The following is a 54840-nucleotide window of genomic DNA, read 5'->3' on the forward strand; positions in this document are numbered from 1 at the left end:
CTTCGAATGTGCGCGCCGCCTTCACCAAGGCCGGTGGGGCGATGGGCGAAACCGGCTCGGTGTCGTTCATGTGGGATCGGGTCGGCGAGATCTATTATCCAGCATCGGCCGGCAGCGCCGACAAGGTCATGGACGCGGCAATCGAAGCCGGCGCCGATGACGTGGAGTCGGATGAGGAAGGTCACACCATCTATTGCGCCTTCGAAAACCTCGGCGAGGTGTCGAAGGCACTCGAAGCCTCTCTCGGCGAGGCGGAATCGGTGAAGCCGATCTGGAAACCGCAGAACAATATTCCGGTCGATGAAGAACGCGCCCAGTCGCTGATGAAGCTGGTCGCCACGCTCGAGGACGACGATGACGTTCAAAGCGTCTACGCCAATTTCGAGGTCGACGAGGAGACCATGGCCAAGCTCAGCGCTGCGTGAGCAAAGCCTGACATGATCGAAAAACCGCTGCCCACCATCCGCATCACCTATTGCACGCAGTGCCAGTGGCTGCTGCGTGCCGGCTGGATGGCGCAGGAACTGCTATCGACATTCGGCACCGATCTGGGCGAGGTGACGCTGGTGCCCGGCACCGGCGGCGTCTTCACCATATCGTGCAACGAGGTGCTGGTCTGGGACCGCAAGCGCGACGGCGGCTTTCCGGATGCGGCAAAACTCAAGCAACTGGTGCGCGACGTCATCGACCCGGACCGCGATCTCGGTCATTCCGACCGCAAGGCGAAGAGCTGAGACTTCCGCAGAAGCCGGACGTCATTTTCCTCGCCTCTGCCCGAAAATCGCGCCGATCCCCGCGCCGATTGCTATGCCCATGCCGATGCCGACGGCAGGGTCATCCATCGCTGCGCCACAGACAGCGCCGAGGCCGATCCCCGCGGCAATGCCCAAGGCCATGGTGGAATACGGGTCGTTCACGGCGCTTCTCCCGATAAACACGCCTCGGTCGCCGCGATGCCGAACGCGGCGGACCGAGACACGTCAACGCGCGGCGAACCAGAAGGATGCCAGCGCGGCGATGGCGGTGATGGCGCGCACGTGGTTCCACATCACCCAGTCCCTGAGATAGGTGGTCCATACAGCAGCGCCGTTGCTGCTCGCCGGATCGACGGCGGCCAGCGCGTCGTTGAGCGGCACGTTGAAAACCATCGTCACGATCGGGTTGCCGACGAGATAGATGACTGCGCCGGCCAGCAGCCAGAAGGAGCCTGGCTGCTGCCAGCCGATGATGGCGCCGGCGATCAAGACAAGGCAGATCAGGCCGGTGCCGAACAAGGCGGTCATGAACATCGGCGTGATGACGGTGATGTTGATCGAGTTCATGGCGGCGATGCCGCCCGACGGAGGCAGGCGAGCCATTGCCGGCATGACGAAGTTGGAAAAAGCGAAGAACACGCCGCCAACAACGCCCGAGCCGATAGCGGCGATGAAGATGAGGCTGGGAAGTAGTTTCGCGATCATGTCAGTTGCTCCAGATGCCGGTTGCGGCGGTTTCAGCCGCAATGGGCAGAAAAGTTTTGCGGGATGGCCGGCCACCTGTTCGACGCCTTCAAATCAATTATCCCGTCTGCTTCTTTCAAAACATGAGAAATCCTCATATTTGCAAAACGTGATAAACCCTCGTATTTTGCGAGTCAAGTCATTTCTGGGTGGCATTGCCGCCCGGCGTCTGTTGAAGAGCCATGGAAAAAACCGCCACGTCCCCACCGGAACAGGTCGCCACGCCACGCCGCGCGCCGAGCCAGCAGCGCAGCCGTGAACGGGTCGAGCGCATGCTCGCCGCCGCCTCGGCGCTGATTGCGGAGCAAGGCAGCGATGCCATGCGCATGGGCGAGGTGGCGGAGCGGGCTGGGGTGTCGATCGGCTCGCTCTACCAGTTCTTCCCCGACAAGCGGGCGATCGTCTGGGCGCTGGCCGAGCGCTACACCGCCGAAAGCCAGGCCTGCATTTCAGCCGCGCTCAAGGACGTCGGCGACGCCGAGGGCCTTCGGCGGGCGTTCTCGGAGCTGGTGGACATTTATTACCACCTGTTCCTGGCGGAGCCGGTGATGCGCGATATCTGGTCGGGCACGCAGGCCGACAAAGCGCTGCGCGAACTGGAGCTCGCCGACAGCCGTGCGAACGCCGAATTTCTCACTGCGACGCTCAAACGCCTGCGGCCCGATGCCGATGCCGTCGCGCTGGAGACGACGGCGTTTCTCGTCTGGCAGATGGGCGAGGCCGCCATGCGGCTGGCGATCTCGGTCGAGCGGAAGGAGGGCGACAGGCTGGTCGCCGCCTACAAGCGCATGGCGCTCAGGGAATTGCTTGCGGAATAGGATGCTCTCACCCTCCCCTCGTGGGGAGGGTCGCTGCGAAGCAGCGGGGTGGGGGCAGCGCCGACCCACCCGACCTTCGGTCCGACCTCCCACACGGGACCGACAAGGCGGAGGTGGGGGCAAGCGCCAGCGTGAAGGGACGTGCATTGGCCAACAAAAAACCCGCCACGGGAGCGGGTTCTCTGGTCTGCGAAAAGCTGATGAGGCCTAGAGGCCGAAACCTTCGAAGCGCTTCTTGAACTTCGACAGGCGGCCGCCGCGGTCGAGCAGGGTCTGCTGGCCGCCGGTCCAGGCCGGGTGCGTGGTCGGGTCGATGTCGAGGTTCATCGTATCGCCTTCCTTGCCCCAGGTCGAACGGGTCATGTACTCGGTGCCGTCGGTCATGACGACCTTGATGGTGTGGTAGTCGGGATGGATATCGGTCTTCATGGCTCGGTTCCTGGTTTGCCGGGCGCGGCTGACGGGCTGAAAGCCTGCGTCGATGCGCCCCTTTTTAAAACTCGAAGCCGCAGCTATTGAGGAGCCACGGCTTCTAAAACGGTCGGCGAGCCTATACATCAGCCGGAATTGAATCACAAGGCCGCGGCAAGCGCATATTGAGGCGCATAGCTGAAGGCGGCCAAGAGGAAAGACCAGGATGGCGCAAACCAGCAGCGCAGACGAGCGCCGGCGCTCGCTCAAGCCGCTCAGGCGCCTGTTTCCCTACATCGGCCGCTACCGCACATTGGTGGCGGGCGCCGTCATCTCGCTGATCGTCGCGGCGGTGACGACGCTGGCGCTGCCGCTGGCGGTACGGCGCATGATCGATCATGGGTTCACGCCGTCCGGTTCCTCCTTCATCGCCGAATATTTCGCCGCGCTGGTGGCGATGGCCGCGCTGCTGGCGGCGGCATCGGCGGGCCGCTACTATTTCGTCATCACGCTCGGCGAGCGCGTCGTCGCCGATATCAGGCGCGATGTCTTTGCCCATGTGACGAAACTGTCGCCGGCCTTCTTCGACACTGCCCAGTCGGGCGAGATCGTGTCGCGGCTCGCCGCCGACACCACGCAGGTCAAATCGGCGGTCGGGGCGACCGCTTCGGTGGCGCTGCGCAATGTCATCCTTGGCCTCGGCGCGGTCGCGATGATGGTTTTCACCAGCCCGAAACTGTCCGGGCTGGTCATCGCAGCCATTCCAATCATCGTGCTGCCGCTGGTCGCCTTCGGCCGCTCGGTGCGGCGCAAGTCAAGGCAGGCGCAGGACACGCTGGCCGATGCCACCGCCTATGCCAGCGAGCAGATCGGCGCGGTGCGCACATTGCAGGCCTTCACCAATGAGACGCTGGTCACCGGGCGTTTTTCGGGTGCCGTCGAGGCTGCCTTCGAGGCCGCGCGCGCCTCGATCTTCGCGCGCTCGTTCCTCACCTTCTTCGCCATCTTCACGATTTTCTCCTCGGTCGTGGCGGTGCTGTGGTTCGGCTCGCGCGACGTGCTCGACGGCAATCTGTCGCCGGGCACGCTAGGCCAGTTCCTGCTCTATTCGGTATTCGCCGCCGGTGCGCTCGGCGCGCTATCGGAGGTCTGGGGCGAATTGGCCCAGGCAGCAGGTGCCGCCGAACGGCTGACCGAAATCCTCGCCGAGGAGCCGGCGATCGTGGCGCCTGCCAATCCCAGGCCGCTGCCGGTGGCGAGCAAGGGAGCGATCAGCTTCGAGGCCGTGTCCTTTTCCTACCCGGCCCGGCCCGACCGCGCCGCCGTCCACGGCCTGAGCTTCTCGGTCAAGCCTGGCGAGACGGTGGCGATCGTCGGTCCCTCGGGAGCGGGCAAGAGCACGGTGTTCTCGCTGATCCTGCGCTTCTACGATCCGGAGACCGGCAGGATCCTGATCGACGGCGTCGACATCCGCGAAGCCGACCCCCTTTCGATACGGCAGCGCATCGCCATCGTGCCGCAGGACGTCACCATCTTCGCGGCCAGCGCGCGCGACAATATCGGCTTCGGCCGGCCGGGCGCCAGCGAGTCAGAGATCGAAGCGGCGGCAAAGGACGCGCTGGCCGACGAATTCATCCTCAAGCTCGAGAAGGGCTATGACAGCCAGGTCGGCGAGCGCGGCGTGACGCTGTCGGGCGGGCAACGCCAGCGGGTGGCGATCGCCCGCGCCATCCTGCGCGACGCGCCGATTCTGTTGCTCGACGAGGCGACCTCGGCACTCGACGCCGAAAGCGAGACGCTGGTGCAAATGGCGCTGGAGCGGCTGATGCGGGGCCGCACCACGATCGTCATCGCGCACCGCCTGGCGACGGTGCTGAAGGCCGACCGCATCCTGGTGATGGATGGCGGCCGCATCGTCGAGGAAGGCACGCATCAGAGCCTGGTGACCAAGGGCGGCATCTATGCCCGGCTGGCCAAGCTGCAGTTCGAGACCGGCGCCAGCGCCTTCAGGGGCGCGGCTGAGTAGCGGCGACGCTGGGCGTGCTCACGCGGCTCCATACCGTTTGCGCAGGTGGTCGGTGAAATAGACGGCATTGAGCTTTTCACCGGTGGCGCGTTCGAGCAGGTCGGGCGTCGACCAGCGCGATCCGTGCGACCATATGTTCTTGCGGCGCCAATCGTTGATGGCACCGAAATTCCCCATGGCAAGATCGTCATCGGCCGACGGATGCTCCCGCGTCAGCGCCGCCCATTGCTGCGCCGCCATTATCGCGCCCAGCGTGTAGGAGGGAAAGTAGCCAAAGGCGGCAGCAGGCCAATGCACGTCCTGCATCGGCCCGTCCGCGGGGTTGTCGATGGTTGAGAGGCCGAGATAGTCGCGCATCCTGGCGTCCCAGGCCTCGGGCAGTTCGGCCACCTCGAGCCTGCCGGAGACGAGCTCCTGCTCCAGTTCATAGCGCAGGATGACATGCAGCGGATACGTCACCTCGTCGGCATCGACACGGATCAGGCCGCGCTCGACATGGTGGACATGCGGCAGGATATCATCAAGCGACCAGGCTTCGCCGAGATGCTTTTCCACGACCGGCAATGCCCAACGCCAGAAGGCGGGATTGCGCCCGATCTGCTTTTCAACGAACAGGCTCTGGCTTTCATGCACGGCCATGCCGCGCGCCTTGCCGAGCGGCCAGTGCGACCAGGCCTTCGGCAGGTTCTGCTCGTAGAGTGCATGACCGGTCTCGTGCAGCACGCCCATCAGCGCCGACAGGAAATCGGACGTCTTGTAGCGGGTGGTGATGCGCACGTCGCTCGGCACACCGCCACAGAACGGATGGTGCGACACCGACAGCGAGCCGTGCGTCAGGTCGAAGCCGACCGCCGCCATCATGGCGAGGCCGAGTTCGCGCTGCCTGTCGACCGCATAGGTTCCCGAAAGCGGCTTGAGAGGGCGCTTGCGCAGCCGCGCTTCCTGCACCGCCAATGCTTCCGGCACGAAACCCCTGAGAAATGTCTTCAGCTGGGTGAAGACAGGCGTGATATCCGCGGCGCGGTTGCCGGGGTCGTATTGCTCCATCAGCGCGTCGTAGGGGGCGAGGCCGAGGATGTCGGCGCGCAGGGCCGCCTCTTCGCGCACCAGCGCCACCACGCCTTCAAGCGCCGGCAGGAAGCCCGCCCAGTCGTTCTTGGCCCGCAGGTCGCGCCACAGCTGCTCGCAGCGCATGCGGGCGGTCGTCTGGCGTTCGACGAATTCGACCGGCAGGCAGGTCAGGTTGGTGTATTGCCGCCGCAGTTCGGCCAGCGCCGCCCGCTGTTCATCGTCAAGCGCCTCGCCTTCGGCGGCGGCGATCCAGTCCGCTATTTCCGGCGCGGTCGCCCTGGTGTGGTACATGCCGGCAAGTGCCGCCATGGCCTCGGCGCGCTTCTCGCCGCCACCGACGGCCATGTGGGTCGCTTCATCGGCGCCGAGGATGGCCAGCGCGTGCTCCAGGGCTTCGAGCTTGTGGCCGAGGTCATCGAGTTTTTGAAAGGACATGGCGGCTTCCGTGATTGAGGAAGGGGCGAAAAGATACCAACGCCGGAGCGTTTGCAACCCTCACGCGCCATCCGGCAGATGCACCTTGCGCTGGCGAGCCGACGCGTGAAATGCTGCCCGACGATACATCACGAGGGAATACGATGATCGGCAACATCCTGGTCGGGCTGGTGGCCTTGATCCATGTCTATATCGTCTATCTGGAGATGGTGCTCTGGGACACGCCGCGCGGGCACAAGGCATTCCGGCTGACGCCGGAATTCGCCAGCGCCTCGAAGGTGCTTGCCGCCAATCAGGGTCTCTATAACGGCTTTCTCGCCGCCGGCCTGATCTGGGCCCTCTACCTCGGCACGGCCGGTTTCCAGGTCAAGGTTTTCTTCCTGCTCTGCGTGGCCGTTGCCGGGCTCTACGGGGCGGCAACGGTCGGTCGCAAGATCCTGTTCGTGCAGGCCGCGCCGGCAGCGGCTGCCTTGGTAGCGGTCTGGCTCGGCTGGTGAGGAAAAGAGGCGCCTGCGGGATTGGGTCCCGTAGACGCCAGGTGGTCCCTTCCTTTTGAACTGCCGACAGAATGGCCTCAGCCGTTCGGATAGTTCCCGCCGTCGGCACCGTCGCCCATCAGGAAGCCGCTACCGATGTCGACCCTCAGCCGCTGGTCGACATTGTCGAGACGGCGCAGCAGGTCATGATATTGTGCGGCCGGTATCCTGCCGTGATCCGACGAGGCTATCTTCTCGGCCGCCTGACCTATGCGGGCGGTGCGCATCTCCAGGCGCTCCGCCGCGGCCGGGGTGATGTTGTTGGCCTGTCTGGCGGTGATTATGCCCTGATGGACGCCTTGAACCTGTTCAATGAGAGCCTCGACACGCGGGCCGGTCATGTCGGTCGGGTCGGTCGCGTCGAGCGCGCCCCTGTGGTGACCCGCGGCGTAGGCGCCGGCAAGCGGGGCGGCGACGAGAATCACGGCAAGGGTTGCAGTCTTGAGAGATGCTGAAGAGCGCATGACGGCGCCTCCTTTTGCTGCGGAAAAGAACGGCTCTGCCGTTCCGCTTCCGGACGATGCGGGCCGTCCAGTTCCGTCGCGTCGCGATGGGAGGCATCGCCGGCGGTTCTCGGCCCTGCGCGGCACGCTAGGAGCGCTTTGCGGCGAAGTGTAATTAAAAAAAGATAATCTTTTCAGGCCTTGCCGGTGCACAACTGCGCCCTAGAGTTGAGCCGGTGAACAAATTCGCGTGAGATCGCGTGATGATGGATCACCGTTCGGTGAGCTTCAGTTCGATCCGGCGGTTCTTGTTGCGCGCCTCTTCGGTGTCGGCGGGGTCGAGCGGCTGGAACTCGCCGAAGCCGGCGGCGACCAGCCGGTTGGCCGGCACGCCGTTCTCGATCAGGAACTTCACCACGGAAGTGGAGCGCGCCGTCGACAGCTCCCAATTGTCGCGATACCGACCGGTGCCGGACAACGGCTTGTTGTCGGTATGGCCATCGACGCGCAGCACCCAGTTGATCTCCGGCGGGATCTCCTTCTGCAACTCGATGATGGCGTCGGCAAGTTTCTTCATCTCGACCTTGCCGGCATCGTTGATCACCTCCGAGCCGGTCGGAAACAACACTTCCGACTGGAAGACGAAGCGGTCGCCGACGATGCGGATGTTCTCGCGGTCGGCGAGGATCTCGCGCAGGCGGCCGAAGAAGTCGGAGCGGTAGCGGTTGAGTTCCTGCACGCGCTGCGCCAGCGCCACGTTGAGGCGACGGCCAAGGTCGGCGATCTTGGTGTTGGAATCCCGGTCGCGGGCCTCGGAGACGTTGAGCGCGTCCTCGAGCGCGCCGATCTGCTTGCGCAACGCCGCGATCTGCTGATTGAGGATCTCGACCTGGCTCAGCGCCTGCTGGCTGATCTGGCGCTGGCTGTCGAGCTCGCCCGTCAGCGCCGCCGCGCGCTGGTTGGCCGCGTCGCCGGCGCCCGCACCTTGCGCCAGCAGCTGCTGGAGCCGGCTCTTCTCCGCTTCGGCCGCCGACAGCGATGCCTGCAGATTGGCGAGCGAATCCTCCTTGTCCTGTGTCGTGGAACGCTCCAGCGCCAGAAGCTGCGTCAGTTCGTTGATCTGCGAATTGAGGCGCGACAGAACGGCGTCCTTGCCAGAGATTTCACGGCCGAGCAGGAACTGCGCCAGCACGAAGACGGTGAGCAGGAACATGATGGCCAGAAGCAGCGTCGACAACGCGTCGACGAAGCCCGGCCAATAGTCGATGCGGCGGTCGGCGCGCCGGCTCCTGGCGAGCGCCATGCTAGTGCACCCCGGTCTTCTTCAGGGCGTCGGCGATCTTTTCCAGCGTGTTGCGCATCGCCTTTTGTTCATCCGACTGTGCTTCGACCCAGTCGCGCATGATCTGCTGCTCGGAGCGCATGTTCTTGACCAGGCCGGAAATGCCGTCGGCGAGATTGGCCATGGCGGTGGCGACGCGCGGATTGGAGCCGCCGCCATTCTCCTGCATGCTGCGCAGCCGCTCCGACAGCAGGCGGATTTCATCGGAAGGCTCGGTCCGGACCGCGTCGGAGACGACGATGTCGGACGACAGGTCGGTGACCGAGGACAGCCAGTTCTCCAGCTCGGTGTAGAAGCGCGTCTGCGCGCGGCCGGCCTGCAGGTCGAGGAAACCGAGAACGAGCGAGCCGGACAGGCCGAACAGCGAGGACGAGAAGGCCGTGCCCATGCCGGCGAGCGGCGCCGACAGCCCTTGCTTCAGCGAATCCAGCACAGCGGCGGCATCGCCCGTGCCGGGATCGAGCGACTCGATGGTCTCGCGGATGGAGCCGATCGTGTTCAGCAGGCCCCAGAAGGTGCCGAGCAGGCCAAGGAACACCAGGAGGCCGACGAGGTAGCGCGAGGTGTCGCGGCTTTCATCGAGCCGCGTGGCGATGGAGTCGAGCATGGTGCGCATCGAGCTGGTCGAAAACGCCATGCTCGACGAGCGGCCGATCATCGCCTTCATCGGCGCCAGCAGCACCGGTTCGGTGATCTCGGAACCGGCGCGGAAGGAGTTGACCCAGCGCACTTCGCGAAACAGCCGCCCGACCTGGACGAAGGCCAAAAGGATGCCGACGGCAAGCACGCCGATGATCAGGCCGTTGAGCCCCGGATTGGTGACGAAGGCGGTCGAGATCTGCCGTGTCAGGATCGCTGCGATGAAGGCGACGATGGCCAGGAAGATGACCATGGTCAGCAGGAAGACCTGCGGGCTCGACAATTTGTGTGGGTCGTAGATCAGCACGTCGGAGCGCCTGCCTATGCCGAAGGATCTTAGAAAAGCCATCCGTGCCCCGTTTCCGATGCCGCTGCCGCCGATCACGTCGTCGGCGACTCTAAACGGAATTGTGACCAAATTGAATGGTGCTTGGCAATATTGCCGCGAGCAGTATCAGAGCCGGTTGATGACCAGGCAATCGACCATCGCCGCCAGATGCAGGCCTGCGCCGGTGACCACGAAACCATGCCACAGCGCGTTGTGGAAGCGCAGCCCCTTCCAGGCGAAGAAGATCACGCCGCAGGAATAGACGACACCGCCGGCGACGATGAGCACGATCGCCGTCGTCGGCAAGGTAGCGACGAGCGGCTCGACCAGGACGATGCCGCTCCAGCCGATGGCGAGATAGAAGACGATCGCCAGCCGGTCGAAGCGGCCGGGGAAAAACACCTTTATGGCGATGCCGATAATGGCCGCGGTCCAGACCAGGACGATCATCCAGCCGGCCAGCGCCGAGCCGTCGAGCTGCGCGAGAAAGGGCGTGTAGGTGGCGGCGATGAGCAGATAGATCGCAGCGTGGTCGAAACGCCGCAAAATCCATTTCACCGGCGAAGTCACCGGCCATAGATTGTAGGTCAGCGACACCGAGAGCACGGTGAGCAGCGACACGACATAGAAGGCGGCGGCGATGTATTCGCCCGGTCCGACCCGGAAGGCGGCCAGCGCCAGCAGCGCCGAACCGGCCGCGATCGCCAGCACGATGCCGACGGCATGGACGATGCCGTCGGCGATCATCTCGGCACGCGAATAGTGCCATCGTCCGACAAAGGGGATCTCGATCTGCGGCGGCGTCTTGATCATCATCGTCCTGCGTCAACCCTATCTGGGCAAGCGCCGGACAGTATTTCAAGCTTTGTTTGCGGTTTTGCGACTGCGGCGCTTCAGCGCGGCGGGGATTTGACATTACTCCGCGCTTATTCCTGCTTCAGCGGGCAGCGAGCGGCTTTTTCACGGCCTTCAGGAGGGCGCGCTGGATGATCTCGTTGCCGGCGACGACCGAACCGTTGTCGAGCATGTCCTGACCGCCGTCCATGTCGGAGGCGAACCCTCCTGCTTCACGGATCAGCAACAGGCCGGCTGCGATGTCCCAGGGCGACAGGCCGACTTCCCAGAATCCGTCCATGCGGCCGGCGGCGACGTAAGCGAGATCGAGCGAGGCCGAACCCAGGCGCCGGACGCCGGAAACCTCGGCCATGACATTGCGTAACTCGATCAGGAAATTGCCATGCTGGCCACGCCCCAGATGCGGCACCCCGCAGCCGATGACGGTGTCGATGAGCTTGGTGCGGCCGGCGACACGCAGGCGGCGGTCGTTCATGAAGGCGCCGCCGCCGCGCTCGGTCGTATAGAGCTCGTCCATGGCCGGATTGTAGATCACGCCGGCCACGATCTGGCCCTGGCGCTCGAGCGCGATCGAGACAGCGAAAAGCGGAATGCCGTGCAGGAAATTGGTGGTGCCGTCGAGCGGATCGACGATCCAGCGGTGCTGGCTGTCATCGCCGGCGATCGTGCCGCGCTCTTCCATCAGGAAGCCGTAACCGGGCCGCGCCTTCGACAGTTCGGCAAAGACAATATCCTCGGCCTTGCGGTCGGCCTGGCTGACATAGTCGCCCGGTCCCTTCATCGAGACCTGCAGGTTCTGGACCTCGCCGAAATCGCGCGACAGCGAGCGGCCGGCCTTCATTGCGGCCTGGACCATGACGTTGAGAAGGGCTGAGCGTGCCATCGTAACTCTTCCTGCTGCACGCGCTTTAACCTTTGTCCTGATGCATGTCGGTGACCCGAAACCTGGGCCACCTCTGGGCGACATGCATCAGTCGGCGCGGCGCATATAAGTGATTTCATTGGTGTCGACGACGATGCGTTCCCCCGCGCCGATGAATGGCGGCACCAGCACGCGAATGCCGTTTTCCAGCACCGCCGGCTTGTAGGAAGAGGCCGCCGTCTGGCCCCTTACCACCGGGTCCGCTTCGGTGATGGTCAGCGTTACCTGGTCGGGGAGCGAAATGCCGATAGGCCTTTCCTCGTAGAGCTGGACCATCACCATCATGCCATCCTGCAGGAAAGCGGCGCGGTCTCCGACGAAGTCCTTCGCCAGCTCGAGCTGCTCGTAGCTCTCGGTGTCCATGAACACCAGGGCGTCGCCCTGCTCGTAGAGGAAGGAAAAATCCTTGAGATCGAGCCGGATCTGCTCGACCGTCTCTGCCGAACGGAAGCGCTCGTTCAGCTTTGTGCCGTTGATGAGGTTCTTCAATTCGACCTGGTTATAGGCGCCGCCCTTGCCCGGCTTGACCGTGTTGGTCTTGACGGCCACCCACAGGCCGCCATCGTGCTCGATGACGTAGCCGGGACGGATTTCGTTGCCGTTGATCTTGGCCATAATGATGTGATCCGGGAATGAGATGTTCGCAAGACAGCGATTTCGGGCCTCCAAGACCACAAATCGCCCGAAGAGGCAAGCTGGCGCTGATCGGGTGTCCCGTGGCGGCGGCTCAATCGAAGCGCACGATGGTGCCGCGTTGCGGCGTCTTGTCCTGCGAGAAATCGAGCATGACCTCGTCGACATAGCACCAGCCCCACGTCTCGGGCGGGTCGTAGGCCTCGATGACCGGATGGCCGGTCGCCCGGTAGTGGCCGGTGGCGTGACGGTTCGGAGAACTGTCACAGCAGCCGACATGGCCACAGGTGCGGCACAGCCGCAGATGCACCCACCAGGAACCGGTCTTCAGGCACTCCTCGCAACCTTCGGCGCTTGGCGTTACCTCGAGGATGAAGCTGCCATGCGTGCATCGTTTGTCGGGCGAAGCCATTTCATTGCCTCCTTGGAGAAGCGATGCCGCGATATAAACCCTCAACCGCTCTCATCGAAACCGCGGCGACCGCTTCGGTAATGATATCGAAGACTTTTGCCAGCCGACGGATCTGCGACGACCGCATGATAGCCATCTGCATGGAAAGATCGAGGTCACTTGCCTCGACGAGCATCGCGCGATGACTTCCGCTGGATTTCCGCTGATCGCGTCAGGGCAGGCGGTTTGCCTTCTGCAGTGCCTGCTTGGTCTGGTCGTCGCTCAATCCTTGCAGGAAATCGTCCATCTCGGGGTCGATGAGGCCGGCGCGGCGGGCGACGATGTACCAGGCGCCGGCAAGCACGAGGTCCGGCTCGGTGCCGATGCCTTGCATATAGAGTTTCGCCAGGCGGTTCTGGGCGGCGACATTGCCGCCTTCGGCGGCCTGCTTCATCCAGCCGAAGGCGGATTTCAAATCACGCCCGCCGCCGCGGCCCTCGATCATCCAGGTGGCGAGGTCGAGTTGCGCGGTGTCATAGTTTTGCCGCGCGGCCTGAGCCAGCAGGCGCCGGGCCTGGGCGTCGTCGCGCGATTTGCCGCCGACGCCGTTGGCATAGATCTGTGACATCGCATACTGGGCGTCGGCGAGGCCGGTCGCCGCGGCGCGCTCGTAATAGGTCACGGCCTTGGCGATGCCGGCGTCGCCGGGGTCCTGCTGGACCAGCATCTGCGCGAAATTGAATTGTGCCAGCCGGTTGCCCGCTTCGGCGGCGGCCTGCATCAGCGCATAAGCTTCCTTTTCGTCCTTTTTGACGTAGCGGCCGTCGAGCAGCATCAGCGCATATTGGAACTGCGATTCCGGCACCCCTTGCTCGGCGGCGGCTGCGTACCATTTCGCCGCTTCGGCCGCATTAAGGGGCACGCCCAGTCCGCGCGACAGGATCTCGGCCACCAGCGTCTGCGCCGCCGGGTCGCCGTTTTGCGCGCGCACCAGCGCGAGGTTGTAGGCGGTCTTGTAGAGCCCGCGCTGGAAAGCGCCGTAGGCCGCATCCGCCGGCTTGGCGCCGAAGCGGTCGGGATTGATCGCGTCGGCCGAAGGCAATGGCGCTGGCTCGGCGGTGGTGGCGGGCTGCGGCAGCTGCTTTTCGATCGGCTTGTCGGTATGCACGCCGGCATCCGGCTTAGGGTGCGGTAAAGGAATCGTTTCGGCGGCAGCGGCCTGGATCATGACCGCAGCAAGCAGGGCCTGAAGGGGAAGCCTTGCCGAAGACACGTCAGTCCTCGAAACGCGGTGCGGTTTCGTCGAGCAGCGCATTGGCCTGCGCGATCGCCGCCTTGGGATCGACACCGTCGGCGAACACCGCACTCGACAGGGCGACGAACTCGGCGCCCGTATCTGCGACGGTTTCGATCGAAGCGAGCTCCGATCCGGCCATGACAATGCAGGGGATCTGAATCATCTGCGCCCACCATTGTCCCAGCGCCACGTTGCGCGGATGCGGATCGGGCTTGTTGTCGTAGCCGAAGCGGCCGAAGAAAATATAGTCGGGCCTGACTTCGCCGAGTTCGAGCGCGTCATCACGCGTCTTGGCGCCGCCGGCGCCGACCATCATTTTTGCCTGGAAATGCTCGACCGTCTCGGCGAGCTCGGCCTTGGAGACCTCGACATGAATGCCGTCGGCCTGGACACGCCCGGCAATGCGCGTATCGCCGGCAATGACGACCGCGATGCCGGCCGCCTGTGCCGCCGGTACGATTTCGGCGGCGAAGGCCTGGAAGGAAGCTTCGTCCATGTCGTTCTGCGGCAGGATGAGCGAGGCGACGTCGCCGCCCTCGAACGCCGAGACGATACGGGCGGCCGGCACGCGAGATGGCGCGATCAGCACGATGCGGCAGCGATTGGGGGGCGTTGCGTCGTTCATGGTCTTCGATCCCGGGTTTCGCCTATGCCGGGCGAAGATGGTTGGATTGCGGCATAGAGCAAAGTGCCCGCTTTGAACAGGCGGGCAGGCGGGATCGCTATTTTTGACCGCCGAAGCGCCGGCGATTGGCGTTACTCGATCGGTTGCGCACCTGCCGCGGCAGGCCTTGGCTTCCACAATTTCCAGCCGAGATTCATGCCGGCGGCCGCGATCAGGATGGCGGCGGCACCGACGAGTTGGCTGAGATGCAGGCGATGGCCGAATGCCGTGACGTCGACCAGGATCGCAACGATCGGGTAGATGAAGGACAGCGACCCCTGCAGGTGCGTCGGCAGCTTCTGGATGGCGCCGTACATCAGGATGTACATCAGACCGGTGTGGACGATGCCGAGCGTCGCCAGCATGGCCCAGCTCCTTGCGTCGGTCGGAAGATGCGAGAGATTGGCGAAGGGCGCCAGCATCAACACGCCGACGCAGACCTGGACGAGCGCGATGAGATGCGGCGGCGTGCCCTTGAGCTTTTTGGTGACGATGGCGGCGACGGCCCAGAAGAAGGCAGCGGCCAGCGCCATGACGATGCCGGCGAAATAGTTGGTGCCGATATCGCCGGCGTCAGGGGCGGCCTCGACGATCAGCACCATGCCGGCGAAGGCGATTGCCAGCCAAGTCAATTTCGTCAGGGTCAGCCGCTCGCCGAAGAAGAGCGCGCCGAAGCCGACCAGCATGAAAGGCTGGGTATTGTAGACAGCGGTGGCGATCGAGATCGACGCGCGCGAGAATGCACTAAACAGCAGCAGCCAGTTGACGACGATAGCGGCGCCACCGAGGGCCGCGATGGCGAAAACGCGAAGCGACAGCCTGTTGCGCAACAGGCCGAGGCCGACGCAGATGAAGAGCAGCGTCACCGCGCCGAAAGCGCAGCGCCAGAACACCACATCCATGATAGGCTGGCCGGACAGGACGACGAACCATCCGATCGTTCCCAGAATCGCCATTGCGGCGGACATTTCGATCGTCCCACGTGCTGTATCGCTCACGACAAATCTCCAGATCGTTGCTTGTGCATAATCTCATGCTGATCCTGAGCTTTCCACCCAGCGAGAAAGGTGACATGCTGGTTTTGCCTATTAAAAATAGGCAAATACCCGGAAATCCTGAGAATGTGAAATGCTTGACGATCTCGACCGACGTCTCCTCGAAATCCTGGTGAAGGATGCGCGGACTTCACTGAAGGAGCTGGCCGGCCAGGTCGGGCTGTCATCGCCGAGCGTTTCGGAGCGGCTGAGGCGGCTCGAGGAGCGCGGGGTTATCAGGGCTTTCACCGTCGAGATCGACCCGCTGGCGCTCGGCTATACATTGCAGGCGATCGTGCGCATCAAGCCGCTGCCGGGCAAGCTGCACATCGTCCAGAAGCTGATCGAGGAGATCGCCGAATTCGGCGAATGCGACAAGGTGACGGGGGACGACTGCTTCGTCGCCAGGCTGTTCGTGCGTTCGATCGCCGACCTCGACGGTATCCTTGATCGCATCGCCGACAAGGCCGAGACCAGCACCGCCATCATCAAGGCGCAGCCGATCCGGCGGCGGCCGCCACCGCTCGGCGCATGACCGGTCCGCGTTTCTTGACTCTGCTTGGCGGTGGTGGAAATGCGTGGCGGCTCCGCCAGTCAGGCATATGAACAACGAGGAAAGAACATGGCGCAGAATGTCTATGATCAGCCGGATTTCTTCGCAGGCTACAGCCAACTCGGCCGGTCCGTCGAAGGGCTGGACGGCGCCGCCGAGTGGCCGGCGCTGCGCGCGATGCTTCCCGACGCCAGCGGCTTGCGAATCGTCGATCTCGGTTGCGGCTTCGGCTGGTTCTGCCGCTGGGCTCTTGAACACGGGGCCAAGGAGGTTCTGGGTCTCGACCTGTCGGAAAAGATGCTCGCCCGGGCGCGTGCCGCCGGCCCGGACGCCGGCATCGTCTACGAACGCGCCGATCTCGATGAACTCAGCCTGCCGCCGACGGCTTTCGATCTCGCCTACAGCTCGCTTGCCCTGCACTATGTCAGCGATGCCGCGCGGCTGTTCCAGACCGTGCACCGGTGCCTGGTCCCCGGCGGGCATTTCGTCTTCTCGACGGAGCATCCGATCTATATGGCTCCGACCCATCCCGGCTGGTCTGTCGATGCCGAAGGCCGCAAGACATGGCCCGTCGACCGGTATCTGGTGGAGGGACCGCGCAAGACGGACTGGCTGGCCAAGGGAGTTGTGAAACATCACCGCACCATCGGCACCACGCTCAACACGCTGATCCGGTGCGGCTTCACCATCGAGCATGTCGAGGAATTCCGTCCGACCGACGCGCAGATCGCGGCCAAGCCCGAACTGGCGGAAGAGCTCGAGCGGCCGATGTTCCTGCTGGTCTCGGCCCGGCGATAGGCAGAGCAGAATGGGCCGGCCTTGCTGTGGCGACGCCCACATTTGCTGTCGCTCCGCTCGGGAATCTGGGCTATTCAGGCGTTGACTCGCTTTCCCTCCAGACCAGTCCCTCCTCCATGTCAGGCCTGCTTTCCGATCCGTGGTTCTATGCGGCCGCCGTCCCGGCGGTCATTCTGGTCGGCCTGTCCAAGGGCGGATTTGGCGGCGCGGTCGGTTTCGTCGGCGTGCCGCTGATGGCGCTGACCATGCCGCCGGTGCAAGCGGCGGCCATCCTGCTGCCCATCCTGTGCCTGATGGACATCGTTTCGGTATGGACATGGTGGGGCGTCTATAACAGGAAGATGCTGGTCGACATGATGCCCGGCGCGGTGATCGGTATCGGTCTCGGTTGGCTGACGGCCGCACTGGTCACCGAGGAGGCCGTGCGGCTGATCGTCGGCGCCGTCGCCATCATTTTCGTGCTGCGCTGGCTCTATCTGAAGTACCGCCACGGCGCCGACCATGCGGCGCAGCCCAACCGCGTCGCCGCGGCCCTCTGGGGCACGGTCGCCGGCTTCACCAGCTTCGTCGCCCATGTCGGCGGCCCGCCCTTTCAGGTCTACGCGCTGCCGATCCGGCTCGACCCGAAGGTGTTGTCCGGCACGGCGGCGATCTTCTTTGCCGCCACCAACGCGCTGAAGCTCGTTCCCTATTTCGCGCTCGGCCAGTTCGACAGCACCAATCTGACCGCGTCGGCGGTGCTGATGCCGCTGGCGCCGCTATCCACCATCGCCGGCGCCCGGCTGGTGCGCCGCATGCGTCCGGAGATCTTCTATCCCTTCACCTATGCGACGGTGGCCGTCGTCGCGGTGAAGCTTCTGTGGGACGGGATCGCCGGCCTGATGTAGCCGGGACCGTTTTCGCCTGCCTCAGGCGACGCTCGGCACCATGCGCCTTGGTCGGCCGAGCGCCAGGGTGGCGCCAGCCGCCAACACAAGCCCCATGGCGGCAAGGACCGTGAAGTCGTCGATGGTCGGCTTCAGCACCATGTCGGCGATGATGACCAGCATCACCGCATAGTCGAAGCGCGCCGCCCGCAGGATGCGCTGGCCATAGGCTAGGGCGGCCGGCGTCACGCCATCCCTGGCGATCATCGCGCCCATGCGATCGGCGCTCGGCTTGAAGACGAACATGCCGATTGAAAAGGTGGTCGCGTAGCCGGCAAGGCCGATCAGGATCCACAGTTGCGAGAAGCCGACCCAGAACCAGCACATGATTAGCCCGAAGGCCAATGTCAGCATCGACATCGGCGCGAAGAAGCGGTTTCCCAATTCGCCCGTAGCCCGCATTGCCTGCAGCGTTCCCTGGATGTTTCCCGACCGATCGGCGAGCGTCGCCAGCACCATCAGCGCGAAACCGCCGCCGACCCATAGGGTCGCCGAAAGAATGTGCAGCAATTTAACGATCGAATACCAGTCCATGCTTCTCCTCGGCGCCTGATGTAGCGGAAGGAGCGAATCCTCGCCTGCCGCTTCGATGGCCAAGCGTTTATCGCCGCGCCTGTTTCGGAACGATGTCGTGAAAAAACCAGTTCTGTTTCAAGTGCCGGCTAACGTAAGGAGCCACTGATATTGCGAGCGCGCCATCCGGTTTTCTGCTATTATGAGGGGCGTCCGGGGGCGCGACATCGTCCAGAAACAGTGCCGATGCTAGTGCGCCCGCGCCGGGAGCCCGGTGGCGAGAGCAATCGCCTGACGATCAACCCTTTCCCGAACACGGGAAAGGCAACTCGGGGGAAAGATATGCAAGGGGTAGCACGGAATTTCTTCACGCTGGCCGTTATCTATGCGCTGTGCGGCATGGCGCTCGGCCTGTACATGGCGATCAGCCAGGACCATGGCCAGATGCCGACCCACGCCCATACGATGGTCGCTGGCTGGCTGATGTCGGCGGTCTTCGCCTTCTTCTATCACCTGTTTCCGGCGGTCGGACAGAAGACGGTTGCCGTCGTTCACTTCTGGCTGACCGCAATCAGCGGCATCGGCCTTTTGATCGGGCTCTACTTCCTGCTTGGCGGCGATGCCGCGATCGAACCGCTGGTGGCGGCGTCTTCGATGGGTTTCTACGCGGCCTTGCTGCTGTTTGCCTTCACCGCCTTGCCGGCGGTTTGGAAAACGGCCTGAGCCGAGGCTCGGCACATCCTTCAGGAACTGTGCTGTTACGGCACAGTGGCGCGGGGTTCGCTCAAAAAACATCGGCGCCGTTAAGGGTTCATTAAGCTTTACAGGCGTTTACTATGCGCATCCAGTGATCTGGATTCTTACCGAGTGGTTGGAGCCACTTTGTTTGACGCCTCCCTGTTAAACTCCTGAGAGCCGCCTTATCCGCGGCTCTTTTTTTGTCCGCTTTCCAGCGACACGGTCCGCACCGGATCACGTTAACCTTCTGTTAAACATGTGCTTGCCTTCACCCCGGACGAGGCGCATTTTCAAGCTTCAGTTATGTAGGGTTCCGGGTGTATCGGCAGTAAGCCGAATCGGCCGGTTGCAAGTGCAGGGGCGTATCGATGAACGAGCCTTCGAAGGGCAGCGCGAAAACCGTCAAGCTGGCGGAACGTCGGGTCTTTTCGCACTCCTTCAAACCGCTCTACCAGGAAGGCATGGGGCTAGTCGAACAGGCGGCGGAGTATCTCGACGGCAAGGGCCGGGCCGAGGCCAAGAAGCTGTCGCGGCTGGCGGCCACGCTCTATGCGGCCGAATCGATGCGGCTGACCACCAGGCTGATGCAGGTCGCCTCGTGGCTGCTTCTGCAGCGCGCCGCGAATTCCGGCGAGATGACCCGCGACCAGGTCGCATCGGAAAAGTCCAAGGTGCGCCTCGACACCGCCTCCGCCCATGACGAGGCGGCCGGCTGGGCCGAACTGCCCAAGGATTTCCTCGACCTCGTCAACCGGTCGCTGCGCCTGCAGGCACTGGTGCGCCGCATGGACGAGGAGATCTACGGCGCCGGCGCGGTGGTCGACATGCAGCCCATGAGCCGCCGGCCCAATCCGGTCTCGGACCAGATCAGCCTGCTCAACACGGCTTTCGCCCGAAACTGAACTATTCTGGAACGTTCCCGGTCAGCGCGTTACTGTTTCCGGTTTGTTCACATTTCGCTGGCATCGCTGTCTCCGGGAGATAGAGTAACCGAATGAGGGACGCGATTCGCATCATCGGTATCGATCCGGGGCTCAGGCGCACCGGCTGGGGTATTGTCGAAAGCCTCGGCAATTCGCTGCGCTTCGTCGCGTCCGGCACGGTGCGTTCCGAAGACAAGGCGGCGCTGGCGACGCGGCTGTGCCAGCTGCATGACGGGTTGACTGAAATCCTGCATACGGCCATGCCGCATGAGGCGGCCGTCGAACAGACCTTCGTCAACAAGGATGCGGTGGCGACGCTGAAGCTTGGCCAAGCGCGCGGCATCGCCATGCTGGTGCCGGCACGCGCCGGCCTGGTCGTTGCCGAATATGCACCCAATGCCGTCAAGAAGGCGGTGATCGGCGTCGGCCATGGCGACAAGAAGCAGATCCACATGATGGTAAAGGTGCTGCTGCCGAAAGCGACCTTCGACACCGAACATGCCGCCGACGCGCTCGCCATAGCCATTTGCCACGCGCATCACCGGCAAAGCGTCGCCTATCGGATGGCACTTGCCGGTTGACGATGTTCTTGACTTGTTCCCTTGTCTGTCGTAGGTAATACTTTGAGGTATTACCATGCGCGTCACCACCAAAGGCCAAGTCACGATCCCCAAACAGATAAGGGATCACCTGGGTATCCGCCCGGGCTCCGAGGTGGAATTCGTGGCCACCGATGAGGGTGCTCGGCTTGTGGCCGTCAACGAGAATCTCCCCGAGGAGGAGAAATTGCGCAGGTTCAGTAATGTCCTTGACCGGATGGAGGGGACGTTGGATCTGGGTGGCATGACGACCGACGAGTATATGGAGTGGCTGAGGGGGCCGCGTGAAGATCTCGACGTTGATTGACACAAATGTCCTGATCGACGTTTGGGGGCCGGCCGGACCGCTGACAAAATGGTCGGCGTCTGCAATCGCCTCATGCCGCCGCGACGGCGACTTGGTGGTCAATACGATCATCTGGTCTGAACTGGCGCCGCTGATCGCCTCGGAGGCAGCGCTTCGAAAAGCGGTCGACATGCTCGAGATCGATCGCGAGTTTCTGCCCTGGGATGCGGCCTTCCTTGCAGGTGTGACGCATTCCCGTTATCGCCGTGCTGGTGGAATCCGCGAACGAACCTTGCCGGACTTCTTTATTGGCGCTCATGCGACCGTTGCCGGACATCGTCTTTTGACGCGCGACGCCGCGCGTTATCGCAGTTATTTCCCGGACCTTGACATCATTTCTCCTGAAACGCACCCATGAGGGCCTATCTTCCATGAAAGATTTGGCATGATCGGCAAGCTCAAGGGTATGCTCGACGAGATCGACGAGGATCATTGCCTGGTCGACGTGCATGGCGTCGGTTACGTCGCCTACTGCTCGGCGCGCACGCTTGCCGCGCTGCCTTCGCCCGGCGAAGCGGTGGTGCTGTTCATCGAGACCTATGTGCGCGAGGACATGATCCGGCTCTACGGCTTCCAATCGGTGCTGGAGCGCGAATGGTTCCGGCTCCTGATGACCAATGTGCAGGGCGTCGGCGCCAAGGTGGCACTGGCCATCCTGTCGACACTGGCGCCGGCCGACCTTGCCAACGCGATCGCGCTGCGCGACATCGCCATGGTTTCCCGGGCGCCGGGCGTCGGCAAGAAGGTGGCCGAGCGCATCGTCACCGAGTTGAAGAACAAGGCGCCGGCCTATGCCGGTGCCGCCTCGGGCACGATCGGCTTGAAGCAGGAGCTCGGCGAAGGCGTGGCAGCCGCGCCGATCACAGACGCGGTCTCGGCCCTAGTCAATCTCGGTTATTCCCGCGACACCGCCGCGAATGCGGTGGCGGCGGCACTGAAGACGGCGGGCGAGGAGGCGGATGCGTCGAAGCTGATTCGCTTCGGGCTCAAGGAACTGGCGCGGTGAGCGCACGCTTGTCCGGTTCCCGGCCATATGCAAGGAAGGCGGCATGAGCCTTTCCCCCCGTCTCATCGCTCCGGAAAAACGCGGCGAGGATGCCGATCAGAGTTTGCGGCCGCAGACGCTTGACGATTTCGTCGGCCAGGCGGCGGTGCGGGCCAACCTCAAAGTGTTCATCGAGGCCGCTAAGGGCCGCAAGGAAGCGCTCGACCATGTGCTGTTCGTCGGGCCGCCAGGTCTAGGCAAGACGACGCTGGCGCAGATCATGGCGCGCGAGCTCGGCGTCAACTTCCGCTCAACCTCCGGACCGGTCATCGCCAAAGCCGGCGATCTCGCCGCACTCTTGACCAATCTCGAAGAAGGCGACGTCCTGTTCATCGACGAGATCCACAGGCTGAATCCTGCGGTGGAAGAGATCCTCTATCCGGCGATGGAGGATTTCCAGCTCGACCTGATCATCGGCGAGGGGCCGGCGGCGCGCTCGGTCAAGATCGACCTTGCCCGTTTCACCCTGGTCGCCGCCACCACGCGGCTCGGCCTGCTCACCAATCCGCTGCGCGACCGCTTCGGCATCCCGGTGCGGCTCAACTTCTACACGGTCGAGGAACTGGAGCAGATCGTGCGGCGCGGCGCACGCATCCTGCAAATGCCGCTCGGCGATGACGGCGCGCTGGAGATCGCGCGGCGCGCGCGAGGCACGCCGCGCATCGCCGGCCGGCTGTTGCGGCGCGTGCGCGATTTCGCTTCGGTCGCCGGCGATGGTCATGTGAACCGCTTGATCGCCGACGAGGCCTTGACCCGGCTGGAGGTCGACGCGCTCGGCCTCGATGCGCTCGACCGCCGGTATCTTTCGATGATCGCGCGCAATTTCGGCGGCGGGCCGGTCGGCATCGAGACGATCGCCGCCGGCCTGTCCGAGCCGCGCGATGCCATCGAGGACATCATCGAGCCCTATCTCATCCAGCAGGGTTTCATCCAGCGCACGCCGCGCGGCCGTGTGCTGACGGCCAATGCCTGGCGCCATCTCGGCCTCGACGCGCCGAAGGACCCGGCGCAACAGCAGATCAATTTGTTCCAGGAAGAATAGCGGCCCCCGGCGGCGGCGTTCGGGCCGGCGATCAAGCGTCGCAACCGCTTTGCGGCGTGCGACCGGAGATCTTGCTGATCGATCCCGGCGGTGTGGAGCAACGGCGCTCAGTGAAGCGACCGGATCACGTCCAGCACATCGTGCTCGGCCTTTTCGCCGTTGAAAGCATCGACGATGCCGAAAGCGCCGCCGTAACTCCAGACCGACCAGGAGAAGCCATGCGCCTCGGCGCGCGCGATCATGTCCCGGACATAGGCGGCACGATAGCCGGCCGGCATCACATAGGGATTGCCGTATTCCTGGCGGATCATGCCGAACTCGCCCAGCGTGACGTTTTCCGGCCTGATGCGGTTGGCCTTCGCCCAGGCATCGACGGCCTTGAATGGGGCGTCCATGAGACCAAGCAGCTTGGCGTCGGTGTCCATGCTGGCTACCTGCTCGTCGAGATAGGCAAGCAGCCCGTCCTGCCGCGCCCAAGGCGCCTCGGCCTTGATCCTGGCGCGGATGGTGTCGAGCGTGACGTCGAGCTCAGCCCGCGGCACCGCGGTCGGCGGGTAGGGCAGGCCGGTCACATAGGGAATGAAATCGCCGGCCCAGGTCGCGCCCTGATGGGTAAGCAGGAACGGATCGTAGGAATGGAAGGTCCAGATGACGTTGTCGTCCGGGATCGCCATCGGATCGATCTTTTCCAGCGACGACGCCGCGGAATAGCAGGCCCCGGTCAGCACAAGCGTCAATCTCGTCGCCGAAGAACGCGCCGCGGCGAACAACCTCTGCTGGCGTTGCGGCCACAGGCTGGTGCCGTCGGCGTCGCAGTCGACGATCGGTTCGTTCATCGGCTCGAAGGCCACTTGCCCCGGGTCTTCCCCGGCGAGCGTGTGCGCCATCTTGCGCACCATCTCGACATAGGCATCGAATGTCACCGGGTTGTTCATCACCTCGGCCATGCCGATCTTGCGCCCGCCGCCGGCTGGGATCAGATGCATGTCGACGACAACCTTCAGGCCGGCGCGGTTGATCATGCGGACAGAGTCCAGCACGCTGGCATAGAGATCCTCGCGCAAGGCCATCGTATTTTCGGAAAGGAAAGGCGAAGGATCGACCGGCATGCGCAGGAAATCGAAGCCTGCATGCTTCAAAGCCTCGAGATCGTCGTCCTTGAGAAATTTGCGCCATTCCGGGTAGGGCAGGATGGCCTTGGCGTTGCCCCATTGGTCTTCGCCCGGCCAGGTCACCCACTGGTCGAGATTGAGCCCGCGCTTCGTGGAGAAGGTCGCGGCCTGGCCCGGCCCGGCCAGAGCCATCACGACGAACAGAGCCATCACCACGAACAGCGCCGCCACCAAGGTCTTGATCATCGCCGTCAACAGTGCCATCCGATGCCATGTCACGCGCGGCACAGGTGCCTTGCCGCGACTGAAAAAGGAAGCGCAATGGACGATCATGGTGAATCCGCGACCTTGCTGGCGGGGATTTCCGGTGCGCTGACGGCGTTCGGCCATCGGCTGATGGCGCGGGTCTATTATGCCGACACCGATTTCTCCGGCGTCGTCTACCACGCCCGCTATCTCGAATTCCTCGAGCGCGGCCGCTCCGACTATCTGAGGCTGAGCGGCGTCCACCACACCGAACTTGCCGATGGCAAGCATGGCGAAAGAATAGTCTGGGTGGTGCGTCGCATGGAGATCAACTTCCGCATGCCGGCCCGCATGGACGACATCCTGACGATCGACACCCGGACCGAGGAAATCTCCGGCGCGCGCATCTTCATGGCCCAGCAGCTCAAGCGCGGCGACGAGGTGCTGGTCGAGGCCAGGGTGGAGGCGGCGATCATCGGCGAGAATGGCCGGCCACGCCGCTTCCCCAGGGAGTGGATAGCAGCGTTCATACCCAAGGCAGGCTAAAAGGTCGGCCTCGTAGGTATCGCCGGTGCCGGCTTGAAGCGCGGCAATGCGCCGCGCCTGATCGACTAACCCATCCTTAACCATAACGGTTCATGAAGAGATTGGTGAAGATTGGCGCTATCCAGCGCCTTCCTTTCACCAACATTTGCCCCGAAAAGGCCGCGAAAGGCACGTTTTGGGGTTGTTCCGGTAGCTTCGCGCGAACCGACCACAAGGGATGCCAGGGGCCAGCCGCCAGCTTCGCCCGGAAATCTTAAGGACGTTACGATGGAAAATATCGCACTCGCCGAACCGGGCGCGCAATTGTCGATTTGGGCGCTGTTCATGCAGGCCAGCTGGGTGGTCAAGCTGGTCATGATCGGGCTGCTCTGCGCCTCGGTCTGGACCTGGGCGATTATCGTCGACAAGCTCGTATCCTATGCCCGCATGCGGCTGGCGCTGAACCGGTTCGAGCAGGTGTTCTGGTCGGGGCAGTCGCTGGAGGAGCTTTACCGAACGTTGGCCGACCGCAAGACATCGGGCATGGGCGCCATCTTCGTCGCCGCCATGCGCGAGTGGAAGAAGAGTTTCGAAAAAGGCGCCAAGACGCCGCTCGGCTTGCAAACCCGCATCGACAAGGCGATGGACCTGGCGCTGACCCGCGAGATGGAGAAGCTCGAAGGCCGCCTCGGCTTCCTCGCAACCACGGGCTCGGCGGCCCCGTTCATCGGCCTGTTCGGCACCGTCATCGGCATCATGACGTCGTTCCAGGCGATCGCCGGCTCCAAGAACACCAGCCTGTCGGTGGTCGCGCCCGGCATCGCCGAGGCGCTGCTGGCGACCGCCATCGGCCTGCTCGCCGCCATTCCGGCCGTCATCGCCTACAACAAGCTGTCATCGGACGCGAGCAAGATCGCGGTGCGCATGGAAGGGTTCTCCGACGAGTTCTCCGCCATACTCTCGCGCCAAATCGATGAAAAAGTAGCGCCGAAGGCCTGAGGAGTAAGCCGATGGGAATGTCCGTAGGCATGGCTGGACGCGGCGGACGCGGCCATAGGCGGCGCGGCCGCCATCATGGCCTCATCGCCGAAATCAACGTTACGCCGATGGTCGACGTGATGCTGGTGCTGTTGATCATCTTCATGGTCGCGGCGCCGCTTTTGACGGTCGGCGTGCCGATCAATCTGCCGGATACGCAGGCCAAGGCGATGAATGCCGACACCCAGCCGATCACCGTTTCGATCAATGCCGCCGGCCAGATCTATCTCCAGGAAACCGAAATCCCGATCGAGGAATTGGTGGCGAAGCTGCAGGCGATCTCGAAGACCGGCTATGACGAGCGCATCTTCATCCGCGGCGACAAGTCCACCGACTACGGCACGGCGATGAAGGTGATGGCCCGCATTTCGGCCGCCGGTTACAAGAATATCGGGCTGGTTTCACTGCAGGAACAGGATCAATAGACCCACTATGAGGACCGGCCTCACCACATCGGTGATCATGCATGCGGCGCTGATAGGCTTCGGCCTGTTCACGCTGTCGGCGCCGGCCGCGCTTCCGTCAGCCGACGTCGAGTCGGTCGCTGTCGACATCGTGCCGATCGAAGCCACTGCCCAGGTGCTGCAGGGCGACAAGAAATCCGTGGTGCATGAAAAGCCGGCGCCCTTGCCCACGCAGCGTCCCGATATCGTGCCGGATGCGCAGAAGGTCGGCGAGAACAGCGTCGACACCGACAAGCCGATAACGCCCGAGGCCAAGCCGAAGCCAGTTGACATGACCTCGGCCCCGCCGCCGGCGCCGACGCCGATCGAAAAGCCGAAGACCGAGGACGTGCCGAAGCCGCAGGAAAAGCCCAAGCCGACGCCGGCCACGGAAGTGGCTCCCGCGCCGCAGCCCAAGGAAGAGGTCAAGCCCGAGCCGGTCAAGCAGACCGAGCCGAAGCCGGCGCCGGCGAAGGAGCCGACGCCCGCACCGCCACAGGACAAGACCGCGGCCATCGAGCCGACGCCCGAGGTGAAGCCGGACGCGGTCGCCCAGGCGATCGCCAAGGACCAGCCTGACGATGCCCAACTGCCGGACTCCGCGCCCGCGCCGCAGGCGCGGCCGAAGCCGCAGCCGGCACAGGCCGAAAGCGCCAAGGCGCCGGAGCGCAAGGACGCCGACAAACCGGTCAAGGAGGCTTCATCCAAGCCGAAATCGGAGGACAAGCAGTTCAATTCCGACGAGATCTCGGCCCTGCTGGACAAGCAGAAGCCCTCCGGCGGCGGCGCCAAGCGTTCGACACAGCAGGCTTCGCTCGGCGGCGAGAAGGACCAGGGCCAGAAGCTGTCGAGATCAGAACTGGGCGCCCTGTCGGATCAGCTTGGCGGTTGCTGGACATTGCCGGCGGGGCTGGAGGGCTCGGAGAATTTCGTCGCCGTGGTCATGTTCAACCTCGACCCCTCGGGCAAGCTGGATGGCCGGCCCACCGTCGAGAAATCGAGCGGGAATCGCCAATTCGATGAAAGCGCCGTGCGTGCGGTTCAGAAATGCAACATGGCCGGCCTTCAGGTTCCGGCGGGCAAACAGGACATCTGGGCCCAGGTCCGTGTCACTTTCGATCCGAGGGAAATGCTTGGCCTTTGAGGCCTGCCCTCCGCAGAATCAGTGAAGAGAAGCGAGAAGACATGAAATTCATCCTCAAGCCGCTCCTGATGGTCGCGACAATAGCGCTGGGCTCGATGGCCGGTGCCGTCATGCCTGCGTGGGCGCTCGTCGAGATCAACGTCAACAAGGGCAATGTCGAGCCGCTGCCGATCGCCATCACCGATTTCCAGTCGGGCGATGGGCTTGGCGCGCAGATTTCCGGCGTCGTCACCGCCGACCTGAAGCGCTCGGGCCTGTTCGCACCGATCGACAAAAGCGCCTTCATCGAGAAGATCGCCAATCCTGACGCAGCGCCTCGCTTCGACGACTGGAAGGTGATCAATGCCCAGGCTCTGGTCACCGGCAGCGTCAGCAAGGAGGCCGACGGGCGCATCCGCGCGCAGTATCGGCTGTGGGACACGTTCGCTGGACAGCAGATGTCGGGCGAACAATTCTTCGCCAACGACGCCAATCAACGACGCGTCGCTCACATCATCGCCGACGCCATCTACGAGCGGCTGACCGGCGAGAAGGGCTATTTCGACACGCGCGTCGTTTTCATCGACGAGTCCGGCGCCAAGAATGCGCGCAAGAAGCGCCTCGCCATCATGGACCAGGACGGCGCCAATGTGCGCTATCTCTCGGACGGCAGGGCGATCGTCTTGACGCCGCGCTTCTCGCCGAACCGGCAGGAAATCACCTACATGTCCTATGAGAGCGGCCAGCCGCGGGTGTATCTCCTGCAGATCGAGACCGGCCAGCGCGAACTGGTCGGCAATTTTCCGGGCATGACGTTTGCGCCGCGCTTTTCGCCGGATGGCCAGAAGGTGATCATGAGCCTGCTGCGCGACGACGGCAATTCCAACATCTTCGCCATGGACCTCAGGAGCCGCTCGACGACCCGGCTCACCAACTCGACCGCCATCGACACTTCGCCTTCCTATTCGCCCGACGGCAGCAAGGTGGTATTCACCTCCGACCGCGGCGGCCGCGCGCAGATCTATGTGATGGGCGCCGACGGTTCGGGCCAGACCCGCATCTCCTTCGGCGACGGGGTCTATTCGACGCCGGTGTGGTCGCCGCGCGGCGATCTCATCGCCTTCACCAAGCAGACCGGCGGCGAATTCCAGATCGGCGTTATGAAGACCGACGGTTCGGGCGAGCGCATCCTGTCATCCGGCTTCCAGCAGGAAGGACCGACCTGGGCGCCGAACGGCCGCGTGCTGATGTTCTTCCGCGATTCCGCCGGCGGCCCGAAACTGGTTTCTGTCGATCTCACCGGCCGCAACGAGCAGTCGATCCCGACCGCGAACTTTGCCTCCGATCCGGCCTGGTCGCCGCTGCTGGAGTGAGAGGAATTGGAGAAATGAAGAATTGAGGGATGGAGAGAGAAGCGGGTTACATCAAGCGCGCGAAGGATTTGGATGTCTATAGGCACGCTTATGGGGTTTCCCTCGACGTCCACAAGGCCACGCTTGTTTTTCCGAAAATGGAACAATACGCGTTGGCTGACCAAATGCGGCGATCCAGCAAGGCGATCTGTGCCAATCTGGCTGAAGGATTTGCCAAACAGACCCATTCCAGGCCCGAATTTGCGCGTTTCATTTCGATGGCCATGGGATCATGCAGCGAAGTAGAGACGTGGATTTCGTATGCGTTCGACCTTGGCTACATCACCCACGCGCAGCGCGATGAATGGCTGCAATCCTATGTCCATATCTATGGAATGCTGGTGAATCTCAGGAAGAAGTTGAAATGACCCTTTTCCTCATTTCTTCAATTCCTCAATTCTCCATTTCCACCTCTTTGTCGCGTTTTGGCCGCATTTCCGCCTAGGGTCCGCGCCAACTGTGGCCCGGATCAAAGGGCTGTGGACGGGCGGCCTAAACCAAATTTTAACCGTGTTTCTTGAATGCCGGTTAACCCAAACGTGGTTACTGGGTGATCAACGAAATCACTCGAATGCAAAGGAGAGGCGGCATGAGCCGTATCGCAGCACTTACCAGAAATCCCGTCATGATCGCGCTGGTGGCGATGCTCGCCATTGCCGGTTGCGCTTCGAAGAAGACGCCCAACAGCGCCGCCGATCTCGGCCTCAACGGCGCCGGTGCCGCAACGCCCGGATCGGCGCAGGACTTCACCGTCAATATCGGCGACCGCATCTTCTTCGACACGGACTCCTCCTCGATCCGCGCCGACGCCCAGACGACGCTGTCGCGCCAGGCGCAGTGGCTGAACCAGTACAAGCAGTATGCGATCGTCGTTGAAGGCCATGCCGACGAACGCGGCACGCGCGAATACAATTTGGCGCTCGGTGCCCGCCGCGCCGCCGCCACGCGCGACTTCCTGGTCTCCAAGGGCGTCTCCGCCAACCGCCTGAAGACCATTTCCTACGGCAAGGAACGGCCGGTCGCGGTTTGCGACGACATCTCCTGCTGGTCACAGAACCGCCGCGCGGTCACCACGCTCAGCGGCGCCGGTTCCTGACATTTTTCGCGCGTCGAGCGACGCGCGAAAAACACGACGACAAAAATGCAACACAGGTTTGCGAAAGGCGGCTGAAAGGCCGCCTTTTTCATGTTTGGTCCCTTCAAACAAAATTTGGCCGAAGTCTCGCGTCCTGCTATGAGCCGAGGGCGCTTGGCTGGTCCCATACCGATTGGAAGGCGCGAACAAGCTAACGACACGGCGAGAGGCATATGCATTTGAGATCAGTTCTGAGCGGCACGCTTGCGCTGCTGCTCCTTTCAGGCGTCACCGCGATGGCGGGTGGCTTAGGGACTGATGGCACGGGACAGCCAGCCGACAGCGGCTTCTCGTTCCATCTGCCCAGCATCGAGTTGCCTGGCGTTTTCGGCGAAAAGAAGAAGTCGGACCAGGTTCAGTTCGCGCAGCAGTCGACTGGCACAGGCGCCACCGGGCTCGAGGACCAACTGCGCCAGATGAACGGCAAGATCGAGGAACTGAACTTCCAGATCCTGCAAATGCAGGAGCAGATCCGCAAACAGCAGGAAGACAACGAGTTCCGCTTCCAGCAGCTCGAAGGCGGTACGCAGGGTGCGCAGCAGCCGGCCGGGCAGAAGAAGTCACAGGCCGCGCCCGCCGACAGCGATGACAGCGTGGCCGAGGCGCCGGCCACGCAACCGCCCGCGAAGGCCGACAATCGGGCAGCGGCCGGCCAGTCGGCTGGCGGCGGCCAGAGCGTCGAGGACGTCATCGTCGAATCCTCTGACGGTGATCCGGGCAAGGTTATCCCCGGAACGGGAGCGCCCGAAAAGACCTTCGGCAGCATCACCGTCGACAAGAACGGCAATGTGGTCGATGCCGGCGGCAGCACGCAGGCGACCGCACCGGCGCAGGATGTCGCTCCAGCCATCGGCGCTCCGGCCAAGAGCGGCAAGTCCGACGGCACGGTGGTTGCGGCGCTGCCTTCCACGAACGATCCCGAGGAGCTCTACCGCAACTCCTACCAGTTCATCCTTTCGGGCGACTACGGCACCGCCGAACAGGGTTTTCGCGACCACATCGCGCGTTTTCCCCGTGACGCGAAAACGGCGGATGCGCACTATTGGCTGGGCGAATCGCTGCTTGGCCAGCAGAAATACCGCGATGCCGCGGAGGTCTTCCTCGCCGCCAGCAAGGACTATCCCAAGGCCAAGAAGGCCCCCGACATGCTGCTGAAGCTCGGCGTGTCGCTGGTCGGCCTGAAGCAGCACGACGTGGCCTGCGCCACCTTCAGCGAGGTCGGCAAGCGCTACCCCGACATTTCCAACACGCTCAAGGAGCGCGTGAAGCAGGAAAAGGCCCTGGCGGCGTGCTAGCCCTTCTCCTGCCTGCCGTTGCCTTGCCCTCGGAGCCGTGTTCGGGCGACATGCATTGATGCTCGACACCGAGCCTGATCTTTCGAAAGACCTTTTTTCGCACATCGACTTTACCAGCGGCGCCGTTGCGGCCGTATCCGGCGGCAGCGACTCGACCGCCCTACTTCTCCTTCTCAAACGACATCTCGACCGAACCGCGCCGTCCGCGAAGCTGCTGGCGGTGACGATCGACCACGGTTTGCGGCAGGGCGCGGCGGCCGAAGCGGAAGCGGTGGCCAGGCTTTGCGCCGCGCACGCCATCGCGCACCGCATCGTCGCCTGGTCCGGACGCAAGCCGTCGACCGGGCTGCCGGCCGCCGCGCGGGAGGCTCGCTACCGGCTGCTGGCCGAGGCGGCGCGGGAGGAAGGCCTCGGTCTGATCGTGACCGGTCATACGGCGGACGACCAGGCCGAGACGGTGCTGATGCGGCTAGTCCGAGGCAAGGGCGCCCGCGAGGAAGGGCGCGGCCTTGCCGGCATGGCGCCGGTCACCTTGCACGACTGGCACGAATGGATCGTGCGGCCGCTCCTTGGCATTCGGCGCGCGGCTTTGCGCAACTTCCTGCGGCGCGAGCATGTCGGCTGGGCCGAGGACCCGACCAATGCCGACGCGGCCTTCGAGCGACCGCGCATGCGCGCGGCACTGGCCGGCGCTGACGGTGCGCAGCGCATTGATGACGCATTGACGCTGGCGGCGCGCGAGAGCGAGGCGCGCAGCCGGCTTGGCATCCGCGCCGCGGATTTAATCGCGCGCTTCGCCAGCCAGCCGGCGCCGGGTCTTGTCCGCCTCGATCCGACCCTGCTTTCGGCCGGCGACGATCCGGCGGCCGTCTATGCGCTGCGCATCCTCCTCGCCACAAGCGGGGGCGTTGCGTTTCTGCCGGACCAGGCGCGATGCGAGGCGCTGTTCGGTAGGCTGAAGGCTGGATTTCTTTGCGCCACATTGTCGCGGACGGTGGTCGATTCCAGGCGCGCCGGCATCTTTCTGCGCCGCGAGACGCGAGGCTTGCCGCGTGTGGTCGCGGCCACCGGCGGGCTGCTCTGGGACGGCCGCCGGAACATCACGTTGGACGACGGCGGCAGTGCATTGTTGATCGCGCCGTTCGGGGCAGCGGCGGCGAAGCGTCTGGCGATCGCGGAAGGCGAAACGCCACGCAGCCTCGTGCGCGCCGCGCTGGCCTGCGAGCCGGCATCGCGGCAAGCCGTTGAAAACCCTGGCCTGCCTCAGGGTGGGCAGGCGTCGCCGGGGTTCACGGCACAGGCCGTCGTCGCCCCTTTTGTCCGTTTCCTGCCGTCCTTCGACCTGGCGCCGGCGCGGGTCGTCGCCGAATTGATCGGCGCACCGTTGCCTCCCGCCCTGCCTTTCAAGCGGCCATAGCGCCGGTCGGTCATGGGCGAAAGCTTAACCCAGACGTGCTGTTCTGCTTGGCAAGGGGGGGCGCTCTCCCTATGTTAGGCTCAAGTTTCCTCTCACGACGCGTGTCCGCCCGCGGACGCCAACGGGACAATTGATGAATCCGAACTATCGCAACCTCGCGCTCTGGGCGATCATAGCGGTCCTGCTCATCGCCCTCTTCAATCTGTTCCAGACGCCGCAGACGCGTGGGGCTTCGAGCGATGTACCTTATTCGCAGTTCCTGCAGGATGTCGCGGCGGGCCGGGTCAAGACGGTGACCATCGCCGGCGCCCGCATCTCCGGCACCTACACCGACAATTCGAGCGGCTTCCAGACCTATTCGCCCGGCGATCCGTCGCTGGTCTCGCGGCTGCAGGACAAGAACGTCACCATCAATGCGCGGCCGGAGACCGACGGTTCAAACTCGCTGTTCGGCTACCTGATCTCGTGGCTGCCGATGATCCTGATCCTCGGCGTATGGATATTCTTCATGCGCCAGATGCAGTCCGGCTCCGGTCGTGCCATGGGCTTCGGCAAGTCGAAGGCCAAGCTTCTGACCGAGGCGCATGGCCGCGTCACCTTCCAGGACGTCGCCGGCGTCGACGAGGCCAAGGAAGACCTGGAGGAGATCGTCGAGTTCCTGCGCGATCCGCAGAAATTCCAGCGGCTCGGCGGCAAGATCCCGCGCGGCGTGCTCTTGGTCGGCCCTCCGGGAACCGGCAAGACGCTGCTCGCCCGCTCGGTCGCCGGCGAGGCAAACGTGCCGTTCTTCACCATTTCGGGTTCGGACTTCGTCGAGATGTTCGTCGGCGTCGGCGCCAGCCGCGTGCGCGACATGTTCGACCAGGCCAAGAAGAACGCGCCCTGCATCATCTTCATCGACGAAATCGACGCGGTCGGCCGTCACCGCGGCGCGGGTCTCGGCGGCGGTAATGATGAGCGCGAGCAGACGCTGAATCAGCTGCTGGTCGAGATGGACGGCTTCGAGTCCAACGAAAGCATCATCCTGATCGCCGCCACCAACCGGCCCGACGTGCTCGACCCGGCGCTGCTGAGGCCCGGCCGTTTCGACCGCCAGGTGGTGGTGCCGAACCCCGACATCGTCGGACGCGAGAAGATCCTGAAAGTGCATGTGCGCAACGTGCCGCTGGCGCCCAATGTCGACCTCAAGGTCGTCTCCCGCGGCACGCCGGGCTTCTCCGGCGCCGATCTGATGAACCTCGTCAACGAGGCCGCCCTGATGGCGGCGCGGCGTAACAAGCGCCTCGTGACCATGGCCGAGTTCGAGGACGCCAAGGACAAGATCATGATGGGCGCCGAGCGCCGCTCCTCGGCCATGACCCAGGCCGAGAAGGAGTTGACCGCCTATCACGAGGCCGGTCACGCCATACTGGCGCTCAACGTGCCGTCGGCCGATCCGCTGCACAAGGCGACAATCATTCCGCGCGGCCGCGCGCTCGGCATGGTCATGCAGTTGCCGGAAGGCGACCGCTATTCGATGAGCTACAAGTACATGATCTCACGGCTTGCCATCATGATGGGCGGCCGCGTCGCCGAGGAGTTCAAGTTCGGCAAGGAGAACATCACGTCGGGCGCTTCCTCCGATATCGAGCAGGCGACCAAGCTGGCGCGCGCCATGGTCACGCGCTGGGGCTTTTCCGACAAGCTCGGCCATGTCGCTTATGGCGACAACCAGGAGGAAGTGTTCCTCGGCCATTCGGTGGCGCGCACGCAGAACATCTCGGAAGAAACCGCGCAGATCATCGACGCCGAGGTGCGGCGCCTGATCGACGAGGCCTATTCGACCGCGAGGTCGGTGCTGACTAAGAAGAAGAAGGAATGGATCGCGCTGGCGCAGGGCCTGCTCGAATACGAGACGCTGTCGGGCGACGAGATCAAGCAGCTGATCGCCGGCGAGAAGCCCGCGCGCGATCTCGGCGACGACACGCCGCCGAGCCGTGGTTCGGCCGTGCCGAAGTCGGGCCGCCGCAAAAAGGGTCCCGAGCCCGAGGGCGGCATGGAACCGCAGCCGTCGAGCTGAACTCGGCCAAGAACAAATTGAGAAACGCCGCGGTTCGACCGCGGCGTTTTTGTTTGGGGCAGGCTGCTGAGTTTCTCCGTGGCCTGCGCCTGCAAGGTTGGCTAGGCGATTGGCGGAAGCCGGCGTGGCAGCAGCCAATCTTCCCACTTTGTGGAAGATGACGGGCAGCTCAGCGGGGGCAGCGTCCGCCGACAAATCGAGTTAGGCCTTCCGGGCTGCGGGGGAGGATCTCTCTTGCCGTTCGACGATTCCTCGAGCCACCCTCGCCCAGCTTTTCGTGAATGCGAGGCAACCTGGCCGGAGCAGGCAACGATCCTTCGTGCCCCCCCTCTGGCCTGCCGGCCATCTCCCCCACGAGGGGAGTTTGCAGCGTCGCCGGCAACGCGCCTCTCGTCAGCGGGGATTCCTGCTGAAGCTGCGGGCAAAAAAGCCCGCGAACCCTGCGGCTCGCGGGCCTTACTTTCCTCAAATAGTGCTGTCGCTCAGCTCTTCAGCTTGGCATTGCACAGGCTGTAGAAGCCGCCGCCCTTCTGGATCCACTTCAAGCCGCCAAGCGTGTTGGCGTCCTTGTTGGCATAGTACTGCTGGAGGCAGGTATGCATGCGGGCCTTGGCCGGGGTTTCGGTGGCGAATTTCGGCGAGATTGCGGTCGGGAAACTCACGCCCTTCGGCGCAGCGACAGTCGGCTTTGCCGGCTCCTTGGTGTAGGTCGCCTCTGTTGGAGCCGGGACGGTGTCATCGTCCGAGGCGCTGGCGCCGCATTCGGCCTTCCGGAAGTCGTTCCACTTCATGCCGTTGAGCGTATTGGCGGTCTTGGCAGCCTGGTACTTGCTGCTGCAGTCGGCCATGCTCAGGCCCTTGCCCGAGCTGTCGGTCGCCGCAGCCGTGGTCGCCGCCTTGGTGGTCGCCGGTTTGGTGGCGGCGGCAGCGGATGCGCCGGCGGCAGCGGACGCGCCGGTGGCGCATTCGCTCTTGCGGAAGTCGTTCCACTTCATGCCGTTGAGCGTGCCGGCGGCCTTGGCCGCCTGGTACTTGGTGCTGCATTCCTTTGCGGTCAGGCCTTTGGCTCCGTCGTCGGCGGCGGCCGCAGCCTTGGTCGCCTTGGCCGGCTTCGTATCGGCCGCCTTGGTGTCCGCTGCCTTGGCGTCGGGCTTGGCTGTCGCGGCGGCATCAGTGCCGCACTGCGCCTTGCGGAACTGGTTCCAGGTCTGGCCGGCAAGTGTCCCCGCGTCCTTGGCCGCGTTATACTTCGTGCTGCACTCGGCCATCGTCAGCGCGTTGGCTGGCGCGGCCAGGAATAACGTCGCGACCGCAAGGCCGGTCAAAGTGGCAAGTCGGTGGATGAGCATAGCGTTTCTCCGTTGCAGCAGCCCATTATACGTCCCAGCGAATCAATAACGCTCAACGGTCGGTTGCGCCAGATGCTAAGTGGCGTATACATCGCCGAAACCCGGCTTCTGCCGGCAAGGTGATGAAATCGTTGCCTGTTGCCGGCTGGAAGACAAGAATTTGTGGGTAAATCCATGTCGAATGGTCCACAGGCATGGTATATTGTGGCGAGGCAGCGCCATCACGCTAGGTTGCGCCAGTCTCTGTGCAATGCACAACAAGGGTTTTCTAAAGGATTGGTAACAGATAATCACGAAATGTGATCGTAGTGCGCCGGCCAATTATGGCATGACGTACCGGGCAAGAACCACCGGGGACACTGACTAGCATGGCAGGAAATTATTTCGGCACGGACGGTATTCGCGGGCGCGCCAACAAGTTTCCAATGACGGCGGAAATCGCGATGAGGGTCGGCATGGCGGCCGGCCTGTCCTTCCAGCGCGGCAGCCATCGTCACCGTGTGGTGCTCGGCAAGGACACCAGACTTTCCGGCTACATGATCGAGAACGCCATGGTGGCGGGCCTCTGCGCCGCCGGCATGGACGTGTTCCTGCTCGGCCCCATCCCGACGCCGGCGGTCGCCATGTTGGTGCGTTCGCTGCGCGCCGATATCGGCGTCATGATCTCGGCCTCGCACAATCCTTATTACGACAATGGCATCAAGCTGTTCGGTCCCGACGGCTACAAGCTCTCCGACGAGATCGAAGAGCGCATCGAGAGCATGCTGGACAAGGATATCGAACTGGCACTCGCCGATTCCGACGGACTTGGTCGCGCCAAGCGCGTCGATGGCGTGCATGACCGCTACATCGAGTTTGCAAAGCGCACCTTGCCGCGTTCGATGTCGCTTTCAGGTTTGAGGATCGTCGTCGATTGCGCCAATGGCGCCGCCTACAAGGTTGCCCCCGAGGCGCTTTGGGAACTGGGCGCCGAAGTGGTGGCCATCAATGTCGAGCCCAACGGCTTCAACATCAACAAGGAATGCGGCTCGACCCATCCGGCAGGCCTGCAGAAGAAAGTGCACGAGGTGCGCGCCGACATCGGCATCGCGCTCGACGGCGATGCCGACCGTGTCGTCATCGTTGACGAGAACGGCGCGATCGTCGACGGCGACCAGATCATGGCAATGATCGCCGAGTCCTGGCACCAGAGCGGGCGGCTTGCCGGCGGTGGCGTCGTTTCGACGGTCATGTCCAATCTCGGCCTCGAACGCTTCCTCGGCGACATGAAGCTGCAATTGCACCGCACCAAGGTCGGCGACCGCTACGTCGTCGAGCATATGCGCGCGCACGGGCTCAATGTCGGCGGCGAGCAGTCGGGCCACATCGTGCTGTCGGACTTCTCGACCACGGGCGACGGCCTGGTTTCGGCGCTGCAGGTGCTGGCCTGCATCAAGCGGCAGGGCCGGCCGGTCAGCGAATTGTCGAAGAAGTTCGAGCCGGTGCCGCAACTCCTCAAGAACGTCCGCATCGCCGGCGGCAAGCCGCTCGAGGAAGCTCCGGTCAAGGCTGCGATCGAGAACGCCCGTCAACGCCTCGGCAAGGCGGGGCGGCTCGTCATCCGGCCGTCCGGCACCGAGCCGCTGATCCGTGTCATGGCCGAGGGCGACGACCCGCAGCTGGTCGAGGCCGTCGTCAACGACATCGTCGAGGTCATCTCGGAAACACGCAGCGCCGCCTGATCTCAGGTGCATTCGGAGGGCCGACGCCGCTCTGATTGCTTAGAAGCCCGCCCGTCCGGCGGGCTTTTGTTTGCCTGCGAAACTGGCTCGAGACATGTGGAACCATCCGAATTCCTCAAATGCTCGAGATTCGTGGTTAATAGACAGGGTTAAATGCCTTTTAACCTTTGCAATTCATTATCCACGCCTGAAAGCCAATCTCATTCGGACGCGACCGCTGTTCCGAGGGTTTCTAGGGGTGACAAGCATGTTCAATACAGCAAGAAAGGCCCTGTTCGCCGCGCTGTTCGCGGGCCTGGCATGGCCGGTGTTCGCGGCCGACCTTCCGGAGCCGGTGGTCGAAGAGGCGCCGCCGCCGGTATACGAGCAGCCAGTCGATGTCGGCGGCTGGTACATTCGCGGCGATCTCGACTACCACAAGTCGAAAGTGCGCGGCATCGATTACACGACCTACACCATCGATCCCTGTAATTGTAACGTCATTCCCGGCGACAGGAGCTTCGATTTCGGCAAGCTCAAGGGCGGCTTCTCGCTCGGCGCCGGCGTCGGCTACAAGATCAACGATCATTTTCGTACGGATTTGACGGCCGATTACTGGTTCAAGTCGAACTTCGACGGCGGAACCTCGGACGCTTTCTCGACGTCGACCGAAGTGTCGAAAATGAGCGCCTTGCTGCTGCTGGCCAACGCCTATGTCGATCTCGGCACTTATCACGGCATCACGCCCTATGTCGGCGCCGGCATCGGCGGCGCGCATGTCAGATGGGACGATGTCAGGGACCCGAACACCACCGAGTTCAACCCCGGTGCGAAAAGCTGGCGCTTTGCCTACGCGCTCATGGCCGGCGCTTCCTACTGCCTGACCGACAAGCTGATCCTGGACGCGGGCTATCGCTACAGCCACATCCAGGGTGGCCGCATGTTCGAGTGGGATATCAGCAGCGCCGGGCCGGGCTTCGACCGCGGCATCGACACGCATGAGGTGCGCGGCGGCCTGCGGTACCAGTTCGGCGGCAACAACGGTTGCGCCGCGCCGACGGTGGCCTATCAGCCCGAACCCGAGCCGATCTACACCAAGTAACATCCGACCATCCAACGGTCCGAAACCGCCCGGCATCAGCCGGGCGGTTTTCGCTTGTCTGGCTGCCCGAAAATCATTCGCTAACGCTCTGTTAGCCTTAACCCCGACTTAACCACTATGGTTAACAATGCTTCCTGAAACGATGGCTGCCGTCTGGTGGCGCCGAAATCGGGAGCAGGGGATCATGAAACTCACATCGCGTATGGCGCCGGTGCTTGCCACATTCGCCATCATGCCGCTGACGCCTGCGCTGGCCGCCGACTATGATCCCCCGGTCTATGTCGACCAGGCGCCCGACTACGTGCCGGTCGAGGTCGGCTCGGGCTGGTATCTGCGCGGCGATGTCTCCTACCTGGTAGAGAAGAGCTTCAAGAATGAGGATTTCGCCTTCACGCCGGCGAGCTTCGACAACGAGGAAGACCCGGTCTTCGCCAGCATCGGCTTCGGCTACCACTTCAACGATTATCTGCGTGCCGATCTCAATCTGGGTTACCTGCCCGGCAACAAGATCCGCATTGGCTATGACGATTCAGCGACCGCGGCAGAGGCGACCCTGGCGTCGGCGTCCCTGAAGAACTATGCCTTTTCAGGCATGCTCAACGGCTATGTCGACCTTGGAACCTATGTCGGCATAACACCCTATCTCGGCGCCGGCATCGGCATCGTCAGGAGCACGCACAAGCTCTCGGCGAGCTATTTCACCGACAATGGCGATCCAACCGACGACTTCGGACTGAGTGACGACAAGACCAAGTATTCCTTCGCTTACACGCTGAATGCCGGCCTTGCCTATCAGGTGTCGAAGAATGTTTCCGTCGATCTCGGCTATCAGTATTTCTCGGCGCCCGACGCCGAATATGTGACGGCCGAGAGCCTGACCTCGTTTCCGGTCCACAAGGGAATCAGCAATCATCAGGTTAAGCTCGGGCTACGCTACGATCTCTGGTAGTAGGCTGGCATACATGAACCCTGGCGGCGGATCTCTTCGGTCCGCCGTTTGCGTTTGAAGCTCACGAGATCCTGATCGCGGGTCGCCAGTATCCTGCCCGCGACAAAAACTTTCCCCTTGACGCCCGAAGCCCGAGCGCATATCGCCGTCCGTGGGCCACCCCTCCCCAACGAGGGGCCACTATCTGGAAGGATAGACCACCATGACGACGCATACGAAGCCCGGACTCCGTCCGGCAAACCCCAATTTTTCCTCAGGTCCCTGCGCGAAACGCCCCGGCTGGTCGGTCGAGGCGCTGAAAGCTGCCGCGCTCGGCCGTTCCCATCGCGCCAAGATCGGCAAGACCAAGCTCGAACAGGCGATCGCGCTGACGCGCGAAATTCTCCAGGTTCCTGCCGACTACCGCATCGGCATCGTGCCGGCGTCCGATACAGGCGCCGTCGAGATGGCACTCTGGTCGCTGCTGGGTGAGCGCGGCGTCGACATGGTCGCCTGGGAGAGTTTCGGCTCCGGCTGGATCACCGACGTGGTCAAGCAGTTGAAGCTTGCCGGTGTGCGCAAGCTCGAGGCCGGTTACGGCGAACTGCCGGATCTCGGCAAGATCGATTTCGACCGCGACGTGGTCTTCACCTGGAACGGCACGACCTCGGGCGTGCGCGTGCCGAACGGCGATTTCATCCCGGCCGATCGCAAGGGTCTGACCATCTGCGACGCGACATCGGCCGCCTTCGCGCAGAAGCTCGACTTCGAGAAACTCGATGTCGTGACCTTCTCCTGGCAGAAGGTGCTGGGCGGCGAAGGCGCGCATGGCATGCTGATCCTGTCGCCCCGCGCCGTCGAGCGGCTGGAGAGCTATAAGCCTGCATGGCCGCTGCCGAAGATCTTCCGCCTGACCTCGGGCGGCAAATTGATCGAAGGCATCTTCAAGGGCGAAACCATCAACACGCCGTCGATGCTGTGCGTCGAGGACTATCTCGACGCGCTCAGCTGGGCGAAATCGATCGGCGGCCTCGATGCGCTGGTCGCCAGGGCCGACGCCAACGCGGCCGTGCTCGACCGTTTCGTCGCGAAATCCTCCTGGCTTGGCCATCTCGCCGTAGAGCCGGCGACGCGGTCGAACACGTCCGTCTGCCTGTCCTTCACCGACGGACAAGTCGCTGCACTCGACGCCGACGCACAGGCGGCCTTCGCCAAGGGTCTGGTTTCAGCGCTCGACAAGGAAGGTGTCGCCTATGACATCGGTTCCTATCGCGACGCGCCGCCTGGCCTGCGCATCTGGTGCGGCGCAACGGTCGAGACCTCCGATCTCGAAGCTCTGCTGCCCTGGCTCGACTGGGCCTTCGCCGGCCAGAAGGCGTCGCTGAAAGCGGCGGCCTGAAACTCAACAGTTATTTTCTGGAACAGCCCTCATCCGGCCGCTTCGCGGCCACCTTCTCCCACAAGGGGAGAAAGATCGGCGCCCGACCTTCTCCCCCGTGGAGAAGGTGCCTGAGCGAAGCGAAGGCGGGTGGGGTAAGCAACAAGGACCAATCCCATGCCTCGCGTTCTCGTCTCGGATAAACTTTCCACCACCGCTGTTCAGATCTTTAGGGATCGCGGCGTCGAGGTCGACTATCTTCCAGATCTCGGCAAGGACAAGGAGAAGCTGCTTGAAGTGATTGACCAGTATGACGGCCTCGCCATCCGCTCGGCGACCAAGGTTACCGAGAAGCTGATCAATGCCGCCACCAGGCTCAAGGTCGTCGGCCGGGCCGGTATCGGCGTCGACAATGTCGACATACCGGCGGCCAGCCGCAAGGGCATTATCGTGATGAACACGCCGTTCGGCAATTCGATCACGACAGCCGAGCATGCGGTAGCGATGATCTTCGCGCTCGCCCGCCAGATCCCGGAAGCCAACGCCTCGACGCATGCAGGCAAATGGGAAAAGAACCGCTTCATGGGCGTCGAGATCACCGGCAAGACGCTCGGCGTCATCGGCTGCGGCAATATCGGCTCGATCGTCGCCACGCGCGGCGTCGGCCTGAAGATGCATGTCGTCGCCTTCGATCCGTTCCTGTCGGACAAACGCGCCGAGGAACTCGGCGTCGACAAGGTTGAACTGGACGAGCTCTTCGCCCGCGCGGACTTCATCACGCTGCACACGCCGTTGACCGACAAGACGCGCAACATCATCGATGCCGCCGCGATCGCCAAAATGAAGGACGGCGTGCGCATCATCAACTGCGCCCGTGGCGGGCTGGTCGTCGAAGCCGACCTGGTGGCGGCGCTGAAGAGCGGCAAAGTGGCCGGCGCCGGCATCGACGTGTTCGAGGCCGAGCCGGCCGAACAGAACGCATTGTTCGGCATGGAGAATGTGGTGGCCACCCCCCATCTCGGTGCCTCGACGGCGGAGGCGCAAGAGAACGTCGCGCTGCAGGTCGCCGAACAGATGGCCGACTACCTGATCAAGGGCGCCGTCTCCAACGCCATCAACATGCCGTCGATCACCGCGGAGGAAGCGCCGCGGCTCAAACCCTTCGTCAAGCTCGCCGAAGTGCTTGGCGCCTTTGTCGGCCAGGTCACCGAGGACCCGATCAAGGAGGTGGAAATCCTGTTCGACGGCTCGACCGCGACGATGAATACGCGCGCGCTGATCAGCGCGGCCCTTGCCGGGCTGATCAGGCCGCAGGTAGCCGACGTCAACATGGTGTCGGCGCCGATCATGGTGAAGGAGCGCGGCATCATCGTCGCCGAGGTCAAGCGCGACAAATCGGGCGTGTTCGACGGCTATATCAAGCTGACGGTCAAGACCGAGCATATGACGCGCTCGATCGCCGGCACCTGTTTTTCCGACGGCAAGCCGCGCTTCATCCAGATCAAGGGCATCAATCTCGATGCCGAGGTCGGCCAGCACATGCTCTATACGACCAATGCCGACGCGCCGGGCATTATCGGCCTGCTCGGCACGGTGTGCGGCGAGAACGGCGTCAACATCGCCAACTTCCAGCTCGGCCGCAACCGGCCAGGGGGCGATGCCATCGCGCTGCTCTATCTCGACGCACCGTTCCCGGAAAAAGTGCTGGAGCAGGTGCGGGCGCACAAATCGATCGATTCGGCCAAGCGGCTACAGTTCGACGTCGGCAGCGTGTAGGGCTCTTCCCGCACAGGCTGCAACTGCACGATCGCGATGCTCCGCGCATCGAGTGTTTTCCGGCAAGCCTAGATGGTCTTGATCGTCCGTCTGAGGATACTTGCCTTCGCGATAGCGGGGCGTCTGCTGCTGACCTTAGCTGCCCCGATGCCTGATCATTTTCGCAGCGTGCAAAGCAGCGCATGGTTTCCCAGGCGCCCAAGCCCGACGAAACCCGCATGGCCGCTGGCGAGGCGATCTACCATGACAATTGCTCGGCCTGCCATGGTGGAGACGGCGCCGGCGCCGGGGCTCTTTTCCCGCCGCTCGCCGGCAATTCGATCGTAGCACAGGCCAGCACCGAAACGCTTGCCCGGGCCGTTCTGGCGGGAAGCCAGGCCGTGCATACGGCCCGCGCGCCGACGACGCCGGCGATGCCCTCGCTGGCGGGGCGCCTGAAGGATCAGGAGATCGCCGACGTCTTCACTTACGTGCGCGGCAGCTGGGGCAACGCCGCCCCGGCAGTCTCGTCCGACGACGTGGCGGCGGTGCGCAAGGAATTGCAGTAGTCCTGCGAATTGCCGGGCGAGCCGACGCTCTCCTTGAAGCTGACGATCGGGGCGCGAAGCGAGTTTACTGGCGCCTCGGCATGGCTGCCTTGCGGCCGCTATATTCGGCAAGCGCGATGCCGCCCAGCACAAGGACGAGCGCCAACGCCTGGTAGAGCTGGAATGTCTCGCCGACGATCAGCACCGATAGCAGGGTGCCGAAGATCGGCACCAGGTTGATGAACAGGCCGGCCCGGTTGGCGCCGATCAGCTCATTGCCCCTGATGTAGAATATCTGCGAGACGACCGAGGCGCCGATCGCAGTATAGACGATCACCGCCCAGCCGCGTGCGTCGGGAACGATGACCTTGCCGGCCGCGATTTCCCATAGGAAGAACGGCAGCGAGGTGACGAGCGCGGCGAGCGACATGGCCAGCATCAGGCTCTGCCATTGCATGGCCGGCTTCAGCCGCAATCCGACCGAATAGCCGCTGTAGAGAATGACCGCGACCAGCATGATGGCGTCGCCGAAATTGAGCTCCAATGTCAGCAGCCGGCGCGGATCGCCGTGGCAGGCGGTCAGGATGACGCCGAAGATCGTCAGCACCACGCCGGCGATCTGCGCCCAGTTCACGCGCAGGCGGAAGAAGATGAAATTGGCTACGATGATCAGGATAGGCATTGCCGCCTGCTCGATCGAAACGTTGATCGCGGTCGTGTAATTGAGCGCCGTATAGAAGATCGTGTTGAACAAGGTGAAGCCGCTGGCGCCAAGTGCGGCGAGCACGAACCAGTGCCTGCGCACGACGGGCCAATCTCTTTTCAGCGCATTCCAGCCGATCGGCAGCAGGATCGCTACCGCCAGCACCCAGCGCAGGAAGACCAGCGTCATCGGTGAGACGTGATGGACCGCCAGCTTGCCGGCCACCGAGTTGCCGCCCCACAGCAAGGTGGTGAGCAGCAGGAACATGTAGGCGCTTCGGTGCATGGCGGGTCGCAGCGGGGAGGAGGTGAATGGGGCGTGCCTGCCGGCCTATTGCCCCCGCCTGGACAAGTAAATGATGTCAAAGCTGAAAATTGTTGTGCCTCAGCCCATTTTCGGCGGCAAAGAAAGGTCGCATCGGCCTGCTCTTGACGTTATAGAGGCCTGTCGTTTCGAACCGTATCCAAGCCGCGCGGCGGCGCCTCGAAGGAAAAGAAACATGGCCAATGTGGTGGTCGTCGGCTCGCAATGGGGTGACGAAGGCAAGGGCAAGATCGTCGACTGGCTATCGGAGCGCGCCGATGTCGTGGTGCGTTTCCAGGGCGGCCACAATGCCGGCCACACGCTGGTCGTCGACGGCAAGGTCTACAAGCTGTCGCTGTTGCCGTCGGGCGTCGTGCGGCAGGGCAAGCTGTCCATCATCGGCAATGGCGTCGTCTTCGATCCGCACGCATTCGTTGCCGAAGTGGCGAAGCTCAAGGGGCAAGGCGTCGAGGTAACGCCGGAGCGCCTGAAAATAGCCGAAAACACAGCGCTTATCCTGTCCCTGCACCGGGAACTGGACGGCTTCCGCGAGGACGCCGCCTCAAATTCCGGGACCAAGATTGGCACGACCCGCCGCGGTATCGGCCCCGCCTATGAGGACAAGGTGGGCCGGCGCGCGGTGCGGGTGATGGATCTGGCGGATTTGGAAACACTACCCTTGAAGGTCGACAGGCTGTTGACGCATCACAATGCACTGCGTCGCGGCCTTGGCCATGCCGAAGCCACGCATGACGCGGTCATGCAAGAGCTGACCTCGGTCGCCGGCGAAATCCTGCCCTACATGGACCGGGTCTGGAAGGTGCTCGACGACAAGCGCCGGGCCGGCGAGCGCATCCTGTTCGAGGGCGCGCAAGGCACGCTGCTCGACATCGATCATGGCACCTATCCGTTTGTCACCTCGTCCAACACCGTCGCCGGCCAGGCGGCAGCCGGTGCCGGCGTGGGCCCGGGCGCCATCGGCTATGTGCTTGGCATCACCAAGGCCTATACGACGCGCGTAGGCGAAGGTCCGTTCCCGACCGAGCAGCAGAACGAGATCGGTGAATTCCTCGGCACGCGCGGCCATGAATTCGGCGTCGTCACCGGCCGGAAGCGCCGCTGCGGCTGGTTCGACGCGGTGCTGGTGCGCCAGGCCGTCGCCGTCAACGGCATCAAGGGCATTGCCCTGACCAAGCTCGATGTGCTTGACGGGCTGGACGAGATCAAGGTCTGTACCGGCTACCGCCTCGACGGCGAGACGATCGACTATCTACCCGCCAGCCAGGGCGCGCAGGCCCGCGTCGAGCCAATCTACGAGACGCTGGAGGGGTGGAAAGGCACCACCGCCGGCGCGCGCAGCTGGAACGACCTTCCGGCCCAGGCCGTCAAATATGTCCGCCATATCGAGGAGTTGATCGGCGCGCCGGTCGCGCTCCTCTCCACCAGCCCGGAACGGGACGACACGATACTTGTGACCGATCCGTTTCAAGACTAGTTTCTCAAGCCTTTCCGGGCGTTGCGGCTGATTTGCGGAGGCCGGCCCGGAGCACAATACAGGTCGACTGACGCATGGCGAAAGATTTCGTTTCTGCTCTGAGGGATACGATAAACAATTTTGGCGATCCTACGCCGGAGCTGCGGGCCAAAGTCTACGACAAAGCGCGCTCGACGATTGCAAAGAAGATTGCCGAGCGCGAGCCGCCGCTTTCGCCGTCGGAAGCCGAAAGGCAGAAGCGCGGCCTGGAAGACGCCATATCGAGGCTCGAGCGCGAATATGCCAAAAGCGTGCCGGAGACCGATCCGCTTGCCGAACTGGAGCACATATTTTCCTCCATCGATCGCAACAAGAACCAGTCGAACCATACCAAACAGCCGGTAAAGGCGGAGCCGGCCTGGCCGGCAGCGCCTGCCTCGAAGGCTGAACCCTACAAGCCGCCGCCCCCCGCTCCGGAGCCCGACATCTCCAGGCCTGCATCGCCCGCCGCCGAGGTCGAGCCGAACTGGCAAAAGCCCGTACCGGTGCAGCCGGCCCCGGAGTTCGACGACAGGGCTCAGCCTGGCATGGATGTGGGTCAGGACGACGAGCATGCCGATGTCTTTGCGAGCGACGAAGAGGCTGCGGCCGCCGACACTTTCCAGCGCTTGCGTCCGGCTGAACGCAAGCGCAGCTATGGCGGGCTGATTGCCGCTGCCGTTGCGTTGCTGGTCATTGCCGGCGGCGGCTATGGCATCTGGCTGAACAAGGATGCCTTCGGCAAGATGCTGGGTCTGGGCGGCGGCAGCAAGGTCGCGACGACCGAGCCGGTCAAATCGACACCCGCCAAGCCGGCGAGCGATGCGGCGGCAACGCCCCCGGCACCTTCGGCTAGCGGTGCCGAGCCCGAAGGGACACCGAAGTTCACTCAAAGACTGACACCGCAAGGAAGCGAGGTCGATCCTGGCCCGGCCGGCGGACAGAGCGGCGTGGGCGAGGGCGAGTCCGTCGCGGCGCTGACGACGCCGCCTTCAGCCACGACCACCCCGGCCTTGTCGGCTCCGGCAGGAGGCACGCCGGCCGCAGGCGCGCCCGCCGGGACCACGCCCCCTGCACCGGGCGCTGCGCCGGCGGCGCCACCCGCCAATGGGACCGCACCCGCGGCGCCGGCTGACAACGCCGCCACGCCGCCCTCGCCTGCCGGTGCGCCGACGCAAACCTCTCTGCCGGTCGGCCAGAAGGCGATCTTCTATGAGGAGCGCACCAGCACCGCGCAGGGTTCGGCCGAGCCGGGCAACATCGTCTGGTCGCTGGTGCAGGAATCGCCCGGCGGCGACCTGCCGCCTGAGCCGGCGATCCGCGCCGAGGCGACCATTCCCGGCAAGGACATCCAGTTGCGCATGACCATCCGCCGCAACACTGACCAGACGCTGCCGGCCAGCCACATCATCGAGATGATCTTCCTGACACCCGACGGTTTCGAAGGCGGCGGCGTCGACAACATCCTGCGCGTGGCCATGAAGAGTTCCGAGCAGGATGCCGGCAGCCCGCTGATCGGCATTCCGGCCAAGATCGCCGACGGCTTCTTCCTCGTCGCGCTCAACGATACCAAGGCCGACGAGGACGCCAACCTGACCTTGCTTCGGGGACAGGACTGGATCGACGTGCCGGTCGTCTACAAGACCGGACGACGAGCGTTGCTGACGATGGAAAAAGGCATTCCCGGCGAGAAGGTGTTCGACGAGGCGATCAAGGCTTGGCAGGCGAAGACGGCGGGCTGAGCCGACGGCAACGGTCGGCTCCGGTCAGAAGCCTTGGAACAGCATGTCGAGCGCGGCGACGATGTCGTCGTGGTGCTTGGAGAGATTTCCCTCGGCATCCGGCAATTCAGTGGCCATCAAGGCAGAGCCGGCGGCCAGGAACGGGGGCTGTGTCGGGCGGCATCAACGGAATGACGACTCTCGTGTTCAGCCTCTCAAGAAGGTCGGACTGAACATCGACAAGGTAACCACTGCCTCCGGCATTCCGATAGAGATCGTAACGGGCCATCAAAACAGCGGGCGTGTGGCCAATGGCAACCCGTTCCGCTCGACATAGGCGTTGGAGCTCACAATCGCCTCAAAGTTCTCCTCTTGCCACCGACGCGTTTTTCCGCCGCGATGGCCTTCGCAATACCTGCCTCGGCGGCGCGCGAGAGATTGATACCCGACGCTTTGGCGTCTTTGATCAGCTGAGCGTCAATGGATGTATTGACAGACTTTCGCTGAGGTTTTGTCGTCGATTGAAGCACGGAGACAGCCCTCTTTTAAGCGCATAACGTAGCGTATACCATCCTCACCCCTCCATCTCCTCGCGCAACATCTCCAGTTCGAGCCACTCTTCCTCCAGTGCCGCCAGTGTCGCGCGCTCCTTGTCGAGGGCGGCGATGGTCTTCTGGAACGAGGCCGGATCGCGCTCGTAATAGGCCGGATCGGCGATGTTGTTCTCCAGCCGCGAGATCGAGGCTGTCACCGCCTCGATCTTCTTGGGCAGCGATTCCAGCGCGAATTTCTGCTTAAACGAGAGTTTTTTTGCCGGGGCTTTGGCGGTGGGGCTGTCCGCCTTCGCCGTCGGTACGTCGCTTGCATCCGCCTTCGCGCGCGCCTTGCGGTCGTCGAGCCTGGTACCGCCGCGCTGCGCCAGCATGTCGGAATAGCCGCCGGCATATTCGACCCAGCGACCGCCGCCGTCCGGCGCGATCACGCTGGTCACGGTGCGGTCGAGGAAATCGCGGTCGTGGCTGACCAGGATGACCGTACCGGCAAAGCCGGCGACCAGTTCCTGCAGCAACTCCAGCGTTTCCATGTCGAGATCGTTGGTCGGCTCATCGAGCACCAGCAAGTTCGCCGGCCGGGCCAGCACGCGCGCAAGGATCAGCCGTGCCCGCTCGCCGCCCGACAGCTCGCGCACCGGCGTGCGTGCCTGCTCCGGCTTGAACAGGAAGTCCTTCATGTAGGAGACGACGTGGCGCTGCTCGCCATTGATGACAAGGTTCTCGCCGCGCCCGTCGGTGAGATATTGCGCCAGCGTTTCCTGCGGATCGACCGCCTCGCGCTTCTGGTCGAGCGTGGCGATCTCCAGATTGGTGCCGAGCCGCACCGAACCGGCATCCGGCTGCAATTCTCCGGTCAGCATCTTCAGAAGCGTCGTCTTGCCGGCGCCGTTCGGCCCGACGAGGCCGATGCGGTCGCCGCGCTGGATGCGGGTCGAGAACCCCTTGACCACGGTGAGGTCGCCAAAGCTCTTCTCGATGTTCCTGGCCTCGATCACCAGCTTGCCGGATTCGGCGGCGTCGCTGGCCACCATGGTCGCTGTGCCTTCGGCGCCGCGATGGCCGCGAAAACGCTGGCGCATGGTCTGCAATTCGCCCAGGCGGCGCATGTTGCGCTTGCGCCGCGCCGTCACGCCATAGCGCAGCCAGTGTTCCTCGCGCACGATCTGGCGGCCGAGCTTGTGCTGTTCGCGCTCTTCTTCCTCAAGCACCTGGTCGCGCCATTCCTCGAAATGGCCGAAGCCCTTATCCAGCCGGCGCGTCTGGCCCCGGTCGAGCCACACGGTGGCGCGCGATACGCGCTCAAGGAAACGGCGGTCGTGCGAGATGACGATGAGGGCCGAGGAGGTGCGGACGAGTTCCTCTTCCAGCCATTCGATCACCGAGAGATCGAGGTGGTTGGTCGGCTCATCGAGCAGCAGGATATCAGGCTCGGGCGCCATGACGCGGGCAAGGGCGGCGCGCCTGGCCTCGCCGCCGGAGAGGTCGCCCGGCTGCTCCTCGCCCGAGAGGCCGAGGTGCTCCATCAGGTAGCTGGCGCGATAAGGATCGTCGGCGGGACCGAGGCCGGCCTCGACATAGGCGCGCACGGTTGCGAAGCCGTCCATGTCGGGCATTTGCGGCAGATAGCGGACGGTCGCCGATGGCTGGCGGAACACCTCGCCGTCCTGCGGCTCGATCAGGCCGGCGGCGATCTTGAGCAGCGTCGACTTGCCGGACCCGTTGCGGCCGACCAGCGCGATCTTGTCGCCGGCCGACGCAGCCAAGTCGGCGCCGTCGAGCAGGGGCGTGCCGCCGAAGGTCAGTTTTATTCCGTCGAGATTGAGAAGAGGCGGCGCCATGTCAGCTTTCTGGCAAGGGATAGGGATGGGCGAGCAGCAGCGCGCGGCCCGCTCCCAGCGCGATCTCGAGCCTGCCCTTGACCTCGTTGGAGATGGTCAGCGACGAGCCGAACGCGACCTTGACGCGGTCAAGCGGCCATTTCGCACCGGCGACGGTCAGCCCTGCAAGCTCGGAAAAACCCAGGATCGAGAACAGGGTGCCGTCGGCATAGTCGAAGCGGGCCGTGCCGTGCGCCAGGGGCACGGCTTCCTGCGCGCCGCTGGTCAACAGCACCTTTGTCCCGGCCCCGGCCAGCCGCAGGGCGAGCGCCATGTGCAGGAAGGCATGGTCGGCGCGCTTGCCGCCGAAGGCGCCGGCAAGCACGAGGCTGGTCGCGCCGCACTCCAGGGCGGCCGATATCGCGAGTTCGCCATCGGTGGCGTCCTTCTCTGCCGGGAAGGTTCGGCGCGGCACGGCGGCCAACTCATCCGGCAGGCCGGCGGGCACGGAATCGAAATCGCCGACCCACAGTTCCGGCACAAGGTCGAGCGTGCTTGCATGGCCGATGCCGGCATCGGCGGCGACGACGCGGGTTCCCTCGACCTGACGGTCGAGCCGTGGCGTGCGGATGAGATCGCCGCCAAGCAGGATGGTGAATGTGCTCATATCGTGTGGCCCTTACCAGCCCGGCAGCGGAAACGGAAGGCCGGCAAACAGCCACTTGCGCGGTTCACCGGCCGGGCCTATGTGTCGAGGCGCTCTAACGGGGTGCCGGACGCGATATTTCGCGGACCGGCTGAGAGGCAGTCTCGCCAACCCGCTGAACCTGATCCGGTTTGTACCGGCGGAGGGATTAGACGTTTCGGACAGTCCGACGCCTCAATTCCTTTAACCCGAACGAAGGAGGCGCCGATGCGCACGCTTTTATACGCCCTTGTCTCTGCAATGGTCGTGGTTCTGTCCGGGCCGGCCTTAGCCAAGGACAAGCTCACCGTCTACACTTATGAGAGCTTTACCGCCGACTGGGGCCCCGGCCCGGTGGTGAAGAAGGAATTCGAGGCCGAATGCGGCTGCGATGTCGACTTCGTCTCGGTTGCCGACGGCGTCGCGCTGCTCAACCGCGTCAAGCTGGAAGGGGCCGCGACCAAGGCCGACATCGTGCTTGGCCTCGACACCAATCTCACCGCCGATGCCAAGGCCACTGGCCTGTTTGCGCCGCATGGCGCCGTGACCGGGCTCAATGTGCCGGGCGGCTGGAACGACGACATCTTTGTCCCGTACGACTATGGCTATTTCGCCGTCGTCTATGACACGCAGAAGCTGAAGACGCCGCCCAAGAGCCTGAAGGAATTGGTCGAGGGCAGTGCCGACGACAAGATCGTTATCCAGGATCCGCGCACCTCGACGCCGGGCCTCGGCCTGCTGTTGTGGGTGAAGTCGGTCTATGGCGACAAGGCGCCGGAGGCCTGGGCCAAGCTCAAGGCGAAGGTCTTGACCGTGACGCCGGGCTGGAGCGAGGCCTACGGCCTGTTCACCAAGGGCGAGGCGCCGATGGTGCTGTCCTACACGACCTCGCCCGCCTACCACATGGTTGCCGAGAACACCGAGCGCTACCAGGCCGCTTCCTTCGAGGAGGGCGAGTATCTGCAGATCGAGGTCGCCGGCATCACCACGACGGGAGCCAAAAATCCGCTGGCGGAAAAGTTCATCGCCTTCATGACCGGGCCGAAATTCCAGGATGCCATCCCCGAGACCAACTGGATGTTCCCGGCCGGCAAGACCGACAAGCCGCTCAATCCGGCCTTCGACAGACTGGTCAAGCCGACCAAAACCTTGCTGTTCAGTCCCGAGGAGGTCGCGGCCAACCGCAAGGCATGGGTGGATGAATGGCTGGCGGTGATGAGCAAGTAGTTTGGTCGTATGATCGAATGATGAGTGCTCTACGGCGCCCTCCTCTGTCCTGCCGGACATCTCCCCCACGAGGGGGGAGATTGGCCGTCACGACGGCTTTCGCCAATTGGCGACGTCACAGGAGAGGGTGGAGCGCTGAAGCAGCCAATCTCCCCCCTCGTGGGGGAGATGTCCGGCAGGACAGAGGGGGGCGCGAAGGAACGCGACGCTCGCTAAAGATCCTTTGGGCGGCCCAGCGTGCAGCGCGCGTCTGACCCCCGCATCTCCGCCGGCATCCTCGCGCTTGCGGCGATCGCGCTGCTGATCGGCGGCGCGTTTGCGGGTCTTCTTTTCGAAGGCGCGAACGATTTCTCCGGAGCCTGGGCAGCCTTCGATCCTTATCTCCTGCGCGTCGTGCGCTTTACGTTGTGGCAGGCGGCGCTTTCGACGCTGCTGTCGGTGGCGCCGGCCCTGTTCGTGGCTCGCGCGCTGTCGCGGCATCCGCACTTTCCCGGCCGCGGCTTCATCCTGCAGCTCTTCGCCCTGCCGCTGGCGCTGCCGGCGATCGTGGCGGCGCTCGGCATCCTGGCGCTCTATGGCCGCGCCGGCTATTTCGCCGGCTTTCTTGGTGCCGTCGGCGGTTACAATTGGCCGGGCATCTATGGCCTCTCCGGCATCCTCGTTGCTCATGTCTTCTTCAACCTGCCGCTGGCCACGCGGCTGTTCCTCGAAGCGCTGCAAACCATCCAAGCCGATCAATGGCGGCTGGCGAGCCAGCTGGGTATGGGTGCCGCACCGGCTTTCCGGCTGATCGAGTGGCCGACACTGCGCGCCGCTCTGCCGGGCGTCGCCGGCCTGGTGTTCATGCTCTGCATCACGTCCTTCACGATCGTGTTGACGCTGGGCGGTGGCCCCGGCGCGACGACGCTGGAGGTCGGCATCTACCAGGCGCTGCGTTTCGATTTCGATCCCGCGCGGGCGGTGGCGCTGACGCTGCTGCAGATCGCGCTGACCTTTGTCGTGGTGCTGGCGTTGACGCGGCTCGGCGCCAACACCACCGGTGACGCCAATCTGCCGGTGGCGCCGCGCCGCTACGTCTCGGCCGGCAGGACCGAGACCGCGCTGAATGCCGCGCTCGTCGTGCTGGCCCTTTTGTTCGTCGCCGGGCCGATGACGGCGACGCTGATGTCAGGCCTCGGCGCCGACCTCGGTCGTCTCGCCGGCGAAGCGGCGGTGCGGCAGGCGACGCTGACCAGCGCCGTGCTGGCTTTCCTGTCGGCGCTGCTGTCGGTTGCGCTGTCGCTTTCGCTCACCATGGCGCGCCGCGTGCTGGCCCTGAAGCGCCGCTCCGGTCCGCGGACCGTGCTCGAACACGCCACCGACACCGGTGCCGGCTTCGTCCTGGTCGTGCCGCCCATCGTCATCGGCTCCGGCTGGTTCCTTCTGCTGCGCCATTTCGGCGATGTCTTTGCCATAGCCCCGGTCATGGTCGTCACTGTCAATGCAGTCATGGCGATGCCTTTCGCCATCCGTGCCATCCGCCCCGCCTATGATGCGGCGAGCGAGCGCCATGAGCGGCTCTGCGCGCTTCTGGGAATAGCGGGCTGGGCCCGGTTGCGGCTGGTCGACTGGCCCTCGCTGCGACGGCCGCTGGCCACCGCCTTCGCGTTTGCCATGGCGCTGTCGCTTGGCGATCTCGGCGTCATCGCATTGTTCGGCAGTGATTCCGTGCAGACCTTGCCCTACCTTCTCCTGGCGCGCATGGGCAGCTACCGTACCGAGGACGCCGCCGGCCTGGCGCTGCTGCTCGGTCTGGTCTGCCTTGCGCTTGTGGTGGCGGCGAGCGGGCTGGGAAGGGGAGAACGAGACTGATGGCTGCGGGCGCCACCAATGGTGCGACAAGGGGAGCCGAGGTGCGGCTGGACACGGTCTCGTTCAGCTACGGCGACGCGCCGCTCGTTTTCGATGTCGATTTCGCCGCGTCGAAAATTACCGCCATCATGGGGCCGAGCGGCTCGGGCAAGTCGACGCTGCTCAATCTGGTGGCGGGCTTCGAGACGCCGCAGGCTGGCCGCGTGCTGATCGGCGGCGCCGATGTCGGCGCGGCGCCGCCTTCGGCGCGGCCGGTGTCGATGGTGTTCCAGGAAAACAATCTTTTTGCCCATCTTTCGGTCGAAGAGAATGTCGGGCTCGGCCGCTCGCCCTCGCTGCGGCTGACCGAGGCCGACCGCGCTGACATCGCGGAGGCGATCGCGCGCACCGGCCTCGCGGGCAAGGAAAGACGCCTGCCGCGCGAACTTTCGGGAGGCGAACGCCAGCGTGTCGCATTGACGCGCGTGCTGGTTCGCAACCGCCCGGTGCTTCTTCTGGACGAGCCTTTCGCTTCACTCGGACCGGCCTTGCGCGACGACATGCTCGATCTTGTCGCCGACGTGCATGCCGAGCGGGGCATGACGCTGCTGTTCGTCACGCACCAGCCACAGGACGCACGCCGTATTTGTGAGGAGGTGGTGTTCCTCGACAACGGCATGGTTGCCGCCAAGGGCAAGGCGGATGATTTCTTTGCCGGGGCTGGTCCTGAAGTTTTCCGGCGCTATGTTGGGACAAGCGCCTGGGAGGCTGGATCACGAGATATTGCCCGGAAGCGGACATAATTTACGCTCAAACCGGCTCCTGGCGACGGGGCGATTGCTTGCCATGACAGAGGTAGTGTGGCTAGGTCCGCCCCGTACCGGTCCGGTGCAGGCCGTGATTTGCCTGCGGCATCCGCCGCGCGTTGGTATGGCGTGGATGCTGTAATGCTTTGATTTGCGCATGAGCCCTTGCGAGGATCGCCCCGATTTTCGCGGGCATGCGCCAGACCCGAAAGGAAGCCGTTCTGCCGACCGGCACGGAAAGACCAAGAGGGAAAATGCTGGCGCGCTTTCTGGCGCTGGCTGGCTTTGT

The 54840-nt window shown here is 63.9% G+C and carries 59 protein-coding genes, 1 pseudogene and 1 riboswitch (2 of these 61 running past the window's edge); of the genes and pseudogenes, 37 read left to right on the plus strand and 23 right to left on the minus strand.

Translation table 11 applies throughout. From position 1 onward, the window contains the following. On the plus strand, positions 1-425 hold the 3' portion of the coding sequence (locus FJ973_RS04075) for a YebC/PmpR family DNA-binding transcriptional regulator (protein ID WP_140525039.1). 325 nt of this gene lie to the left of the window's left edge; only the last 425 of its 750 coding nucleotides appear in the window; its start codon lies off the left edge, out of view; the stop codon is at positions 423-425. 12 nt (positions 426-437) lie between these two features. Then, complete coding sequence (locus FJ973_RS04080) at positions 438-734, plus strand: SelT/SelW/SelH family protein (protein WP_140493146.1); 297 nt, start codon at positions 438-440, stop codon at positions 732-734. Between the two features lie 21 nt (positions 735-755). Here FJ973_RS04080 and FJ973_RS30750 read toward each other — a convergent pair whose 3' ends face one another. Next, entirely contained in the window at positions 756-917 is a 162-nt protein-coding gene (locus FJ973_RS30750; protein WP_181165385.1) for a hypothetical protein, read from the minus strand. A gap of 63 nt (positions 918-980) precedes the next feature. Next, entirely contained in the window at positions 981-1460 is a 480-nt protein-coding gene (locus FJ973_RS04085) for a DUF1772 domain-containing protein (RefSeq protein WP_181170859.1), read from the minus strand. A gap of 221 nt (positions 1461-1681) precedes the next feature. Here FJ973_RS04085 and FJ973_RS04090 point away from each other — a divergent pair, with 221 nt between their 5' ends. Beyond that, entirely contained in the window at positions 1682-2317 is a 636-nt protein-coding gene (locus FJ973_RS04090; protein ID WP_140554909.1) for a TetR/AcrR family transcriptional regulator, read from the plus strand. A gap of 207 nt (positions 2318-2524) precedes the next feature. Here FJ973_RS04090 and rpmE read toward each other — a convergent pair whose 3' ends face one another. Next, positions 2525-2746: a 50S ribosomal protein L31 gene (rpmE, locus tag FJ973_RS04095; protein WP_006327661.1), complete on the minus strand. Its 222-nt coding sequence runs from the start codon at positions 2744-2746 to the stop codon at positions 2525-2527. Positions 2747-2954: 208 nt separating this feature from the next. On the opposite strand from rpmE, the gene FJ973_RS04100 reads away from it, so the two are divergent. Then, positions 2955-4754: an ABC transporter transmembrane domain-containing protein gene (locus FJ973_RS04100; RefSeq protein WP_140493152.1), complete on the plus strand. Its 1800-nt coding sequence runs from the start codon at positions 2955-2957 to the stop codon at positions 4752-4754. 18 nt (positions 4755-4772) lie between these two features. Here the strand turns inward: FJ973_RS04100 and FJ973_RS04105 are convergent, their stop codons facing one another. Beyond that, positions 4773-6260, minus strand: a complete 1488-nt coding sequence (locus tag FJ973_RS04105; RefSeq protein WP_140554910.1) for a carboxypeptidase M32 — start codon at positions 6258-6260, stop codon at positions 4773-4775. A gap of 143 nt (positions 6261-6403) precedes the next feature. On the opposite strand from FJ973_RS04105, the gene FJ973_RS04110 reads away from it, so the two are divergent. Further along, positions 6404-6757, plus strand: coding sequence for a DUF1304 domain-containing protein (locus tag FJ973_RS04110; protein ID WP_140493158.1), 354 nt, complete (start codon positions 6404-6406; stop codon positions 6755-6757). Positions 6758-6834: 77 nt separating this feature from the next. Here FJ973_RS04110 and FJ973_RS04115 read toward each other — a convergent pair whose 3' ends face one another. The 11 genes from FJ973_RS04115 to FJ973_RS04160 form a co-directional block, all read right to left on the minus strand. Next, positions 6835-7260 (minus strand): hypothetical protein, encoded by a 426-nt coding sequence (locus FJ973_RS04115; RefSeq protein WP_140554911.1) that lies wholly within the window; start codon positions 7258-7260, stop codon positions 6835-6837. A gap of 250 nt (positions 7261-7510) precedes the next feature. Further along, on the minus strand, positions 7511-8542 hold the full coding sequence (locus tag FJ973_RS04120; protein WP_140493164.1) for a peptidoglycan -binding protein: 1032 nt from the start codon (positions 8540-8542) through the stop codon (positions 7511-7513). Between the two features lies 1 nt (position 8543). Further along, positions 8544-9569 carry a MotA/TolQ/ExbB proton channel family protein gene (locus FJ973_RS04125; protein ID WP_140554912.1) on the minus strand — a complete coding sequence of 342 codons (1026 nt, stop codon included), beginning with the start codon at positions 9567-9569 and terminating at the stop codon, positions 8544-8546. A gap of 105 nt (positions 9570-9674) precedes the next feature. Then, positions 9675-10361, minus strand: coding sequence for a hemolysin III family protein (locus FJ973_RS04130; protein ID WP_140493526.1), 687 nt, complete (start codon positions 10359-10361; stop codon positions 9675-9677). A gap of 124 nt (positions 10362-10485) precedes the next feature. After that, positions 10486-11286 (minus strand): inositol monophosphatase family protein, encoded by an 801-nt coding sequence (locus tag FJ973_RS04135; RefSeq protein WP_140493170.1) that lies wholly within the window; start codon positions 11284-11286, stop codon positions 10486-10488. A gap of 87 nt (positions 11287-11373) precedes the next feature. Further along, complete coding sequence (gene efp / locus FJ973_RS04140) at positions 11374-11940, minus strand: elongation factor P (RefSeq protein WP_140554913.1); 567 nt, start codon at positions 11938-11940, stop codon at positions 11374-11376. Positions 11941-12052: 112 nt separating this feature from the next. Further along, positions 12053-12370, minus strand: a complete 318-nt coding sequence (locus FJ973_RS04145; RefSeq protein ID WP_140525042.1) for a UBP-type zinc finger domain-containing protein — start codon at positions 12368-12370, stop codon at positions 12053-12055. A gap of 1 nt (position 12371) precedes the next feature. Then, a complete protein-coding gene (locus tag FJ973_RS30755) occupies positions 12372-12545 on the minus strand; it encodes a hypothetical protein (protein ID WP_181165380.1) in 174 nt (57 codons plus the stop codon). A gap of 36 nt (positions 12546-12581) precedes the next feature. Next, positions 12582-13622, minus strand: coding sequence for a tetratricopeptide repeat protein (locus tag FJ973_RS04150; RefSeq protein WP_140493180.1), 1041 nt, complete (start codon positions 13620-13622; stop codon positions 12582-12584). Position 13623: 1 nt separating this feature from the next. Then, positions 13624-14271 (minus strand): thiamine phosphate synthase, encoded by a 648-nt coding sequence (locus tag FJ973_RS04155; RefSeq protein ID WP_140493183.1) that lies wholly within the window; start codon positions 14269-14271, stop codon positions 13624-13626. Between the two features lie 131 nt (positions 14272-14402). Further along, positions 14403-15308 carry a DMT family transporter gene (locus FJ973_RS04160; protein ID WP_140525043.1) on the minus strand — a complete coding sequence of 302 codons (906 nt, stop codon included), beginning with the start codon at positions 15306-15308 and terminating at the stop codon, positions 14403-14405. A 130-nt stretch (positions 15309-15438) separates the two neighbouring features. Here FJ973_RS04160 and FJ973_RS04165 point away from each other — a divergent pair, with 130 nt between their 5' ends. From FJ973_RS04165 to FJ973_RS04175, 3 genes are all read left to right on the plus strand, one after another. Continuing rightward, positions 15439-15879: an Lrp/AsnC family transcriptional regulator gene (locus FJ973_RS04165; RefSeq protein WP_140493190.1), complete on the plus strand. Its 441-nt coding sequence runs from the start codon at positions 15439-15441 to the stop codon at positions 15877-15879. Positions 15880-15966: 87 nt separating this feature from the next. After that, positions 15967-16695: a class I SAM-dependent methyltransferase gene (locus tag FJ973_RS04170; protein ID WP_140493193.1), complete on the plus strand. Its 729-nt coding sequence runs from the start codon at positions 15967-15969 to the stop codon at positions 16693-16695. 116 nt (positions 16696-16811) lie between these two features. Continuing rightward, a complete protein-coding gene (locus tag FJ973_RS04175; protein ID WP_140554914.1) occupies positions 16812-17582 on the plus strand; it encodes a sulfite exporter TauE/SafE family protein in 771 nt (256 codons plus the stop codon). A gap of 21 nt (positions 17583-17603) precedes the next feature. Here FJ973_RS04175 and FJ973_RS04180 read toward each other — a convergent pair whose 3' ends face one another. Continuing rightward, a complete protein-coding gene (locus FJ973_RS04180) occupies positions 17604-18155 on the minus strand; it encodes a DUF2269 family protein (protein ID WP_140493199.1) in 552 nt (183 codons plus the stop codon). Positions 18156-18476: 321 nt separating this feature from the next. On the opposite strand from FJ973_RS04180, the gene FJ973_RS04185 reads away from it, so the two are divergent. The 7 genes from FJ973_RS04185 to ruvB all read left to right on the plus strand — a co-directional run bounded on the left by FJ973_RS04185 (position 18477) and on the right by ruvB (position 22827). Further along, positions 18477-18857 carry a cbb3-type cytochrome c oxidase subunit I gene (locus FJ973_RS04185; RefSeq protein ID WP_140554915.1) on the plus strand — a complete coding sequence of 127 codons (381 nt, stop codon included), beginning with the start codon at positions 18477-18479 and terminating at the stop codon, positions 18855-18857. 383 nt (positions 18858-19240) lie between these two features. Next, a complete protein-coding gene (locus FJ973_RS04190) occupies positions 19241-19774 on the plus strand; it encodes a DUF1465 family protein (RefSeq protein ID WP_140493205.1) in 534 nt (177 codons plus the stop codon). A gap of 92 nt (positions 19775-19866) precedes the next feature. Next, positions 19867-20376, plus strand: coding sequence for a crossover junction endodeoxyribonuclease RuvC (ruvC, locus tag FJ973_RS04195; RefSeq protein WP_140493208.1), 510 nt, complete (start codon positions 19867-19869; stop codon positions 20374-20376). Between the two features lie 55 nt (positions 20377-20431). Beyond that, positions 20432-20701 carry an AbrB/MazE/SpoVT family DNA-binding domain-containing protein gene (locus tag FJ973_RS04200; RefSeq protein WP_140493211.1) on the plus strand — a complete coding sequence of 90 codons (270 nt, stop codon included), beginning with the start codon at positions 20432-20434 and terminating at the stop codon, positions 20699-20701. Further along, the gene (locus FJ973_RS04205) at positions 20679-21098 is read left to right on the plus strand and encodes a type II toxin-antitoxin system VapC family toxin (RefSeq protein WP_140493214.1); all 420 of its coding nucleotides are present in this window, start codon (positions 20679-20681) and stop codon (positions 21096-21098) included. Before FJ973_RS04200 ends, FJ973_RS04205 begins: the two co-directional genes overlap by 23 nt. Before the next feature lie 27 nt (positions 21099-21125). Beyond that, positions 21126-21746 carry a Holliday junction branch migration protein RuvA gene (gene ruvA, locus FJ973_RS04210; protein WP_140493217.1) on the plus strand — a complete coding sequence of 207 codons (621 nt, stop codon included), beginning with the start codon at positions 21126-21128 and terminating at the stop codon, positions 21744-21746. Between the two features lie 43 nt (positions 21747-21789). Then, positions 21790-22827, plus strand: coding sequence for a Holliday junction branch migration DNA helicase RuvB (gene ruvB / locus FJ973_RS04215; protein WP_140554916.1), 1038 nt, complete (start codon positions 21790-21792; stop codon positions 22825-22827). A gap of 107 nt (positions 22828-22934) precedes the next feature. Here ruvB and FJ973_RS04220 read toward each other — a convergent pair whose 3' ends face one another. Continuing rightward, the gene (locus tag FJ973_RS04220; RefSeq protein ID WP_140554917.1) at positions 22935-24203 is read right to left on the minus strand and encodes a cellulase family glycosylhydrolase; all 1269 of its coding nucleotides are present in this window, start codon (positions 24201-24203) and stop codon (positions 22935-22937) included. Between the two features lie 57 nt (positions 24204-24260). On the opposite strand from FJ973_RS04220, the gene ybgC reads away from it, so the two are divergent. The 10 genes from ybgC to ftsH all read left to right on the plus strand — a co-directional run bounded on the left by ybgC (position 24261) and on the right by ftsH (position 34632). Further along, complete coding sequence (gene ybgC, locus FJ973_RS04225) at positions 24261-24731, plus strand: tol-pal system-associated acyl-CoA thioesterase (protein WP_140554918.1); 471 nt, start codon at positions 24261-24263, stop codon at positions 24729-24731. 267 nt (positions 24732-24998) lie between these two features. After that, the gene (gene tolQ, locus FJ973_RS04230) at positions 24999-25709 is read left to right on the plus strand and encodes a protein TolQ (protein ID WP_140493236.1); all 711 of its coding nucleotides are present in this window, start codon (positions 24999-25001) and stop codon (positions 25707-25709) included. An 11-nt stretch (positions 25710-25720) separates the two neighbouring features. Then, the gene (tolR, locus tag FJ973_RS04235; RefSeq protein WP_140554919.1) at positions 25721-26173 is read left to right on the plus strand and encodes a protein TolR; all 453 of its coding nucleotides are present in this window, start codon (positions 25721-25723) and stop codon (positions 26171-26173) included. A gap of 7 nt (positions 26174-26180) precedes the next feature. Further along, positions 26181-27335 (plus strand): energy transducer TonB, encoded by a 1155-nt coding sequence (locus FJ973_RS04240; protein WP_140554920.1) that lies wholly within the window; start codon positions 26181-26183, stop codon positions 27333-27335. A gap of 41 nt (positions 27336-27376) precedes the next feature. Next, the gene (tolB, locus tag FJ973_RS04245; RefSeq protein ID WP_140554921.1) at positions 27377-28687 is read left to right on the plus strand and encodes a Tol-Pal system beta propeller repeat protein TolB; all 1311 of its coding nucleotides are present in this window, start codon (positions 27377-27379) and stop codon (positions 28685-28687) included. A 29-nt stretch (positions 28688-28716) separates the two neighbouring features. Beyond that, on the plus strand, positions 28717-29094 hold the full coding sequence (locus FJ973_RS04250; protein ID WP_140554922.1) for a four helix bundle protein: 378 nt from the start codon (positions 28717-28719) through the stop codon (positions 29092-29094). 221 nt (positions 29095-29315) lie between these two features. Beyond that, positions 29316-29822: a peptidoglycan-associated lipoprotein Pal gene (gene pal / locus FJ973_RS04255; protein WP_140493251.1), complete on the plus strand. Its 507-nt coding sequence runs from the start codon at positions 29316-29318 to the stop codon at positions 29820-29822. Positions 29823-30034: 212 nt separating this feature from the next. Next, positions 30035-31156 carry a tol-pal system protein YbgF gene (gene ybgF / locus FJ973_RS04260; protein WP_140554923.1) on the plus strand — a complete coding sequence of 374 codons (1122 nt, stop codon included), beginning with the start codon at positions 30035-30037 and terminating at the stop codon, positions 31154-31156. A 58-nt stretch (positions 31157-31214) separates the two neighbouring features. Then, positions 31215-32573, plus strand: a complete 1359-nt coding sequence (gene tilS, locus FJ973_RS04265; RefSeq protein ID WP_140554970.1) for a tRNA lysidine(34) synthetase TilS — start codon at positions 31215-31217, stop codon at positions 32571-32573. A gap of 133 nt (positions 32574-32706) precedes the next feature. After that, the gene (ftsH, locus tag FJ973_RS04270) at positions 32707-34632 is read left to right on the plus strand and encodes an ATP-dependent zinc metalloprotease FtsH (RefSeq protein WP_140493260.1); all 1926 of its coding nucleotides are present in this window, start codon (positions 32707-32709) and stop codon (positions 34630-34632) included. Positions 34633-35114: 482 nt separating this feature from the next. On the opposite strand, the gene FJ973_RS04275 is transcribed toward ftsH, so the two are convergent. After that, positions 35115-35981 (minus strand): hypothetical protein, encoded by an 867-nt coding sequence (locus FJ973_RS04275; RefSeq protein ID WP_140493263.1) that lies wholly within the window; start codon positions 35979-35981, stop codon positions 35115-35117. Positions 35982-36349: 368 nt separating this feature from the next. Between FJ973_RS04275 and glmM the strand changes: the two genes are divergently transcribed. The 6 genes from glmM to FJ973_RS04305 all read left to right on the plus strand — a co-directional run bounded on the left by glmM (position 36350) and on the right by FJ973_RS04305 (position 43413). Then, the gene (gene glmM / locus FJ973_RS04280) at positions 36350-37702 is read left to right on the plus strand and encodes a phosphoglucosamine mutase (protein WP_140554924.1); all 1353 of its coding nucleotides are present in this window, start codon (positions 36350-36352) and stop codon (positions 37700-37702) included. Positions 37703-37949: 247 nt separating this feature from the next. Continuing rightward, complete coding sequence (locus FJ973_RS04285) at positions 37950-38783, plus strand: outer membrane protein (RefSeq protein WP_140493269.1); 834 nt, start codon at positions 37950-37952, stop codon at positions 38781-38783. A 184-nt stretch (positions 38784-38967) separates the two neighbouring features. Then, a complete protein-coding gene (locus FJ973_RS04290; RefSeq protein WP_140517559.1) occupies positions 38968-39732 on the plus strand; it encodes an outer membrane protein in 765 nt (254 codons plus the stop codon). 202 nt (positions 39733-39934) lie between these two features. After that, entirely contained in the window at positions 39935-41110 is a 1176-nt protein-coding gene (locus tag FJ973_RS04295; RefSeq protein ID WP_140517560.1) for a phosphoserine transaminase, read from the plus strand. Positions 41111-41266: 156 nt separating this feature from the next. After that, on the plus strand, positions 41267-42865 hold the full coding sequence (gene serA, locus FJ973_RS04300; RefSeq protein WP_140554925.1) for a phosphoglycerate dehydrogenase: 1599 nt from the start codon (positions 41267-41269) through the stop codon (positions 42863-42865). A 182-nt stretch (positions 42866-43047) separates the two neighbouring features. Next, positions 43048-43413 (plus strand): cytochrome c, encoded by a 366-nt coding sequence (locus FJ973_RS04305; protein ID WP_224618070.1) that lies wholly within the window; start codon positions 43048-43050, stop codon positions 43411-43413. Positions 43414-43477: 64 nt separating this feature from the next. Here FJ973_RS04305 and FJ973_RS04310 read toward each other — a convergent pair whose 3' ends face one another. Further along, a complete protein-coding gene (locus FJ973_RS04310) occupies positions 43478-44380 on the minus strand; it encodes a DMT family transporter (protein WP_140554926.1) in 903 nt (300 codons plus the stop codon). A gap of 214 nt (positions 44381-44594) precedes the next feature. On the opposite strand from FJ973_RS04310, the gene FJ973_RS04315 reads away from it, so the two are divergent. Then, entirely contained in the window at positions 44595-45893 is a 1299-nt protein-coding gene (locus FJ973_RS04315) for an adenylosuccinate synthase (protein ID WP_140493285.1), read from the plus strand. Between the two features lie 74 nt (positions 45894-45967). After that, on the plus strand, positions 45968-47653 hold the full coding sequence (locus FJ973_RS04320) for a hypothetical protein (protein WP_140554927.1): 1686 nt from the start codon (positions 45968-45970) through the stop codon (positions 47651-47653). 106 nt (positions 47654-47759) lie between these two features. Here FJ973_RS04320 and FJ973_RS04325 read toward each other — a convergent pair whose 3' ends face one another. The 4 genes and pseudogenes from FJ973_RS04325 to FJ973_RS04340 all read right to left on the minus strand — a co-directional run bounded on the left by FJ973_RS04325 (position 47760) and on the right by FJ973_RS04340 (position 50670). Then, positions 47760-47921 carry a CcdB family protein gene (locus FJ973_RS04325; RefSeq protein ID WP_318012467.1) on the minus strand — a complete coding sequence of 54 codons (162 nt, stop codon included), beginning with the start codon at positions 47919-47921 and terminating at the stop codon, positions 47760-47762. Beyond that, a pseudogene (locus tag FJ973_RS04330) lies at positions 47921-48162 on the minus strand (type II toxin-antitoxin system CcdA family antitoxin). Before FJ973_RS04330 ends, FJ973_RS04325 begins: the two are co-directional and overlap by 1 nt. A 44-nt stretch (positions 48163-48206) precedes the next feature. Further along, entirely contained in the window at positions 48207-50024 is a 1818-nt protein-coding gene (locus tag FJ973_RS04335) for an ABC-F family ATP-binding cassette domain-containing protein (protein WP_140554928.1), read from the minus strand. Between the two features lies 1 nt (position 50025). Further along, positions 50026-50670, minus strand: coding sequence for a thiamine diphosphokinase (locus FJ973_RS04340; protein ID WP_140554929.1), 645 nt, complete (start codon positions 50668-50670; stop codon positions 50026-50028). Positions 50671-50758: 88 nt separating this feature from the next. Then, positions 50759-50874: riboswitch (TPP riboswitch) on the plus strand. A gap of 42 nt (positions 50875-50916) precedes the next feature. Here FJ973_RS04340 and thiB point away from each other — a divergent pair. From thiB to FJ973_RS04365, 4 genes are all read left to right on the plus strand, one after another. Then, positions 50917-51915: a thiamine ABC transporter substrate binding subunit gene (thiB, locus tag FJ973_RS04345; protein WP_140554930.1), complete on the plus strand. Its 999-nt coding sequence runs from the start codon at positions 50917-50919 to the stop codon at positions 51913-51915. A gap of 237 nt (positions 51916-52152) precedes the next feature. Beyond that, a complete protein-coding gene (thiP, locus tag FJ973_RS04355) occupies positions 52153-53766 on the plus strand; it encodes a thiamine/thiamine pyrophosphate ABC transporter permease (RefSeq protein WP_140554932.1) in 1614 nt (537 codons plus the stop codon). Then, on the plus strand, positions 53766-54548 hold the full coding sequence (gene thiQ, locus FJ973_RS04360) for a thiamine ABC transporter ATP-binding protein (protein WP_140493309.1): 783 nt from the start codon (positions 53766-53768) through the stop codon (positions 54546-54548). Before thiP ends, thiQ begins: the two co-directional genes overlap by 1 nt. Before the next feature lie 257 nt (positions 54549-54805). Next, positions 54806-54840, plus strand: the 5' end (the start) of a protein-coding gene (locus FJ973_RS04365; protein WP_140493312.1) for a M48 family metalloprotease. The gene runs 1429 nt beyond the window's last position; only the first 35 of its 1464 coding nucleotides appear in the window; its start codon is at positions 54806-54808; the stop codon falls past the right edge of the window.

This window comes from Mesorhizobium sp. B2-1-3, from assembly GCF_006442495.1.
Taxonomy (GTDB): Bacteria; Pseudomonadota; Alphaproteobacteria; order Rhizobiales; family Rhizobiaceae; genus Mesorhizobium.

Coding starts and splice junctions, on each gene's coding strand:
- ruvC (WP_140493208.1), top strand. CDS start 19,867: ATGAGGGACGCGATTCGCATCATCGGTATCGATCCGGGGCTCAGGCGC.
- FJ973_RS04120 (WP_140493164.1), bottom strand. CDS start 8,542: ATGGCGCTCGCCAGGAGCCGGCGCGCCGACCGCCGCATCGACTATTGG.
- FJ973_RS04190 (WP_140493205.1), top strand. CDS start 19,241: ATGAACGAGCCTTCGAAGGGCAGCGCGAAAACCGTCAAGCTGGCGGAA.
- FJ973_RS04275 (WP_140493263.1), bottom strand. CDS start 35,981: ATGCTCATCCACCGACTTGCCACTTTGACCGGCCTTGCGGTCGCGACG.
- tolR (WP_140554919.1), top strand. CDS start 25,721: ATGGGAATGTCCGTAGGCATGGCTGGACGCGGCGGACGCGGCCATAGG.
- FJ973_RS30755 (WP_181165380.1), bottom strand. CDS start 12,545: ATGCTCGTCGAGGCAAGTGACCTCGATCTTTCCATGCAGATGGCTATC.
- tolQ (WP_140493236.1), top strand. CDS start 24,999: ATGGAAAATATCGCACTCGCCGAACCGGGCGCGCAATTGTCGATTTGG.
- FJ973_RS04155 (WP_140493183.1), bottom strand. CDS start 14,271: ATGAACGACGCAACGCCCCCCAATCGCTGCCGCATCGTGCTGATCGCG.
- FJ973_RS04130 (WP_140493526.1), bottom strand. CDS start 10,361: ATGATCAAGACGCCGCCGCAGATCGAGATCCCCTTTGTCGGACGATGG.
- FJ973_RS04185 (WP_140554915.1), top strand. CDS start 18,477: ATGCAAGGGGTAGCACGGAATTTCTTCACGCTGGCCGTTATCTATGCG.
- FJ973_RS04080 (WP_140493146.1), top strand. CDS start 438: ATGATCGAAAAACCGCTGCCCACCATCCGCATCACCTATTGCACGCAG.
- FJ973_RS04145 (WP_140525042.1), bottom strand. CDS start 12,370: ATGGCTTCGCCCGACAAACGATGCACGCATGGCAGCTTCATCCTCGAG.
- FJ973_RS04115 (WP_140554911.1), bottom strand. CDS start 7,260: ATGCGCTCTTCAGCATCTCTCAAGACTGCAACCCTTGCCGTGATTCTC.
- FJ973_RS04250 (WP_140554922.1), top strand. CDS start 28,717: ATGGAGAGAGAAGCGGGTTACATCAAGCGCGCGAAGGATTTGGATGTC.
- ybgF (WP_140554923.1), top strand. CDS start 30,035: ATGCATTTGAGATCAGTTCTGAGCGGCACGCTTGCGCTGCTGCTCCTT.
- FJ973_RS04335 (WP_140554928.1), bottom strand. CDS start 50,024: ATGGCGCCGCCTCTTCTCAATCTCGACGGAATAAAACTGACCTTCGGC.
- FJ973_RS04170 (WP_140493193.1), top strand. CDS start 15,967: ATGGCGCAGAATGTCTATGATCAGCCGGATTTCTTCGCAGGCTACAGC.
- FJ973_RS04305 (WP_224618070.1), top strand. CDS start 43,048: ATGGTTTCCCAGGCGCCCAAGCCCGACGAAACCCGCATGGCCGCTGGC.
- FJ973_RS04285 (WP_140493269.1), top strand. CDS start 37,950: ATGTTCAATACAGCAAGAAAGGCCCTGTTCGCCGCGCTGTTCGCGGGC.
- thiQ (WP_140493309.1), top strand. CDS start 53,766: ATGGCTGCGGGCGCCACCAATGGTGCGACAAGGGGAGCCGAGGTGCGG.
- FJ973_RS04090 (WP_140554909.1), top strand. CDS start 1,682: ATGGAAAAAACCGCCACGTCCCCACCGGAACAGGTCGCCACGCCACGC.
- FJ973_RS04320 (WP_140554927.1), top strand. CDS start 45,968: ATGGCGAAAGATTTCGTTTCTGCTCTGAGGGATACGATAAACAATTTT.
- FJ973_RS04105 (WP_140554910.1), bottom strand. CDS start 6,260: ATGTCCTTTCAAAAACTCGATGACCTCGGCCACAAGCTCGAAGCCCTG.
- rpmE (WP_006327661.1), bottom strand. CDS start 2,746: ATGAAGACCGATATCCATCCCGACTACCACACCATCAAGGTCGTCATG.
- FJ973_RS04290 (WP_140517559.1), top strand. CDS start 38,968: ATGAAACTCACATCGCGTATGGCGCCGGTGCTTGCCACATTCGCCATC.
- FJ973_RS04240 (WP_140554920.1), top strand. CDS start 26,181: ATGAGGACCGGCCTCACCACATCGGTGATCATGCATGCGGCGCTGATA.
- FJ973_RS04200 (WP_140493211.1), top strand. CDS start 20,432: ATGCGCGTCACCACCAAAGGCCAAGTCACGATCCCCAAACAGATAAGG.
- FJ973_RS04315 (WP_140493285.1), top strand. CDS start 44,595: ATGGCCAATGTGGTGGTCGTCGGCTCGCAATGGGGTGACGAAGGCAAG.
- FJ973_RS04100 (WP_140493152.1), top strand. CDS start 2,955: ATGGCGCAAACCAGCAGCGCAGACGAGCGCCGGCGCTCGCTCAAGCCG.
- thiB (WP_140554930.1), top strand. CDS start 50,917: ATGCGCACGCTTTTATACGCCCTTGTCTCTGCAATGGTCGTGGTTCTG.
- efp (WP_140554913.1), bottom strand. CDS start 11,940: ATGGCCAAGATCAACGGCAACGAAATCCGTCCCGGCTACGTCATCGAG.
- tilS (WP_140554970.1), top strand. CDS start 31,215: ATGCTCGACACCGAGCCTGATCTTTCGAAAGACCTTTTTTCGCACATC.
- FJ973_RS04310 (WP_140554926.1), bottom strand. CDS start 44,380: ATGCACCGAAGCGCCTACATGTTCCTGCTGCTCACCACCTTGCTGTGG.
- FJ973_RS04325 (WP_318012467.1), bottom strand. CDS start 47,921: ATGGCCCGTTACGATCTCTATCGGAATGCCGGAGGCAGTGGTTACCTT.
- FJ973_RS04085 (WP_181170859.1), bottom strand. CDS start 1,460: ATGATCGCGAAACTACTTCCCAGCCTCATCTTCATCGCCGCTATCGGC.
- FJ973_RS04165 (WP_140493190.1), top strand. CDS start 15,439: ATGCTTGACGATCTCGACCGACGTCTCCTCGAAATCCTGGTGAAGGAT.
- ruvB (WP_140554916.1), top strand. CDS start 21,790: ATGAGCCTTTCCCCCCGTCTCATCGCTCCGGAAAAACGCGGCGAGGAT.
- FJ973_RS04220 (WP_140554917.1), bottom strand. CDS start 24,203: ATGGCACTGTTGACGGCGATGATCAAGACCTTGGTGGCGGCGCTGTTC.
- glmM (WP_140554924.1), top strand. CDS start 36,350: ATGGCAGGAAATTATTTCGGCACGGACGGTATTCGCGGGCGCGCCAAC.
- FJ973_RS04180 (WP_140493199.1), bottom strand. CDS start 18,155: ATGGACTGGTATTCGATCGTTAAATTGCTGCACATTCTTTCGGCGACC.
- FJ973_RS04110 (WP_140493158.1), top strand. CDS start 6,404: ATGATCGGCAACATCCTGGTCGGGCTGGTGGCCTTGATCCATGTCTAT.
- FJ973_RS04295 (WP_140517560.1), top strand. CDS start 39,935: ATGACGACGCATACGAAGCCCGGACTCCGTCCGGCAAACCCCAATTTT.
- FJ973_RS04135 (WP_140493170.1), bottom strand. CDS start 11,286: ATGGCACGCTCAGCCCTTCTCAACGTCATGGTCCAGGCCGCAATGAAG.
- pal (WP_140493251.1), top strand. CDS start 29,316: ATGAGCCGTATCGCAGCACTTACCAGAAATCCCGTCATGATCGCGCTG.
- ybgC (WP_140554918.1), top strand. CDS start 24,261: ATGGACGATCATGGTGAATCCGCGACCTTGCTGGCGGGGATTTCCGGT.
- tolB (WP_140554921.1), top strand. CDS start 27,377: ATGAAATTCATCCTCAAGCCGCTCCTGATGGTCGCGACAATAGCGCTG.
- ruvA (WP_140493217.1), top strand. CDS start 21,126: ATGATCGGCAAGCTCAAGGGTATGCTCGACGAGATCGACGAGGATCAT.
- ftsH (WP_140493260.1), top strand. CDS start 32,707: ATGAATCCGAACTATCGCAACCTCGCGCTCTGGGCGATCATAGCGGTC.
- FJ973_RS04340 (WP_140554929.1), bottom strand. CDS start 50,670: ATGAGCACATTCACCATCCTGCTTGGCGGCGATCTCATCCGCACGCCA.
- FJ973_RS04175 (WP_140554914.1), top strand. CDS start 16,812: ATGTCAGGCCTGCTTTCCGATCCGTGGTTCTATGCGGCCGCCGTCCCG.
- serA (WP_140554925.1), top strand. CDS start 41,267: ATGCCTCGCGTTCTCGTCTCGGATAAACTTTCCACCACCGCTGTTCAG.
- FJ973_RS04125 (WP_140554912.1), bottom strand. CDS start 9,569: ATGGCTTTTCTAAGATCCTTCGGCATAGGCAGGCGCTCCGACGTGCTG.